The sequence below is a fragment of the Actinoplanes sp. NBRC 103695 genome (assembly GCF_030269485.1).
Classification (GTDB): domain Bacteria; phylum Actinomycetota; class Actinomycetes; order Mycobacteriales; family Micromonosporaceae; genus Actinoplanes.
On sequence record NZ_BSTL01000039.1, the window covers coordinates 1 to 57,671 of the forward strand.

Genomic DNA, 57,671 nt, shown 5'->3' on the forward strand with positions numbered 1-57,671 from the left:
CCCGACGGCCGCGCCCCCGGGAGGGCGACACGCACACACCGACAACGAACAACTCGCACTACAACGCTAAACACAACAACACAAACAAGATCCGGGACGGCAACCCAAACCCGTCCCGGATCTTTGCCTTGCCCACGGCCGTCGCCTTTTGGTCCTGCGCCACGCGTCAGGGCTGCCTGCGCCACGCGTCAGGGCTGGGGTCGGCGCATCGCGGTGTCCTGCGCCTGGTGGTGGGCCGCTTGTCCTGCGCCGCGCCGCCGGGGCGGGTCAGCGCGCCGTGGTGTCCTCCCCGGCGGTGAGCCGCGCGAGCGGGGCGGGCGGGTCAGCGCGCCGTGGTGTCCTCTCCGGTGGTGAGCCGCGCGAGCGGGGCGGGCGGGGCCGCGGCCGGAAGGACGACCCACAGCAGCGCGCCACCGCGTGCGGAGCGGGCGACGGTGACCCGGCCGCTGTGGGCGTCGACGACCCGCTGCACGATCGACAGCCCCAGCCCGGATCCCGGCAACGCCCGGGCGCTGTCGGCACGGTAGAACCGATCGAACACCCGCGGTACGTCGGCGGCGTCGATGCCCGGCCCGGCGTCGTCGACCTCGAGCACCGCCGACGCGCCCGCGGCACGGAGCCGGACCTGGACCGGCTGGTCCGCGGGGGACCACTTGCCGGCGTTGTCGATGAGGTTGAGCACCGCCCGTTGGAGCGCAGCGGGACGCCCGCTCACCCACACGGAGGCCACGTCGAGCGCGACCTCGATGTCAGGCGCGCGGGAACGCGCCTGGGTCGCGGCGGCCACCACCACGTCGGCGAGGTCGAGCAACTCGGTGCTCTCGTCGCTGACGTCCCCGCGCGCCACCTCGGTCAGCTCGGTGGCAAGGGTGCTCAACTCGGCCACCTGGGCGCCGAGATCGTTGAGCAGCCGGGTCCGGCTCTCCGCCGACAGTGCGCTGTCCAGGGTGCCGCGCCGGTCGAGCCGGACCAGCAGCTCGATGTTGAGGCGCAGGCTGGTGAGCGGGGTCTTGAGCTCGTGGGCGGCGTCCTCGGCGAGCAGCCGCTGGGCTCGCCGGGAGTCCCGGAGCGCGGCGAGCATGTCGTTGATCGCCTGGATCAGCCGCCGGATCTCCCCACCACCCTCATCCGGGATGTCGGCGTCGAGATCCCGGGTGTGCGCGACACGTACCGCGGCGGCGGTCAGCCGGTCGATCGGTGCCAGCCCGGTCCGCGCCACGGTGCGTCCGACAAGGGCGCCGCCGACCACGCAGAACAGCCCGATCAGCAGCATGCCGAACCCGAACTGGTTGATCGGGGTGTCGTCGGCGAGGTCGGCCACCTGGACCGCGCCGTTGCCCGCCCGCAGCGTGTAGATGCGGTAGCCGTCGTTCCAGTCGTTGGACTCCAGTAGGTCGGTCGACCCGCCCTGCATCACGCGCCTTGCGTGCTCGCTGACCGGGGGCAGCGCTGGTTGCCCGACCGGCGTCCGGGTCGAGCCGTCGGGCAGGATGACCCGCATCAGCCGGCCGGACCCGGGATACGGCGGTAGCTGGACCTGCGCCAGACCGGCGTGCTCCGCGTTCGTCGCCAGGATGCGGGAGTCGGCGTGTAGCTGATCCTCGGCGGTGGCCCGCAGCTTAGAGTCCATCAGCTCGCTGGCCACCTGGAAGGACACGAACACGCTGACCGCGATGGCCGTCGCCGCGATCACCGTCAGCCTGGTCCGCAGGGACTGACGGCGCCACCATCGGGTCAGCCGGCGCGGTCCCCGGCGGCTGTGCCTGCTCACGGAGGAGTCTCCCGCAACGTGTATCCCAGGCCGCGCAACGTGTAGATCAAACGTGGCTCACCCTCGGCCTCCATCTTGCGGCGCAGGTAGCTCACGTATACCTGGAGGTTGTTGGCGGTGGTGCTCATGTCGAAGCCCCAGATCGCCTCGAACAGCGCGCCGCGGGTCAAGACCCGGGTCGCGTTGCGCACGAGAACCTGCAGCAGGGAGAACTCGGTCCGGGTCAGGTGCAGCGACCGCCCGCCCCGCCACGCCTCGAACCTGTCGGGATCGAGCCGGACGTCGGCGAACGACAGGATTTGCGACTCCTCGTCGGTCGGCGTGCGCCGGCGCAGCAGGGCACGCACCCGGGCCAGCAACTCCTCGGTGGCGAACGGCTTGGGCAGGTAGTCGTCGGCGCCCGCGTCCAGCCCCGCGACCCGGTCGGAGACCTGGTCACGGGCGGTCAGCATCAGCACCGGCAGATCCCGGCCCGCGGCCCGCAACCGCCGGCAGGTCTCCAACCCGCCGAGGCGGGGCATCATCACGTCGAGGATCAGTAGATCCAGCGCGTCACCGTCGGCCCCACCGACCCCGTCGAGCACGGCGAGACCGTTGGCGACGGTGCTGATGTCGTAACCCTCGACCTGGAGCACCCGCTCCAGCGACTCACGGATGGCCGCGTCATCATCCGCGATCATGATCCGCACTCTGGCCCGCCCCCTTCCAGTCGATGCTTTTGCCGCTCATTGTTTCCGATCAACCTGAGGCCAGCATTAGAGCGTCGCTGGGGACCGCGTTCTTCCGGATACGACGTCGATGAACGCCTCCGGCAGTCCGCTGAGGCACGTGGTCCAACGCCGACTCCGCCACCTTCATCGAGATCACCGACCCCCAGCAGACCACCAAACTCGACCGGTGGCACCGGCGACTGACCGAAGGCAGTCTCTGGGCGTGATGAGCGGCTGGCCCGGCCGACTGTCTCCAGGTCCTCCCGAGACCCAAGTGCGCGGATCTGCCGATGAGCGGATGCCCGATTGGATGATCGTCCCTGTGAATTCGCGATCACGGTCGGTATGGTCGAGCCGCGGGCGCGAGCCACGGTGGGAAAGGTGATCAGCCGAGATACGGAGCGTAACGCCGACATGGAGTCCGACGGGCGGCCGATTCCGACATACGAACTGGCGGACGGGCAGGTTCAGTCGAGCTTGCTGTCGTGGATGAAACAATCTTGGATTTCTTCGGGGCCGACATTGTGCGTCGTCGAAGGGTTTTCCGGTCTAGGGAAGACCTATCTCGCGGATAAGCTCCGCGGGGCATTTCACGGGGATTCTGCGCGTGCAGAGATATCTGCGCGTGGCCTGTCGTACGACGACCTGCTGTTGCTTATTTCCGGAGCCCTCGCCGACGAGGCGAATATCACAATTCCGATAGGGTCCAACATCGCGACCGGAATTGTCAGGGCACTGAAGGGGAAACTATTACTGGTAATCGACAACTTTGAACACTGCCTTGACCCGACGGGTAAGGCCAGCGCGGATTTCATGGGATTGGTTCGAAAACTCTGTTCGAGTCCTTCTGCGGGCCGAGTTCTGCTACTGACCTCTCAGATGGTGGATGAGGAGGAGTGGCTGGAGGCTGGCGTTGCACTGCGAAGGATAGGCCCGTACCCGCCACAGCAGGGCGGTGCGCTCCTCATGCAGCTACTGCGCAACCGCAACCGCGATCGGGATGAGGAGATCAAACTCGAAAATGCGGTTGAACTCGCCAGGTGGCTCGGGTGCAATCCTCGAGCCATGCAAGCCTTAGTTGCTGCATTGCAGTTCACGACGCTTGAACGACTCGTTGGTGACGAGCCGGCGATTTCAGACGCAGATTACCGGTTTGTCGGAGATGCTCTCATCAAAAGGCTCGAGCGCCGATTAGTATCCAAGACATTGGACAATCTGGACGCTGATTCACTGCGTTTCGTCCACGCGCTGGCCGTCCACCGAGGTTCTTTTCAGCGACATGCTCTCGAGCTGGCCCGGACTGTGTCAGGCGGCACCGTCGACGCGAACGCGGAGCAGTTGATAATCCTGTTCATCCTGCTGCGGCGAAAGAATTGGTACGCATTAAATCCGACAGTTCGGCAGTTGGCGCTCGAAGCGACTCGACGCGACCCTGGCGAACTGCTTCGTGCACACCGGCTCGCGGCGGACTATTACCTCCGCCCGTTCAAGGCGAAGCGTGTCTCAGTCGCTATCAACGCTGGAAACTTTTTGGAGGCGCGGCATCACCTGTTACTTGCCCGGCGAGAAGGCGAACTGCGCGAGCTGGCCCAGAAATTCGCGCTGCATATTCAGCGGATAAACCTGGCTAGCCACGCAGTTCCGAGTGATCCAGTGCAACTCGACGAACACATTCTGATGCTGCAGGCGGCGTTGGTCGGTGGTAGTCCTTCGCCGCAGCTTAATCTTCGCCTCGCCCGCATGCTCCTGAAGCGAGGGGAGGCAGATGATCAGCGGCTGGCGCTGGCTGAGACTACGGAAATGGTAGCGTCGGCCCGCGCATCAGAAGAGGCGTGGATTCTCCACATCCGTCTCATGGACATGAGCCAAGGGGTGGAGGCCGTCGAGGCCACCTTGACCGACAATTCAGGTGCACCTCGGGATGGCGTTCCCGTAGCTGGATGGGTCGTGCTCAGCGAGCTGATCAACGGGGCCGGCAGGCCACAAGATGCGGTTGCTCTGCTCGAGCGGGTCATCGCCGAGCGTCGTCCGGTGGAACGCGACAAACTTTACCTTAAGGCGGCGTTTTTCCTCGAGTCGTCAGGACGCGGCGTCGATGCCGGCAAAATACTCGAGCGGGGCATCACCGACTGCTCGGACTCTGGGCTCCGGGTAACGCCGCTTTACCTCGCCGGCGTCGAACTTCATGTCCGGCGGGAGGACTATGCCGCGGCCGTCGCGTTGCTCGACGAGGGATTGCGGCGTACGCAGACCGGTCAGAGCTTGTTCACTCTGTACCAGGCCGGCGTCGAACTTCATGTCCGGCGGGAGGACTACGCCGCGGCCGTCGCGTTGCTCGACGAGGGATTGCGGCGTACGCAGACCGATCAGAGCTTGTTCACTCTGTACCAAGCCGGCGTCGAACTTCATGTCCGGCGAGAGGACTACGCCGCGGCCGTCGCGTTGCTCGACGAGGGATTGCAGCGCACTCAGCCTGGTCAGAACCCCATCGACCTTTACCTCGCCGGCATCGAACTTCATGTCCGGCGCAGGGACTATGCCGCCGCCGTCGCGTTGCTCGACGAGGGCCTGCATCGCACCCAACCCGGTCAGAACCCGATCCACCTTTACCTCGCCGGCATCAAACTTCATGTCCGGCGCAGGGACCATGCCGCGGCCGTCGCGTTGCTCGACGAGGGATTGCAGCGCACTCAGCCTGGTCAGAACCCCATCGACCTTTACCTCGCCGGCATCGAACTTCATGTCCGGCGGGAGGACTATGCCGCGGCCGTCGCGTTGCTCGACGAGGGACTGCAACGCATCCAGCCCGATCAGAGCTTGTTCAATCTGTACCAGGCCGGCATCAAACTTCATGTCCGGCGCAGGGACTATGCCGCGGCGATCGCGTTGCTCGACGAGGGATTGCAGCGCACTCAGCCCGGTCAGAGCTTGTTCACTCTGTACCAGGCCGGCGTCGAACTTCATGTCCGGCGGGAGGACTACGCCGCGGCCGTCGCGTTGCTCGACGAGGGATTGCAGCGCACTCAGCCTGGTCAGAACCCGATCCACCTTTACCTCGCCGGTATCGAACTTCATGTCCGGCGCAGGGACTATGCCGCGGCGATCGCGTTGCTCGACGAGGGGCTGCAACGCACCCAACCCGGTCAGAACCCGATCCACCTCTACCTCGCCGGCATCAAACTTCATGTCCGGCGGGAGGACTATGCCGCGGCCGTCGCGTTCCTCGACGAGGGATTGCAGCGCACTCAGCCTGGTCAGAACCCCATCGACCTTTACCTCGCCGGTATCGAACTTCATGTCCGGGGCGAGGACTATGCCGCGGCGATCGCGTTGCTCGACGAGGGCCTGCAACGCATCCAGCCCGATCAGAGCTTGTTCACTCTGTACCAGGCCGGCGTCGAACTTCATACGCGCAATAACGACCTTGATACCGCAATGCACCTCGGGCTCGGCGGCCTTCAGCGCCTTGACGGGGCTCCCAAGCGCTACAAAGTGTCCGAGTCCATGCTGTACGCGATCTCGCAATTCGCTGCCAAAGGGCAACGTGACTCGGACGTGCGTCATTGGTGGAGCGAGATTGGGAAGCGAGTAGCAGGCGAGCAGCTGGAACTCCACCGTATCCTGCAGTTGGCAGCAGAGCATCGATGGCGCGAAGCATTTGAGATTGCCGCAGCAGCCCGACAGGCCAACCCGACCAGTAACATATTCCTGGCGCGTGAAATCTTTTGTGCATTAGCCATGAACGAGCCAGACGCTGCCGCCGAAGCGATCCGCCTGGTCGACTTCAGTAATATTGCTAGTAATGGTGGGAGGCGTCGCCCGATGGCCTGGCTGCTAAGCCTGGCACACGATGCGTTGGGGAATGTCGAGGAATCTTGGGCACTGCTGGCCGATCATTGGGACGTTAGTCGGACAGCCGTAAGGCCGGCGACGGTATGCATTTCACTCTGGCACGAAACACGCAATGATTTCGGTCCGACACCGAGCGGGTTCTTTCCAGTACTCCCTGAGCCGATATTGGCTCTAGGAACTCACGTCGGAGCGGTCGAAGAGTCATCAGACGTTGAACCGCAGTCACCAGAAGGATTGAAGGCGCCGGTGCGTGAAGATCTGCAATCAGTACGGGGCACGATCGACTTCGCGGTCGTCTCCATCCGAGAGGACGAGTTCGTCGCGGTTCTGGACCGGTTTGCACCGGACCGCTACACGATCGGCAGTCAGCGATACGAACTTGGCACGGTGTCTGCCGCGGACGGCCGGCCTTACAAGTTCGCGGCGGTCCGCTGCCTCGAACAGGGTCAGGGATTCGCGCAGCGCGTTGCCACGCACGTAATCCAGGACCTCAAGCCCCGTTGGCTTTTAGTCGTCGGCATCGCTGGAGCAGTGCCCTCGATGGACTTCACTCTTGGCGATGTGGTCTGCGCATCAAGGTTGCACGACTTTTCCGTCCGTGCGGTAAAGGAGGGAAGCCGAGACACGTACAGCATTGCCGGCGGTCCGGTTCACCCACAGGTAGAACGTCTTTTGGCAAGTCTTTCTGCTATATCTCGATCGCTGAAACCTTGGAACTCGGAAATCCTTGTCGGAATGCCGAAGCCGGCACTCGATGTGCCTGATTCCAGTTCAGACAGTTACTACGGCGATAGTGCGTGGAGAGACCGGGTGCGACAGGCGCTGTCACATCATTTCCCACATGGCGAAACCTCTAGGCCGCCATTCGTGACAGCGCAACACGTTGCGGCAAGTGATGTACTTGTCAAGTCCACTGAACTGCTGGGACAGTGGCAGGAATCCGCTCGGGCTGTCGCTGCGGTCGAGATGGAGTTGGGCGGCATATATCTCGCGGCTCGGGGGATCGATGGCGAGATTCCAGTCCTGGCCATCCGAGGCATCAGCGACGTCGTCGGATTAAGACGTGACGAGGTCTGGACCAAATATGCCTGCGCGACCGCCGCCTCTTTCGCGCGCGCTCTCGTCGAGAGCGGAGCGCTGCTATAGGCATTCATGAGGACGCAGTCAGCCGCGGTGCCGGTGGCGCAGGCTTACTCCGGGCATCAGTTCGGCGGGTTCAGCCCGCGGCTCGGTGACGGCGCCGGCAGTCATCTGCGCGTCGGCAGCTTCCAGTACGCCCGTGCCACGGGCGACGTCGATCTCCTGCGCCGGCTCGAGGACCACGCGATCAGCCGGCATTCACGGCGGCCGGTACGCCTACGGCGACCAGCCGGCGGTGGCCGAGTGGAATCTCGCCAGGCTTGCCGAGGCGATCCTTCCCTGCTGCACAACGACGACGAGCAGGCGGTCGCCTTGGACGTGCGGGCCCTGGAAGGATTGCAGGCCGGGGAGTAGGGCCCGCGCAGCTGTTCCACCGTGGCTGATTGCCGCTCAGTGCATGTGTGTACATATTTGGCGCTCGTGACGCCGATTCGAGTCTCGGTAATGGCCCTTACCGATGTGAGAGGCTGGCCAATGTGAACCGACTGGGTGCTGTGACCTCGCCGTATCTGCTCCAGCATGCCGAGAATCCGGTGGACTGGTGGCCGTGGTGCCCTGAGGCGTTCGACGAGGCGCGGCGGCGCGATGTGCCGGTGCTGATCTCGGTGGGCTATGCGGCCTGTCACTGGTGTCATGTGATGGCGCACGAGTCGTTCGAGGACGAGGGTGTCGCCAAGCTGGTCAACGACGGGTTCGTGGCGATCAAGGTGGATCGGGAGGAGCGGCCCGACGTCGACGCCGTCTACATGACCGCCACCCAGGCGATGACCGGGCAGGGTGGCTGGCCGATGACCGTGTTCGCCACGGCCGAGGGGGAGCCGTTCTTCTGCGGGACGTACTTCCCGAAGGTGAACTTCGTGAAGCTGCTGCAGTCGGTCACGACCGCGTGGCGTGACCAGCGGGAACAGGTCGTCAAGCAGGGCGCCGCCGTGGTCGAGGCGGTGGGTGGCGCGCAACTCGTCGGCGGGCCGACCGCGCCGATCTCGGTCGAGCTGCTCGATCGGGCCGCGGACGGGCTGGCCGGCGAGCACGACGACCAGAACGGCGGCTTCGGTGGGGCGCCGAAGTTCCCGCCGCACATGAACATGCTGTTCCAGCTGCGGCGCTTCCAGCGCACGGGGGACCAGCGCGACCTGGAGATCGTCCGGCACACGGCCGAGCAGATGGGCCGCGGCGGGATCTACGACCAGCTGGCCGGCGGGTTCGCCCGGTACGCGGTGGACGCCACGTGGACGGTGCCGCACTTCGAGAAGATGCTGTACGACAACGCGCTGCTGCTGCGGGCGTACACGCAGCTCTGGCGTTTGACCGATGATCTTTTCGCGAAGCGGATCGCGGACGAGACCGCCGCCTTCCTGGTGCGCGACCTGGGCACGACCTCGGGTGGGCTGGCGTCGGCGCTGGATGCGGACACCGACGGGGTCGAGGGCCTGACGTACGCGTGGACGCCGGCGCAGCTGATCGAGGTCCTGGGCGAGGACGACGGCGTCTGGGCGGCGGACCTGTTCGGGGTGACCACGGCCGGGACGTTCGAGCACGGCTCGAGTGTGCTGGTGCTGGCCCGGGACATCGACGCCGCCGACCCGGCCCTGACCGACCGGTGGCGCGAGGTCCGGACGAAGCTGCTGGCCGCCCGGGCTACCCGGCCGCAGCCCGCCCGCGACGACAAGGTGGTCGCCTCCTGGAACGGGCTGGCGATCACGGCCCTCGCCGAGTACGCCCGGCTGACCGGGACGCCCGGCGACGCCGCGGTCGCGCTGGCCGAGGTGCTCGCCGAGCGGCACCTGGTGGACGGGCGGCTGCGGCGGGTGTCCCGCGACGGTGTGGTCGGGACGCCCGCCGGAGTGCTGGAGGACTACGGGTGCGTCGCGGAGGCGTTCTGCGCGGTGCACCAGCTGACCGGTGACGGCCGCTGGCTGACGCTGGCACGCACCCTGCTGGACGTGGCGCTGGAGCGTTTCGGTACCGGGTCGGGCGGGTTCTACGACACCGCCGACGACGCGGAACGGCTGGTCACGCGGCCGGCCGACCCGACCGACAACGCCACGCCGTCGGGGCTGTCGGCGGTCTGCGCGGCGCTGGTGTCCTATGCGGCGCTGAGCGGCGAGGAGCGTTACCGAGCCGCTGCCGACGCGGCCTTGGCGACGGTCGGCCCGCTGATCGGTGGTCACCCTCGATTCGCCGGGTACGCCGCGACGGTCGCGGAGGCGGCGCTGTCCGGCCCGTACGAAATCGCCGTCGCTCTTGATCTCGGTGAAGACGGCTTGCTGGCCGCGGCGCTGAAGCATGCGCCGCCCGGCGCGGTGGTGGTGGCCGGTGAGCCGGACCGTCCCGGCGTCCCGCTGCTGGCCGACCGGCCGCTGCAGGGTGGGGCGACCACCGCGTACGTCTGTCGTGGTTTTGTCTGTGACCGTCCCGCCACGACGGTCGACGACCTGATGGCCCGGTTCGGCGACTGACCCTGGCCGGCCCGCCCGTCCGCCGCCGGGCGACCGCCGTGATGCGCCGAGGATCAGATGCCACCCAGGCCGTTGCCGTTGCTGGCCATGACGCGTACCCCCGATCTCTTCGATGGATTTGATTCACTCTCACCCGGTTCGTGCCGGTGAGGCAACGCAAGAGTCGTGTCCTTGACAGGATGTGCCGGTGAGCACCGTTTTCGGGGAAGTCGCCGATCTCTACGACGAGCAGCGGCCCGGCTACCCGCTGGAGATCGCCGAGGTGGTGCTCGGCTACGCGGGCCGGCCGCCGGCCACGATGGCCGAGGTGGGCGCGGGTACGGGCAAGGCAACGGCCCTGTTCGCCGGCCGCGGCATCGCGATCACCTGCGTCGAACCGGACCCTCGGATGGCCGAGGTGCTGACCGCGCGCTTCCCGTCCGTGACGGTGGCCGCCGCGCCGTTCGAGCGGTGGACGCCGCCGCCCGGTGGCGTGGACCTGCTGACGGCGGCGCTGGCCTGGCACTGGATCGAGCCGGTGACCAGGGCACAGTTGGCCGAGCGGGCGCTGGCCCCCGGCGGCACCCTGGCGCTGATCGGCCGCCGCAGCGTCCACGAGGACGCCGGCCTGGGCGCCGCGATCCGGGCGACGTACGCCCGCCATCCTCCCGACGCCGGTGAGCGCCCGCCGTTGCCGTCGTGGGCGGTCCCGGAGATCCGCGAGCACACCGGCCTGACCGACATCACGACCTGGGAGACGGCGTACGCCACCAGCACGGCGGCCGCGGACGTCCTGCGCAGCGTGCGAACCTTGGGGCCGTTCCTGCGCCGCTCACCGTCGGTTCAGCGCGCGCTGCTGGACGACCTGCGCCGGACACTCGAGGCGTACGGCGCGCCCATCCGGACCAGGGTGGAGACGGCGGTCGTGATGGCCCGGGCCTGAGCCGTAACAGTCGCAGATGATCGGGGCCGGCGGGTCGCCGCCGAGCACCTCGCGGTGCGCCGCCCGCGCCGCCGGGCCGGGCTCGACGCCGAGCTCATCGTCGAGCAGCCGGTAGAGCCGCTGGTAGACGGCCAGCGCCTCGGCGCGGCGCCCGGAACGGTTGAGCACGGTCATCAGGTGCGCCCAGAAATGTTCGCGGAACGGGTGCCGGGCGATCAGGTCGCGGAGTTCGGCGTCCAGGCCGGCGCCGGTCCCGGCGTCCAGGTCCAAGGTGATCCGGCGTTCCAGGGCGTCCAGCCGCAGCTCGGTCAGCCGGGTCGCCTCCACTTCGGCGAGCCACCCCGACGGCACGTCTGCCAGGGGCGGCCCGCGCCACAGGCCGAGTGCCGCACCGAGCAGCACCCGTTCGGTCGCCGGGCCGGCCGCCGCTGCCGCCTCGACGAGGCCGGCGAACCGCAGCGCGTCCACGTCGTCCGGATCGATGACCAGGGTGTAGCCGGCCGGTTCGGTGCGGATCGACCTGCGGCCCAGCAGGCAGCGGAGCCGGGTCAGATAGACGGTGACCGTTCGCCGGGTGTCGATCGGCAGGTCCTCACCCCAGACCACCGCGGCGAGATGGTCGAGCGGTACCGGGCGACCCGCGGACAGTGCGAGCACGGCCAGCACGGTCCGCAGCCGCGGGGCGCTCGGTGTGGCGGGCCGCCCGTTCACCGTCACAGTGAGCGGGCCCAGAATCCCGACGCGTAGTCCGGTCATGCATTCGAGTACACCGGCGGGATCCCGGGGCCGCCTATGCCTTTCGAACGGTGGCGAAAGGCTCGGCACTTCATCTCAGCGGTGTCACACCCACTGGATCGACGACGTCTGGTTGTTGAGGCCGCCGGTGTCCGCCATCGACCCGACGCTGCGGTAGATGCCGTTGCTCGGCGTCCCGAAATCGACGTGCGCGAAGTGGATGTTCGAGCAGTTGCTGTAGTTGTGGAACGACGAGATGCGGTCGTTCCAGTCGTCGCCGACCCAGTTGACCTGCCAGTCGACGTCGTTGGTGTTGTCGCAGCCGTAATCGGCCGTGTAGGTGACGCTGCCTTCGTTCGTCTGCTCGTAGGCCCAGTCGTACTCGATCGACAGCGTCACCGCGAGCTGCGTCGCCCCCGCCTTGTTCAACTCCGTGATCGCGTTGATCCGCTTCTCGAACGCCTTGCTGGCCACCGCGTCGGCCGGGTTCAGCGGCGCGTCCGTGATCCGTCCGCTGGTCGCGGATGCGATGGCCTGCCGGAACGTGCCGTAGCAGGAGGTGGTTTCGTCCGAGACGTTCGTGACGCAGTGCTTCTTGCCGGTCGGCGCCGCCGAGGCGGGCGCGGTGGCCGGCAGCACGAGTGCCGTCCCGGCGAGCCCGGCGATGGCGAGTGCGGTCCAGGTCTTCTTCATGGCATTGCCCTCCGATAGCCGTGATTGCGTTGCCCCTGAGGCAACCAGCGGGGGGCTTCAGTGGTGCTTCATCGGTCGTGGTCTGCCGGGGGCGTGGGCTGTGACCTGGGACGGGTCGCTAGGCTGTGCGGGTCATGGATGGTCGAACAGGGTTGCCCGTCGTGGGCATGGTCGGTGGCGGGCAGCTGGCGCGGATGACGCATCAGGCCGCCATCGCGTTGGGGCAGTCGCTGCGGGTGCTGGCCGAGTCGGCGGACGACAGCGCCGCCCTCGTCGCCGCCGATGTGCGGCTCGGGTCGCATCTCGACCTGGCGGCGCTGCGGGAGTTCGCGGACGGGTGTGACGCGGTCACGTTCGATCACGAGCACGTGCCGGGGGACCACATCCGGGCGCTGGCCGCCGACGGGGTCAAGATCTATCCGCCGGCCGACGCGCTGATCTTCGCGCAGGACAAGGGCCGGATGCGGGAGCGGCTCTCGTCACTCGGCGCGCCGATGCCTGACTGGCGACGGATGACCGGCCTTTCAGATCTGTCGGAAATGTCCGAGAAGCACGGCTGGCCGATCGTCGCGAAGGCGGCTCGCGGCGGCTACGACGGCCGCGGCGTCTGGATGATCAACAGCCTGGACGACGCTTCTTCTCTCCTCGACCGCGACATCATCCTCGAGGAGCGTGTGCCCCTGCGCCGCGAGCTCGCCGCCCTGGTCGCGCGCTCGCCGTTCGGGCAGGTCGCGGCGTACCCGGTGGTCGAGACCGTGCAGCGCGACGGCATCTGCGTCGAGGTGATCGCGCCGGCGCCGGACCTGGCCGAGGCCCGTGCCCTGGAGGCGCAGCAGCTCGCCATCGACCTGGCCACCTCGCTCGGCGTCGTCGGCCTGCTCGCCGTGGAACTCTTCGAGACCGACGCCGGACTGGTCGTCAACGAGCTCGCCATGCGGCCGCACAACTCCGGCCACTGGACCATCGAGGGCGCCCGTACCTCCCAGTTCGAGCAGCACCTGCGCGCGGTCCTGGACTACCCGATGGGGGAGACCACGCTGACCGCCCCGGTCGTCGTGATGGCCAACGTGCTCGGCGGCGCGCCCGGCGGTATCTCGATCGACGAGCGCGTGCACCACCTCTTCGCGGAGGACCCCGGCGCACGCGTGCACCTCTACGGCAAACAGGTCCGGCCCGGCCGCAAGATCGGCCACGTGACGGTGCTGGGCGACGACCTTTCTTCGGTACGCGCGCGGGCCGCCCGCGCCGCGCGATGGTTGCAGGAGGGCGAGTGATGACCCCGGTCGTCGGCATCATCATGGGCAGCGACTCGGACTGGTCCACGATGGAGGCCGCCGCGGTGGCGCTGGCCGAGTTCGAGATCCCGTTCGAGGTGGGCGTGGTCTCGGCCCACCGGACGGTCCGCAAGATGGTCGACTACGCCACCACGGCGGCCGACCGCGGCCTCAAGGTCATCATCACCGGCGCGGGCGGCGCAGCCCACCTGCCCGGCATGGTCGCGTCGATGACCCCGCTGCCGGTGATCGGCGTGCCGGTCCCGCTGAAGTACCTGGACGGCATGGACTCCCTGCTCTCCATCGTGCAGATGCCGGCCGGCGTCCCGGTGGCGACGGTGTCCATCGGCGGCGCGCGCAACGCGGGCCTGCTGGCGGCACGCATCCTCGGCGCGTCCGACCCGGCGATCCGCAAGCGGATGACCGATTTCCAGACGGGCCTCGAGCAGATGGTCGCCGAGAAGGACGCCGCGCTGCGCGCGAAACTGATGAGCTGACTCCGTTCAGTACGAGGTGAGCAGGTCCATCTCGCGCAGGGCGGCCGGCTCGGTGCGGGTGTCCATCACCTTGCCGGTGGGGCTCACCAGGTACAGCTTGGTGCTGGTACCCACCGGGGCGCGGACCAGCAGGTGGTTACTGACCGTCAGGTGGACGCCGAAGTCCCGCCCCTCCGACCTCGGGATGGCCGCGGGGAGCGGTACCTTGTCGCCGGTCGTCATGTCGACCACCGTTCTTCCTCTGCGGACGACGCCGGGGTCGGTGTTGTCGACGCCGGCCAGCGCGTACCGGCCGTTGTCGGAGACTCCCTGCACGCTGAAGCCGCTGTCGGGGCCCTGTTCGTCGCCGTGGGCGACCCGGTGGATCACCGTGCCGTCGTGGCGGGCCACGACGATGTCCTCGTCCTCGCGGTAGGCGACGTACAGCCCGTTGGGCGACCGGGCCACGTAGCCCGTGGTGTCCGCGAACGGCGTACTGCTGATTCTGCCGTTCCGTACGTCGACGACGACCCGGGGCCCGTCGACGGGAGTGATGAGCAGATGCTGGGAGTCGGTCCAGAACGGGCCGCTCCCGCCCCCGCAGTGGATGTCGGGCCGCAGCGTCTTCGCACTCCGGCCGTCGGGCCTCGCCACGATCAGGTCGCCGGGGTGGCCGCCGCCGCCGATCGGGGTGACGTAGGCGATGCGGGACCGGTTCGGCGCGATCGTGAGGCCGCAGGATTCGACGCGCGGCTCGAGCACCCGCGTGGTGCTCGTGCCGTCCAGCCGGTACAGATCCGTGTCGTTCTTCAGGTAGTAGAGGATCTGCGGCACCTTGCGGATGGCCGGTTGCACGAGGCCGGTCGACACCGAGCCGGACGGCCGCGGCGTGACCGCGGTCGACGGTGAGTGGGAGATCGCCGGCAGGACGCCGTCGGCCTTGGGGCCGGGGCGGCCGGCCCAGGCGACGCCGGAGGCGACGGCCACGACCGCGACGGCGGCCGCGGAGGCGGTCAGGACGCGGCGGCGGGTGGTCGCTCGCCGGGAGGTGACGAGTACGCGGTCCCGCAGGTCCACCGCGATGACCTCCTCGGCCAGGTCGGAAAGGTACGAGTGCAGATCGTTGGTCACGACAGGACTCCGTCCCTGCTGTGGAGGTCGGCGAGTTCGGGGGCGACGGCTCGCATCCGGGCGAGCGCCTTCGCGGTCTGGCTCTTGACCGTGCCGATGCTGACCCCGAGCATCTCGGCGGCCTCGCGTTCGGTGCGGTCCTCGAAGAACCGGAGCACCAGCACGGCGCGTTGCTTGGCGCTGAGCCGGCCCAGGGCGGCGCGCAACGTCAGGCGCAGGCTCACCGCTCCGGCGTGGTCGTCGCCGCTGGCCCGGTCCGGCAGGTGCTCGGGCATGACCTCCGCCACCCGGCGCCGGCGCCACCAGGAAACCTGAAGGTGGTACATGGTGCGGCGGGCGTACGACTCGGCGTTCCCGGTGTCCGACAGGTCCTTCCAGGACTGGTGCGTCCTGGCGAGCGCCGACTGGACGAGATCCTCGGCGAGCTGCTGATCGCCGGTCAGCAGGTAGGCCGAACGCAGCAGAGCGTGCGTCCGGGCGCGTACAAATGAGTCGAACTCCTCCATCGATGCTCCCCACTCATGATGAGTCGCCATCCATGACGCTTGCACGGCCGGTGATGGTTGCCGTCGATGTCCGCGACTGGCACGAATCCGGGAGACCACCTGACTCGCCGTCCGCCCATGAGCTGTCCGCCCATGAGCTGACCGCCCATGAGCTGACCGCCCATGAGCTGACCGCCCATGAGCTGACCGCCCATGAGCTGACCGCTCAGTCGAGTCCGGGCACCGCGCCGGCGGCCAGTTCCTCGGCGAACACCGATTGCAGCTCGGCCAGGTGGTCGCGGGCCGCGAGCCTGCCCTCCACCACCGGGCGGACCTGGTCGACCACCAGAGCCTCGGCCTTCGGCGGCAGGAAGGACCAGGTCGCGTAGCCGAACCGGCCCGCGGCGACGGCCTCGGTGACGCCGACGGCCGCCTTCGCGAATATCCTCGGGGACTCCGTCGTCAGGCCGTCCGCGTCCGCGTCGGTCAGCGGGATGTTCCAGTCGCCCGGGACTCGCGCGCCGAACAGGCGGCGCACCCGCGGGTCGAACAGCGCGTCGAACACCCGGGCGGCCTCGTCGGGCACGGCGGTGGCCGCGTTGATGCCGAGCAGGCTCGCCGTACAGAAGACCCACATCGGCGCCGCGACGTCGTTTCGCAAGGCGGGGAACGGCACGACGTCCAGGTGGGTGTTGTCCTCGGGCAGCATGCCGGTCATGGCGGGCACCATCGCGGCCGTCCCGTTCACCACGCGGCCCAGTCCCTGCTCGATGGTGTCGGTGAAGTAGCCGGTCCCGAACCAGCCCCGGTCGAACCAGGAACGCAGCAGCTGGACCGCCTCGACGAACACGTTGTCCGTCCAGGGGAGCTCGCCGTGCAGCGCGGCGCGTACGGCGGCCGGTCCGGCGTAGTGGTTGACGACCAGCGTCCAGAGCAGCTCGGCCGACTCCGGCATGTCCCCGCAGCCGGCGCTGAACGGGGTCAGCCCCCGGCGCATCGCCGCCGCGGCAACGTCTTCGAGCTCGGCGAGCGTGGCCGGCGGCTCGTGCCCGAGGCCGGCGAGGACCCGCGGGTCGAACAGCAGCATCATCGTCTCGGTGCTGCGCGGGAGGCCGAACAGCCGGCCGTCCACGGTGGACATCCGGGTCGCGGGCCGGAGCAGGCGGGAGTGCCAGTCGTACCGATCCGCGTAGGGCGTCAGGTCGAGGAGACGGTTCGCGCCGATCAGCGACCGGAAGTGACCGGCTCGCGGAACCATCAGGATGTCCGGCCCGGTCCCGGACTCCAGCGCCTCGAACGTGCGCTCCCGGGGCCGTGACGTCAGCTCGACGACCTCGAGCAGGACGTCGTCCTGGCCGGCGTTGAACGGCTCGACGAACAGCTCACGGAACTCCCGGCGACTCGGCCCGCTGCCGAGCCACCACACCACCCGCGTCGTCACCGCGTGATCCTATGACGGGAATCAGGAGAGCCGCGGTGAGAACAACCAGCCCGATGACGCCGCGGGCGGTCATCGGCTCGTGCGGCAGCAGGATGCCGATCAGCGCGGCGCGGGCCGGCTCGACCAGGACCAGGGTGCCGGCGGGGCGTTCGCCGTCCGATCGAGTGCGCGAAGCACGCCATCAAGATCGACTGAACGGCCAGAACGTCCGCTATTTGAGGATTTGGCGGGCCATCACGATGCGCTGGACCTGGTTGGTGCCCTCGTAGATCTGGGTGATCTTGGCGTCGCGCATCATGCGCTCGACCGGGTAGTCGCGGGTGTAGCCGTAGCCGCCGAGGAGCTGGACCGCGTCGGTGGTGATCTCCATCGCGGCGTCGGAGGCGAAGCACTTGGCCGCGGCGCCGAAGTAGGTCAGGTCCGGGTCGTTGCGCTCGCTCTTGCCGGCCGCCGCATACGTGAGTTGCCGGGCCGCCTCCAGCTTCATGCCCATGTCGGCGAGCATGAACTGCACGCCCTGGAAGTCGGCGACCGCCTTGCCGAACTGCTTGCGCTCCTTGACGTACCCCGTGGCGAAGTCCAGCGCGCCCTGCGCGATGCCCAGCGCCTGCGCCGCGATGGTGACCCGGGTGTGGTCGAGGGTCTGCATGGCCGTGGCGAAGCCGGTGCCCTCCGCGCCGATGATCCGGTCGGCGGGGATCCGGACGTTGTCGAAGTAGACCTCGCGGGTCGGGCTGCCCTTGATGCCCAGTTTCTTCTCCGGCGCGCCGAAGCTGACGCCCTCGTCCGACTTCTCCACCACGAACGCGGAGATGCCGCGGCTGCGGGCGGACGGGTCGGTGACCGCGAAGACCGTGTAGTACTCCGATACTCCGGCGTTGGTGATCCAGCGCTTCACGCCGTTGAGCACCCAGTGGTCACCGTCGCGGACGGCGCGGGTGGTCATCGAGGCGGCGTCGCTGCCGGCCTCGGGCTCGGAGAGGCAGTACGAGAACATCGCCTCGCCGGCCGCCACCGGGCGCAGGTAGCGCTCCTTCAGATCAGCGGAACCGGCCAGGATGAGCGGCATCGTGCCGAGCTTGTTCACCGCGGGGATCAGGGACGACGAGGCGCAGGCCCGGGCCACCTCCTCGATGACGATGGCCGTGGCCAGGGCGTCGGCTCCGGCGCCGCCGTACTCCTCGCCGATGTGCGGGGCGTGGAAGTCGGCCGCCCGCAGCGCGTCGTAGCTGGCCTTGGGGAACTCGCTGTTCTCGTCGGCCTCGGCGGCGTTCGGCGCCACTCGCGCGTCGCACACCTCGCGTACCGCCGCGCGGATCGTCTCGTGGTCCTCGGGCAGCCGGTAGACGTCGAACTCGCTCATCAGCGTTCCCCTCCTACGGTTCCAGGCCCCATGTTACTGGCGCGTAGGGTACGCCTGTCATCCCCTGCGGACGACGCATGAGAAAGTGAAGCTCCATCCCCCCGGCCCCGTCCGACTGGAGTTCTCCTCCGTGACGATCCCCTACCCGACCCAGCCGTCCGTCATGGCGTTCCCCACCGTGACCCCGCCGTCCGGCGCCCCCCGCCCGCGGCTCGCGTTCCTGGGCACCGGTTATCTGGGTGCCACGTACGCGATCTGTTTCGCCGAGCTGGGCTATGAGGTGCTGGGCTTCGATGTCGACGAGGCCAAGATAGCCAAGCTGTCCGGTGGTGAGGTGCCGTTCCACGAGCCTGGGCTGGACGAGTTGCTGCGGGGCAATCTGGCGTCGGGGCGGTTGCGGTTCACGACGTCGTACGAGCAGGTGGCCGATTTCGCGGACGTGCATTTCATCTGTGTGGGCACGCCGCAGCGCGCGGACGGCATGGGCGCCGATCTGACGTACGTGGAGACGTCGGTGTCGAACCTGGCCAGGCATCTGCGCCGGCGGGCGTTGATCGTGGGCAAGTCCACGGTGCCGGTGGGTACGGCCGAGTGGGTCGAGCAGCTGGTCGCGAAACACACCGACCCGGCGCTCGAGGTCGAGGTGGCGTGGTCGCCGGAGTTCCTGCAGGAGGGCTTCGCGGTCGAGGACGTGCTGCGGCCGAACCGGATCGTGGTCGGGGTGAAGACCGACTGGGCGAACAGCATGCTGTACGCCTCGCACAAGGGTGTGTTCGATCTGGCGGCGACCGAGGACCGTGAGGTCCCGCTGGTGGTGACCGATTTCGCGACGGCGGAGCTGGTGAAGGTCGCGGCGAACGCGTTCCTGGCGACGAAGATCAGCTTCATCAACGCGATGGCGGAGGTGTGTGAGGTCGCCGGTGGTGATGTGACGCAGCTCTCCAAGGCGATCGGGTACGACCCGCGGATCGGGAACCGGTTCCTGCAGGCCGGGGTCGGTTTCGGCGGTGGGTGTCTGCCCAAGGACATCCGGGCGTTCCAGGCGCGGGCGCAGGAGCTGGGGGCGGGCGAGGCGCTGCGGTTCCTGCACGAGGTGGACCTGGTCAACCAGCGCCGCCGCACGAGGGTGACCCAGCTGGCCACGGAGTTGCTCGGCCGGCTGCCGGGCCCGGCGGGCCCGGACCTGGCCGGCACCCGGATCGCGGTTCTGGGTGCGGCGTTCAAACCCAATTCCGATGACGTACGCGATTCGCCGAGCCTGTCGATCGCCAACACCCTGGCCAAGGCCGGTGCCGACGTTCACGTCTACGACCCGCAGGGGATGGCCAACGCCCGCCTCGCCCGGCCGAAGCTGAACTACGAGGAGTCGATGACCGACGCGGTCACCGGCGCCGATCTGGTGTGTGTTCTCACTGAGTGGGCCGAGTTCCGCAACGCCGATCCGGTCACCCTCGGCGAACTCGTGAACGCCAGGCGTGTCATCGACGGACGGAACTGTCTGGACGCTACGCTCTGGGCGCGGGCCGGCTGGGAGTACCGCGGGATGGGACGACCGAACCCGTCGGTTTGATCAGGTTCGCACCCATTTCCATAGATCTCGACTGCGGTGAGCCTGTTCTAATGAGGTGTCGGACCGGCATGCTCGTATGAGGAGCAGGCCCAGCGGTCGAGGAGGGTTGCCGTGGCGCAGGCGAAAGAGCCCGACAGCTACGACGATGAACTGACCCGCATCGACGCCTCGATCGCGGAACTGAAGATCCAGGACATGAAGGCCGCCAAGCAGCGCGGCGAAATCGCCAGCAAGATTCAGGCGGCTCAGTTCCAGCGGGACATCCTGGCCCACGCCAACTCGCAGAAGAAGGCGAAGGGTCCGAAGGCGCGCCGGCCGCGCGCCCCGGAAGCGCCGCCGGCGCCGCCCCCACCGACGCGCTCGCCGCGGACCGGCCCGCCGGCGCCGCCGCCGAGCGAAGCGCCGCCGACGCGCTCGCGGCGGACCGCGCCGCCGCCCCCGGCCGAGGCGTCACCGAGGCGGTCCGCCCGCCCGGCACCGCACGCAGCACCCAACGCCGGAGCGCCGCCGTGGGCCGCCCCGGCCACCCCGGCCGGGGGAGGCGTGGCCACCGACGGCAACACGCTGCTGGTCGACGACCCGCCGCCGACGGAGAAGCCGCCCCCGCCGCGCCGCCCGCAGTCCGGGCCGCCGCCGCCCGCGCACCCGCCGCACGCCCCCGAGGCGTCCTCGCAGTCGGTGCAGAACATCCTGCTCGTGCTCGGCGCGCTGCTGCTCGGCGTGGCCGCCGTCGTGTTCGCCACGGTCGCGGTCACCAACCCGGCCGCCCGCGCCCTCGTGCTCGGCCTGTTCGCCGCGATCGCCCTGGTCGGCGCGCCGTGGATGGCCCGGCGTGACCTGTCGTCGACCGCCGAGACGGTGGCCGCGGTCGGGCTCGTGCTGCTGCCGATGAGCCTGTACGCCCTGCACGACAGCAACCTCGGGCTGGGCGTCAGCTCGTCCGTCTACCTGGGCATCACGTTCGCGATCACGGCCGTGGCGGGGTTCCTCTACGCCGGGTTCACGCGACTGAACGCGCCGCGGTACGCCACCGTCATCGCCGTGCAGCCGGTTCCGCCGCTGCTCGCGTACCCCTGGATCGAAGGCCCGGCAGGCTGGGGCCTCGCGCTTGCGGTCGTCGCCCTGCTCGACCTGCTCCTGCTCACCACCGTGATCCGTACCGGGCGGCTGGTGCCGAAATGGCCGCTGCGGCGGCCGGGCCCGGGCGACCGCGAGGGCATGGCCGAGGCCGACGCCCGCGAGGTCGGCGAGCGTGACTTCGACGAACGCGAGCTGGTGGATCCGGAGCTGACGCCGGCCCGGCCCGAGTCGCAGCCCGAGGAACCCGACCTGATCATCAGCGGGCTGGGCGGACGACGGCGTCGCTGGCTGCCCACCCGCATCTTCCCCGGCCCGCGTCCGGCCGGCGCCCCCGCCGCCGGCACGGTCCCGCTGGAGCCGCCGGCCACCCCGCCGTCCGCGGACTGGCTGCGGGAGCTGACGTTCGCCCTGCTGTGCGCGGCGGTGGCGGGTTCGCTGCTGTACGCCGGCGGCGCGCTGATCGGCGCCGACGCCGTCCCGGACGCCCTGCGCTCCGGCCTGCTCCTGGTCTTCGCCGCGATGATCGCGGTGGCCGCCGCCTGGATGCTGGAGAACCTGACGGCCCGCAACATCGCCGGCGCCGTGCTCACCCTGGCCGTGATCGGAGCCGCCGCACGCATCGCCGCGGTCGCCTCCCCGCAGTGGACGCTGATGGTCGCCGCCGCCGCGGTCGCCTGCACCGGCGCCGTCGTCGGCAACATCCCGCCCGAGGTCCGGCGCGGCCCGCAGTACGCGTCGGCCTTCGCCCTCTCGATCATCGGCCTGCTCGTCGCCGTGGACGCGCTGCGGGCCGCGCTCGCCCCGGTGCAGGCGGCCCGCCCGGTCTGGAACGCCGACACCGCCGCGTACGCCGACCGCATCGCCGCGGCCGCCGGCCAGTCCGGCTGGCTGCTCGCGGTCAGCGCGCTGCTGCTCACCTTCGCCGCCGCGCTGGCGCTGCCGAAGCAGTACCAGCACGAGGGCGCCGTGGTGGGCGTGGCGCTGACCGCGCTGTCCGTACCCGCCGCCTTCGCCCTGCCCTGGTCGACCGCGCCGTGGCCGCTGGTCATCGCCGCGATCGGCATCGGCGCCTACGGCGTCAAGGCGCCCACCCGGCGCTCGGCCTACTTCCACGTCGGCGCGGCCGGGGTGGTCGGCCTGTTCGGCGCCGGGGCGGCCCTGAGCGCGACCTGGCTGACCGCGGCCGTGCTGACCGCGATCGCCGGCGCCGGGGTGATGGTCGCGATCGCCGTCCGGCAGATTCCCGCCCAGATCTACAGCTGGGTGATCGGCGACTGGGCGTCCGGCGCGGCCGCGCTGGCCCTGCCCGGCGCCGCGGTCACCGCCGTGCTCGCCGTCGCCGACCCGGGCGGGGGACCGCCGGCCACCGGCGACGTCACCGTTCCCGCCCTGGCCGTCGGCTTCCTCGCCGTCGCCGGGACACTCACCTACGCCGCGGTGTTCCAGGTGGCCCGCCGCGACATCAGCCTCCCGCTGACCGCCGGCACCGGCCTGGGCGCGGTTTCGCTGGCCCTGGCCGCGCTGCTCGCGCCCGGTTCCGCCGCCCCGGACATCTGGGTGGGCGCGCTGCTGCTCGCCTCGGCCGGTCTGCTCTTCTTCGCCAAGTCGCTGGACAACGGCCGCCGCGCCGACCGCATCCTGGACGGGCCGGACATCGCCGCCGCGGGTGCGACGGTCGCGATCTGTGGTGCGCTCGCCCGCGTGGCGGCGCTCGCGTTCCCGGCCGCGCCCCTGGTGGTGGCGGCTCTGGTGGTGCTCGCGGTGGGCCTGGGCGTACGCGCCCTGCCGGAGGAATGGCGTCGTGGGCCGGTCCGGGGTCTCGCCGTGGCCGGCGTGGTCGTCGGCCTGATCGGCGCGTGGCTCTCGCTGAGCGCCGGGCTGCGCATCCTCGCCGCGCCCGGCCCGATCTGGGGCGCCGACCTCAGCGGGTACCCCGGCAACATTCCCGCCGAGGCGTGGCAGGGGCCGATCGCGCTGCTGTTCGTCGCCGTCGCCGCGGCTGCCGCGCTCCCGCCGCCCTACTCCTACGACGTGGGCGCGGTGTGCGCGACGATCGCCACGATCGGCGCGCCGGCGGCCTTCGGCCTGCCCTGGTGGTCACCCTTGCTGCTCGGCGGCGCGGTGATGCTGGGGTACGCCGTCGCCGCCGTCGCCGCCTGGGATCCGCGAGCCGCGTACGCCAGAACCGCGGTCGCCCTTGTCGTGGCCTTGCATTTCACCGCGGTCGGCCTGGCCAGACCGTGGTCGACCGCGATGGCCATGCTGCTGATCGTGCTGACCGGTCTGCTCGTCGCGGTGTTCAGCCGGACCACGCAGCCGCTGCTCGCGCCGCGGCAGGAGACCGACGCCGACGCCACCATGCAGGCCCGGGACGACACCGGGATGCCCCGGCACCGCGCCCTGATCGGCGGCGCGGCCACCGCGGGAGTGCTGCTCGCCGTGCCCGGGGTCTTCGCCGCGCTGGCCGCCGGGGAGGGCCGCAGCGCCCAGATCGTGCTGACCGCCGCCCTGGCCGCGTCGGCGCTGAGCCTGGCCGCCGTCTGCGCGACCGGCAAGTGGATACCGCAGTACCTGCCCTGGGCCACGTTCGGCCTGGTGGCGGGCGCGACCATCACCGCGATCGCGTCGGTGCCGACGAACTACCCGACCGCGCTCTACGCCGCCGCGGCCGCCCTGCTCGGGGTGATCGCCGAGCTCATGCGCGGCGCCACCCAGGCGCCCGGCCTGACCGTCTCGCCGGACCGCTACTGGGTGGAACGCCGCCGCTGGACCGAGATCCGGCCGAGCGGGCTGCGCGGCCGCTGGCTGGTCGACCCGGCCACCGGCGCGGTGATCGTCGCCATCGTGCCCACCCTGATCGCCCTGATCTCCCTCGGCCCGGCGATCGCGGGCGCCCTGTTCGACCCGTTCCAGCAGCTCAGCGCCGTCTGGCAGGGCCCGGTCCCGGAGCTGACCGCGCCCGCCGCCGGTTCGGTGGACGGCACCAGCGTGCTCGCCGCGCTGCTGCTCACCACGGCGGCGGCGCTGGCCGCTCTGGGCTTCGGCGGCAAGGCGGCCGAGTCGGTGCCGGTCATCCTGCCCGGCCTGGCGATCACCCTGCTGGTGGCGCCGATCGGCCTGGACGCGGCCTGGCCGGCGTCGACCACCGCGGCGCTGGTGGTCTTCACCGTGGTGATGCTCGGCCTGGCGCTCACCCCGCCGCCGGTCGCCACCCGCGCGCCGCTGCTGCGAGCCACCCGCGTGGTGGTCTTCGTGATCGGCCTGCTGGCCGGCGGCGCCGGTCTCGCCGGGGCGCTGGCCACCAAGCAGCTGACCCTGTTCACGCTGGGCGCGGCGGTCGGTGTCGGCCTGGTCGCGGCGATCTCCGGCCGCTCCGGGCACGCCCGGGTACTCGGCTGGCTGTTCACCGTGTCGATGGGCCAGGGCTTCGTGCTGACCGCGGCGTCGGCGGCCGGCCTGGACCGTACGTGGGCCGCGTTCGGCGTGCTGGCGGTCGGCGCCGGGCTGCTCATGCTGGAGGCCAGCATGCCGCGGCTGGGCCTGCCGCAGTACCGCCGCGAGGCGGTCACCGTGGAGTGGAGCGGCTACCTCTCGGCCCTGCTGGCCGGCCTGCTCGCCTTCGACTCGCCGGAGCACCTGGCCGCGCTGTTCGCCGCGTGGGGCGCCGTGCTGGGCCTGACCGCGACCCGCCCCGACCGCTCGCCCCGCCAGAGGCGCAACCTGTTCTGGCTGGCGGTCGGCTTCGAGGTGGTCGGCTGGTGGCTGTTCATGACCCTGTCCGACGTGGCGCTGCCGGAGGCGTACACGCTGCCGTTCGCCGCGCTGGCCCTGATCGTCGGCACCCTCGAGGCCCGCAACCGCCCCGAGCTGAGCAGCTGGTCCGCCTACGGCCCGGCGTTGCTGGCGGCCTTCGTCCCCACGGTCGGCATCGTCCTGACCACGGACGGAGGCGCGCTCCGCGAGGTCCTGCTCCTGTGCGGCGCGGTCGGCACCCTGATCGTCGGCTCCCAGCTCAAGCAGCAGGCCCCGGTGGTGGTGGGCGCGGCGGTCACGGTGATCGCGGCGATCCACTTCGCGATGACCCTGGTCGGCCCGTGGCTGGTCCTGGTACCGCTGGGCGCGGTCCTGCTGGTCCTGGGCGCCACCAACGAGTCCCGCCGCCGCACCCAGGAGCGCGTCCGAGGCGCCCTGACCCGCATGCGCTGAGCGATAGGATGCATGGCATGAGCGCAGAGACCGTGGGGCGGAACATGCCCGCCTTCGTCACGCTCGACGATCTTGCTGTGCTGAATGAGACAGATGAGCACGGCCACCGCTATGAAACCGGTCCTGAGGGAGTCCTTACCGTCGTGCCCCCGCCCGACAGCGGTCACGCCAAAATCGCCACCCGCCTCATGGCCTGGCTCTTGACCGCGTTCGCGGTGGAGCAGGTGCTGCAGGCGGCCGGAATCCGGATTGACGGGCCGCAAGGCGTCGGAGGCCGGATCCCGGACCTCACGGTGTGGGCGCGCGAACCGGCGGATTCGGTGTGGCTGCCGGTGGACGACCTCCTTCTGGTGATCGAGATCATCTCGCCGGGATCTGAAGCAGTCGACCGCGTGATCAAGCTCGAGGAGTATGCGGCGGCGGGGATCCCTCAGTACTGGACCGTCGCCAGGGACGAACCGCAAACCGTCACCCTGCACGTCCTCGTCGGAGACACCTACGACGAGGCGGCCAAGATGCCTCTGGCGTGGCTGCTGAACACCAAGCCCGAGGACCATCACATCGTCAGGTGACCCGTGGGCTTCGCCGCGGTGGAAGTCGTTGACTCCGGCGGGCGGATGCCGATCTTTCGGGCGTGAGCCGGGTCCGCGGGTCGTGGCGCAGCACCTGGAAGGTGCTGCGGGATCCCGGCGTGTCCGGGACTCTGGGCTTCGCGGTGGTGGCGGGACTGGTGCCGCTGCTGGGGCTCGGGGACAGCGTCTTCAAGTTGCGGTTCATCTGGGGCGTACAGCTGCCCCTTGATGTTCTGCTCGGGTGGTTCTGCCTGCGGGCGGCGCGGGTGCCCGGTGTCGACCGGATCGTCCGGAGCTACATGCTCACGATCGCCGGGACCTCCGTCGCCTTTCTGATCGGGGACGGCTACCAGTTCGTCCGGTCGGTCGGGTGGCCGGTGGTGGCGGAGATCAACGGCGGTGTGGTGCCGACCGTGATGTACGTCGCCGGGCTGTTGCTGGTGATCTGGCGGATGCTCAGCCACAAGTCGCCGGGCGGCTCGCAGGGCGAACGGCTGCGCTTCCATCTGGACGCGATCACCGTGCTGCTCGGCGGTGGCGTGCTGGCCTGGTGTTTCAGCCTCAACCCGCGCAGCGTCACGGGCCTGGAGCTGATCAGCACGCTGGTCGCGGCGAGTGTGCTGCTGCTGGCCGCGTTCGCCGCGGTGAAGATGGTGCTCAGCGGGACCGCGCCGATGACCAAGGGCGGCTCGATCCCGATGATCCTGGCCGCGGGGCTGCTGGCGCTCACCACCACCCTGCCGATCCTGGGCGACGACGGGGTCGTTCATCCGGTGCTGATGGCGCTACGGATCATGGCCGCGGCGCTGTTCGCGGTCGGGCCCCGGGTGCAGGAGCTGCAGACCCGGGTCGATCCGAACTTCCGCCGCGAGCGGCAGCGCCGGCCGTACAACCTGCTGCCCTATCTGGCCGTGGCCGCGACCTTCGCCACGTTCCTCGTGGTGATGCCGAGCGACCTCGACTACCGGGCCTGGGGCGGGGTGGTCGGCGTGGTCGCGGTGACGGCGGTGGTCGTGGGCCGGCAGCTGCTGGCCTTCGTGGACAACTTCGACCTGATCAACCGGCTGGACGCGACGCTGCTGGAACTGCGCGGGCATCAGGCGTTGCTGCACGAGCAGGCCACCCATGACGGGCTGACCCGGCTGGTCAACCGGAACGCCTTCGGCGAGGCGGTGGCCGCCGAGCTGGCCGATCCGGCCGCGGTGGCGCGGGGGCTGGCGGTGCTGCTGATCGACCTGGACGACTTCAAGACGGTGAACGACACGCTCGGGCACGGCGTCGGGGACGGACTGCTGACCACGGTCGCGGACCGGCTGCGCAACGCGGTCCGGGCGAACGATCTGGTGTGCCGGCTGGGCGGCGACGAGTTCGCGGTGCTGCTGCGCGGGGTGAGCGCGCCGGAGGCGGCGGCGAGGGCCACCCGGATCCTCGCCGACCTGGTGCAGCCGGCCCGGGTCGACGGGCACATGCTGGCGGTGAAGGCGAGCATCGGCGTGGCCCCGGCCGTGCCCGGCGACGACCCGGAAGGCTTGCTGCGCAACGCGGACATCGCGATGTACGCGGCCAAGGACGCCGGCAAGGGCGGCATCCAGCAGTACGCCCCGGACATGGGCGCCCGCATCATCCAGACCGCCGAACTCGGCACCCGGCTGCGCGAGGCGGTCGGCACGCCCGAGTTCAGCCTGGTCTACCAGCCGGTGGTGGAGATGGTCACGGGCACGGTGATCGGCGCCGAGGCCCTGATCCGCTGGCAACCGCCCGGCCGCCCGGAGATCCCGCCGGCCGATTTCATTCCGACGGCGGAGAGTACGGGCGAGATCGTCCGCCTCGGCCGGTGGATCCTGCGGGAGGCGTGCCGGCAACTGGCCGCGTGGCGACGGGACCACCTGGACGCCCGGGATCTGACGATGGCGGTGAACGTGGCCGGCCGCCAGCTCCAGGCGCCCGGCTTCGTGGAGGAGGTGGCGGATCTGCTGGCCGAGTACGACATCCCGCCGGACCGCCTGGTCATCGAGATCACCGAGACGGCGATGCTGGACGAGCCGATGGTGCTGGCCGCCCTGCACGGCCTGCGCGGGCTGGGGCTGGACCTGGCCCTGGACGACTTCGGCACCGCGGCGTCGTCGCTGGGCCTGCTGCTGACCTGCCCGATGTCGGCGTTGAAGCTGGACCGGTCGTTCGTCGAGCGGCTGGGCATCGACTCCCGGCCGACCGCGGTGGCGACCGCGGTCAGTCAGATCGCCCGGGCCCTCGACCTGTCGACGGTGGCCGAGGGCGTGGAGTCGCCGGAGCAGGCGGAGATGTTGCGCGAGCTGGGGTACAGCCGCGCGCAGGGTTTCCTCTACTCGCCGCCGCTGGAGCCGGGCGAGTTCGCGGCCGGCTGGAGGGTCTCCTCGACGGTCAGCTGAGCGGGGAACACGGGCACCAGGTCACCCGCGACCCACAGCGGCAGCTGGTCCGCGAAGTGCGGATCGTCCGGACGCCCCGATGCGCCGAACGGCACCACCCACCGAGACTCCGACTTGTCCGTCAGCTCCCACACGTAACGAGCGACGGACCCCTTCCAGCAGGCATCGGTCACGCCGACGACGCTGGAGGTGGACCGGACGCAGTCGTTGTCGCCGGGCAGCTCGACCACGGATCGCAGAGCGGTCTCGGGGACGACCACGACCGGGGCCAGGACGTGCGACGAACCCCACGTGGGCCCCGGTGTCACCACGTCGAGCGCCGCGCGCGCGATGTCGGGGGTGATCAGCGACGGCAGCGCCCGGCCGAGACGCTGGCGCGGGTCCAGCCACGGCGCGAAGAGCGGGTCGTACCCGGTCTCGGTGAACAGTTCCGGGAGGGACGAGGCGAGCAGCTCGACGGCCGCGTGCCGCCACGCCGCGAAGAGCCCGGCGTCGACCGACGACGGCTCCATGCGGCGATCCCAGGCGAGCAGCCGCGCCGCGAGCGGGTGGTCGGAGATCAGAGAGAGGACCTCGAACAGGTCCGGCGCGGCGAGCACGTCGGTGTGGATGGAAGCGGGAGGCGTGTCGGCCAGCAGGAGGGCGGCGATCCGGTTGGCGCGGGCCGGTAGCGCGAAGTCGTTGCCCAGCTCGGCGGTGTCGTCGGGGCGGGAATCGTTGGCGTTGACGACCACCTCGCGGACCGAGCGGGGGAGCGGGGCGTACCCCTGCCATTCGTACCGCGGCTCCCAGGCCGGCACCGGCACCTGTCGCACCCGGTCGTCACGCAGAGGCACCTTGCCGGCGACCAGGCTGACGAGGGTGCCGCTGCTGTCCATCGCGACGACCGAGTTGACCGGCTCCACCCAGCACGCCACCGCGTTCACGACGTCGTCGACGGTCTTGGCCCTGAGCAGCGGCAACAGCGCCCCGAAGCCGAGCTCGAACTCGACCCGGGCGGGCACCCGCAGGGCGAGGTCGCGGTCGATGATCGGACCGCGGGGCGTCTCGATCACTTCGACCTCGACGGCCGGGGCGTCGCGTACCGTAATCGTCTCGACGTGCCGTGACACTTGCTCCCACCCGGACGCACCGCGGGCCTGGACGGAGTCGCCGGAGCGGCGCAGTTCCTCCTGGTAGAGGTCCTGGTAGTCGGCCATCGCGTTGGTGATCGCCCAGGCCACCGACCCGGCGTGGCCGAAGTGCGGTACGCCCGGCACGCCGGGGAAGGCGAACCCGGCCACGTCGAACTCGGGGCACGTGAGGTGGACCTGCTGGTAGACGCCGGGCAGCTCGAGGATCCGGTGCGGGTCGCCGGCGATGTACTCACCGGCCACCGCCCACGCGTTGCTGCCCGACAACGGATCGGCCGGGGTCTTCAGAACCCCGACGGCCGATGCGACGTGCGCCCGCCACATCTTGCTGGGGAACGTGCCGAAGAGGATGTGCTGCACCAGGAAGATGCCGAGCGGCGTCCACGGGTGCCAGGGCTCCGGCCGTACGTCGTGGGCCACGAACTCGGGAGCGTCGGCATCCGCCAGCGAGCTGTTCACGCCGTCGACATACGCCTGGACCCAGGAGCGCGTCGGGGCGTCCAGCTTCGCGAAGGACTGCCGGGCGGTGTCGTCGAGGCGTACGCGCCGGGCGAAGCGATCCCACCCCACCTCGGCCGCGCCGATCCACTCGGCCAGCCGCCCCTCGGAGCGTCGCCGCTCCACCTCGATCTGCCACGCGCGGTCGCGTGCGGCGGCGCGGCCTTGAAGGAATGCCAGGTCCGACACGGAATCCGCCACGAGGTGTGGGATTCCCCATTCGTCGCGATAGATGGCGCTCGTCATGATCCTCTCTATCACCGCCTGCGTGTCGACGGCAACGAGCCCCAACATCCCTCATTTGGGGTAGTACACACGGGTTTGCCTTGAATGCTATTAGTTGATGCCGCTATCGCTGGTTTTCAACATACTTACACCTGCTGATGTGCGGGCAGTCATCGTCTTAACGATGCGGCCATAGGTACGACTCGGGGAGGTTGGCGACGTCGTATGTCCCTCATCCTGACAGGGGTCTTCGCGGTCGGGTTGACGTCGATCTGTGGTTACCTCGGCTCCGAGCGGCGCCGCCACAACCGCAATCTCAACTCGATCGGGACTCGCGTCCTGGTCAACGGCATCCGCGGGAAGTCGTCCACCACCCGCCTGGTCGCCGCCGGGCTCCGGGCCGACCCGACCTATGTGGTCGCCGCGAAGACGACCGGCACCGCCGCGCGGATGATCTATCCGAACGGCCACGAGCTCCCGATCACGCGCAAACATGGCGTCGTCAACGTGATCGAGCAGGTCGGCGTGGTCGAGACCGCCGCCCGGGTGCGGGCGACGCACCTCGTGCTGGAGTGCATGGCGGTCGACCCGGAGTTGCAGCGGCTGAACCAGGAAGTGCTGGTGCGCTCGCAGATCGGCGTCATCACCAACGTACGGATGGACCACGTCGACGAGATGGGGCCTTCGCTGCGGGACATCGCGCGGTCCCTGTCCGGCGGGATGCCCATCGGCGGCATCTGCGTGACCGCCGAGGACCGGGTGTGGCGCACCCTGCGCCGGGAGGCCGCGGAGCGCGACTGCACACTCATCCATGCCGACCCGGAGTCGGTCTCGGACGCGGAGATGGCGCCGTTCCCGTACCTGACGTTCAAGGGCAATGTGGCCTGCGCGCTGCAGGTGGCGGAGCTGTGCGGCGTCCCTCGCGAGATCGCCCTGGCCTCCATGTATGTGGCCGACCCCGACCCGGGCGTCCTGCGGGTCGACCTCGTCGAGCACGAGGGCGACGTCTTCCGGGCGGCCAACCTGTTCGCCGCCAACGATCCCGAGTCGACCGTCGACAACCTCGTCCTGCTGCGCGACCGCGGCCTGGTGCGTGGCCGGCTCAGCGTCGTCATCAACTGCCGGCCGGACCGGATCGAGCGCAACGGGCAGATGGGGGCGATCGTCGAGGAACTCGGCGCCGATCGCGTCTTCCTCATCGGCGCACCGACGCGTTCCGCCCTGCATACGATCCCCGCCCGCATGCGGGACCGCGTGATCGACATCGAGGGGGAGCACCACACCGGTGAGCAGCTGCGCGAGCTGATCTGCGCGAGGCTGTTCGACGACTACGACCGCGCCGCGGAGACCGTCGTCATGGTCGGCAACATCCACGGTCGCGGCGAGGTACTGCTGAGTGCCTTCGCCCGGCAGCACGTCGTGGAGCCGCGCGTACGGCCGAAGATCATCACCCAGCGGCAGCGGTCCGGGCTTTATCTGAGCCGCAACGCCGCCCTCTAGGAGGTCTCGCATGCATCTCGCCGACCAGTTGGTGGCGGTCGACCTCTCGTCCGGAACGGCGGCCGTGGTGATCGGGCTCTCGTTGATGGTGTCCGTCGCCTTCTACCTGTGGACGAACCTGTCACCGTGCGGACTCATCACGCCCTCGTACCTGGTCCTGGCCCTGGTGCAGTCGCCGTGGTCGCTGGTGGTGATCCTCGGCGGGACGACAGTGCTGTGGGGACTCGTGGTTCTGGCGACCAAGGTCATGATCCTGTACGGCAAGCGGCTCTTCGCCGTGACGATCGGGCTCGGTGTGCTCGTCCAGGTGAGCACCTTCCTGGGGCTGCATCGCCAGGCGCCGTACCTGTTCCCGGGCGACGCGCTGTCCTTCGTGGCCCCCGGGCTGATCGTCTACCAGCTCGTACGCCAGAAGAAGCCGTTGCAGACCATCGGCGTGACCGGCGCCGTGTCGGTGTTCGCCGCCTGCCTCGTCTTCGGCGCCCTGGCGCTGCCGGTCTGACATCCATCGGAAGCAGGAGACGCTCGTGAGGCGCTGGATACTCGTTCTCGGCGGATCGTTGATCGTGGTGCTGGGGTCCGTCGCGGTCCTCATGGCGCCGCACGGCGACGACCAGCCGAGTTGGAGCACGCCACCCCCGGGCAGCCGTGCCGAGGCGGCCAGGAGCGGGACGCTGGCCCGGGCGTACGAGCTGCGCCGGGCCGACGATCCGCCGCGCACCATCGTCTACGACAAGGGGCAACCCGTCGCGACGTTGACCGACGGCGCCCGCACGGTGGCGTTCCACGGACCGCCGAGGACCTTCGTCGAGGCGTCCGTGTCCGCCAAGGTCGTCACGGACCAATGGGTACGGGTGGCGCCCGAACCGTGGTCACCGAAGAGGGCCAAGGATCCCGAGATGTCCGCCTGGTTCCATGCCTCGCTCGGCTCCACGGAACCCGACATCCTGCAGTTCACCACGGAATACCTCAGGGGCGCCCCGCCGCGGCGAGACGACAAGGGCGACCTGTACGCAGGCGACGCCGGTTTCGGCATCGAACGCGGCGCCGGCGTCGACGGCGCGGATTTCCACGAGTTCATGGGCATCCCGTGGACGTTCCCCGACGACACCACCGTCCCCGCCAACCCGCGGTGGCTCGGCAAACTCGACTGCTCCGGCTTTCTGCGGATCGTGTACGGATACCGCGGCGGCCTGCCGTTGCTGACCGGCACGACCCGTTCCACCGTCGACGGCATGCCACGCACCGCCAACGCGATGGCCTACTACGCCCGCTCGGCCGTCGTCGCGGCCGGCTCCAGCCCCGAGCGGGCCCCCCGCGACCTCGGCGACATCCAGCCCGGGGACCTCGTCTTCTTCGCCATGCGCGACGACCCGGCCAAGGTCAGCCACTCCGGCATCTTCCTCGGCGTCGACGTCACCGGGCACCCCCGCTTCGTATCCTCCCGCGGCGTCACCCGGGGCCCGTCGTTCGGCGACACCGCGAACTCCAGCTCGACCCTCGACGACTCCGCCTTCTCCGCGGCGCTGCGCCGGGTCATCCGGCTGTGATTCTCAGCCCGAAGCACCGCCGCATCGCCATGACCGCGCCCGTGATCATGCTCGGCCTGGTGCTGCTCGCCAATCCCGCGGGCATCCTGCGCAGGCTGGGCGCCACCGATCCGACCGTCGCCGCCGCACCGCCGGTCGGCAACCAGATCACGATCCTCGGCTCGGGCGACATCCTGGTCCACCCGCCGACCTGGGCCCAGGCCCGCGCCGACGCCGCGAAGGCGGGCCGGGCCGGCTATTACTTCGACCCGGTGTTCCACCAGATCAAGGGTCCGGTGACCGCTGCGGACCTGGCCCTCTGCCACATGGAGATCCCGCTGTCGGACCAGTCGCCACCGATGGACTTCCCCGCCTTCCGCGCACCGGCGGAGATGGCCGGCACCATCGAACGAACGGGATGGGACGGCTGCTCGACGGCCAGCAACCACTCCTTCGACCAGGGCGAGGAGGGCCTCCGCTCCACCATCGCCATCTTCGACCGCACCGGACTCGGCCATACCGGTACGTACACCAGCGAGGCGGCCAGCAAGATCCCGAAGATCTACGTCGTCAACGGGGTCAAGGTCGCCCACCTGTCGTTCGCGACCATGTTCAACGAGCGGCGCGGCCACTTCCGGCCCCAACGCAAACCCTGGCTGGCCAACCGGATCGACGACCCGGGCTCGGTAGCCGCCGCGGCCCGCGCCGCCAAACAGGCCGGCGCCGACCTGGTCGTCCTGTCACCCCACTGGGGCACCGAACGCGCCCGCGAACCCGGCCCCGAACAGCTCGCCCTAGCCCGCGAGTGGACCGCCAACCCCGACATCGACCTCGTCCTGGGCGGCCACAGCCACTCCGTGCAACCCGTCGAGATGATCAACGGAAAATGGGTCGTCTACAGCATGGGCAACGCCCTGGCCAGGCACGACTTCGCGACCGACACCAACCGCGAAGGCATCATCCCGCGATTCACGTTCACCCGGGGCCCCGACGGACGCTGGCGCGCCACCCAGGCGTCGGTCATCCCGATCTGGCAGGCGATGCGGCCGCGCATCGAGGTCGTGAACCTGCCCGCGGCGCTCACCCGGCTCCCGCGCCTCGACGGCCGCCGCGCCGTCTACGGACGGGCCTACGACCGGATCCAGGAGCGTGTGTTCGCCAACGACGCGGCACGTCACGGCCTCGTGGTGGTCGCGCCCCTGGGGTGACTTCGTCAGGGTGCGTACGCGCTTCGTCAGGGTGCGTACGTGCTTCGTCAGGGTGCGTACGCGCTTCGTCAGGGTGCGTACGCGCGCAGCACACCCTCGGCCACCTGGTAGAGCCGACCGTCGGCGAGGACCACATGGCTGCTGCCGCCCGGGTTGTACGGCCCCGCTTCGAAGTAGGTGCGCTTGCCGGTGGCCGCGTTCAGGACCGCAATCGACTCGTCGCCGACGCCGGCGTACAGCAGGCCGCCGGCACGCACCGGCTGGTCGACCGGCTGCCCGAGGTAGGCCAGCCACGACCGCTTACCGGTCTTCGCGTCCAGGGCCTCGACGCCGTGGAAGACCGTACGGAAGATCCGCTTGCCGTCGGCGGCGACCAGCCCGCCGGAGACCTTGCTCGACCATCGCACCGCACCGGTCGCGGCGGTCAGCGCGCTCAGCCCGCCCTTGGCGTCAGCAACGTAGAAGACATCCCCGGCCGGGGTGGCCGCCACGGCCGTCCACGCGTTCGGCTTGCCCCACAGCCTCTTGCCGGTGGCCACCGACAACGCGGCCACCCCCGGGTCGCGGCTGACCAGCACCCGCCCCGCAGCCGAAACACCCGCCGACTCGTAGCCCGAGGCGGTCCAGCGCTTCTTGCCGTCACTGAGCCGGAACGCCCGCACGGCGGGTTCGGTCGAGCTCGACGACCCCGCAACCATCACCATGCCCTGGTCCACGACCATCGACGCGACCGGACCGGAGGCCCCCACGGCCCACTTCTGCTTGCCGGTCACCACGTCCAGCGCGACGATGCCGCCGTTCGGGTCACTCTGCGACTGGCAGTCGGAGTTGCCCGCCACCAGCAGGTTCCCGGCCACCGCCAGGTGCGGGGTGGTCTCGTCCTCGGGGTTGCGGAACGTGTGATGCCACAACTTCCTGCCGGTGCCGGCCTGGTAGGCGCCGATCCCGGTCTCGTCGGAGACGAAGACCCGCCCGCCGACGGCCAGCGGCGTGGCCGGCTTCGAGCACGAGTAGTCCTCGATCGCCGGGAGCTTGGTGGCCCAGCGCTGCTTCAGCTTGCTGAGGCTGGCGGCGTTGATGACCGACTCGCTCGGGTTGTAGAAGTTGTGGCCCGGGCCGTAACCCGGCTGCGCCCAGCCCGGCGAGGCGGCTGCGGACGCGGCAGGCACGCCGGCCATCAGCACGGCAGCGGAAACGGCCGCCAGCAGGCGCGACGTCAGGCGGAACGACATGTGAATCCCCGAGGTTCGGTGTGATCGGCTCTGGCACCGTAAGTGCGGCTCACCGCGACCGTGCGGCCTTCGACCGATCCCCACCCCATCGGGTTCGTGCTCGCCACCGCCCATCCGCATGCCGAAGCGCCCGCCACTGCGGTGGCGGGCGCTTCGGTAAGTAGTACTACGGGGCGGGGTTTGGGGGCGGGACAGCGGCCGGGGTCAGGATCTGCGGATTCGCCGCGGGGTCTCGCGTCGCCTCGAACTTGACGTCGAATGCGGTCGGGAAGGACTGGCCCTGGCACGCTGCCGTCGCGGATTCCTTCAGCTTGACGGCATTCTTCAGGATCACCGAGACGGTAGTGCCCTTATTCAGGACCAGTGCGCTCCCCGGGCTGTACGAGGCGATTTCGACGGACGGCGTGCAGCCATCCGTGGGGGTCGCACCGGGCGTGATGGAGACGACCTTGCCCTGCACCGTGTTGGTGCCCGGGTTCGAGAAGGTGATTTTCACGTCGCCGGCCTCCCCAGGCAGCAGCAGCTTGGTGCCGGGCGAGTAGGTCTGGTTTCCGGCGTCGCGTCCGAGCCACTGGCCGTTGACCGTCAACGCTTCGAACTTCTCCGAGCCGGCACCGGTCGGATTCGCCTGCGCCACCTGGTTGAAGGCAGCGAAGGCGACACCCCCGATGGCGAGAGCGGCCACGGCGACACCCGAACCGATGACGGTGAGGCGTTTCTTGTTCAGCGACATGCGTGTGTACTCCTACAATTCGGTTGTGCGAGTTGTCTTAGGCGGATGCCGCACAACGTGGATGGGGCTGGCGGTTGGCTCGTGGCTGGGACAACCGTCGGCCGTCCCTTCCGGCTAGCTGCCGGGGCTCCCGTTCGGCGACGGGTTGTCGGACGGCGCAGTGGATTCGCTCGACTCAGGAGTGTTCGCCCCTGGCTGGTCGGCGGTATCAGGCGCGCTTGTTTGCGGCTGTTCCGGCGGCCGGCGTGACCCGGAGCTCGAGGGCTCGTTGGTCTTGGGACTCGTCGGCGTCGGTGCCGTGGTCGGTTCAGCGGTGGACGCCTCGGGTGCGGTGTTCGCGGCGCTCTGAGGCTTCTTTTCGGAGCCGGGCGTCGTGGACGCGTCAGGCGAGGCGACCGGACTGTCCGCAAGCGGAGTAGGTCCGTCGGTCGGCACCGGCAGCCGGGTCTTGATGTCGACCGTCACCTGAGTCGTTCTGATCCATGCCGGCTCGTTCTTGGACGCGAACGCAATGCCCGCCGTGCTGCTCATGGCGAGTACGGTGCCGAGGCAGATCGCGAACTTGGTGCGGGTGCCGCACTTCCGACGGTGCTGAAGCGTGGTAGCAGGCAAGGTCTTCTCCTCGCTCCATTTCAGGTCGGATCGCGGTACTGCGACTTTCGCGGCCCATCTGGTGCAGCCGTGCTGACCTGAAAGAACCTAACCGGTGACGCACCTTTCCGCAGTCACGCAATAGTGGTAGCCCGAGCGGTTGTGCGACGTCCGGCTGATCGGCCCGACCGGTTCGCTGCCCCGGAGTTTCCGCAGGTCATGGCGATCGCATTCGTCGGAGAAGATCACGTGACGGGGTTCGGCGCCGCCTGCTCTCGCCCATTCCTGACGCCGGTATCCCCGAACGTGGCGGCGGATCAGCAGGGCGGCAAAGGGGAAGCGGAGCGAAACCCGCTGTCCCGCCCGTCATGGGCGGGACAGCGGACGCCGCTGTCAGGCTCGCTGACGGCGGCGGATCACCCGGCGGGTGATGAGGGTGCTGCCGGCCAGCGCCAGCACCCCCAAGCCCGCCGCAGCCAGCCCGGCGACGTTGCGCGGCTGGCTCGGGACGTCACTGACCTTGGCTGGAACGGCCGTCGTGGCGTCGGTTGTGTAGGACGCCCGGCGGAAGTCCCACCAGCCGCCCCCATGCTTGCCGAACACGAACACCGCGGCCGAGGCGCTCTTGCGAGAGCCCTTTCCGGTGGCCGTGATGACGACCATTCCCTCCGCCTTCAGCTTCAACTTGACGCTGAACTCACCGGTCCGGCTGGTCCGCACCCGGGTTGTCTTCAGCACCCGGTAGCGGCTCGATCCCTTCGGCCGGAAGACGACGGTGACGATCACCTTTTCCCTGCTGCCGTACATGCGGCCGGACGCCTTCACCGACGCGCCGTAGTTCACCACACCCTTGTTGACCACGAGCATCGGTGGCAACGGCGGGTAGTAGTTGTGGTTGTTGAAGGCCGACGGCTTCGGCGGTTTCGGCTTGGCCGGTGCCGCGGTTGCGGCGCCGGCCGAGAGCCCCAAGGTCATCGCCACTGTGGCGAAGACCGTGAGGAGGAACGCAAAAGCCCGATTGCGGCTCATGGCTGCCTCTTCTCATGCTTCTGGTTGACATTGATTCAACGGGCAGCGCCCGCACTGGGTCGTGCGCATCACCTCCTTTAGCGCCGCTTTCATCTTTGGGGCTAATTTCAGAAACTCTCGGAGTTTCTGCGCGCCAAACCATCATTCGAAGCGCTATGAGCCGTTAACTCAGTGAGCCGCCAGTAGTGCACGCACTCATAGGGACAACGCGGGATCGACAGCCGGGAGTATGCGCAGTTCGGGCTCTAACCGATGCCCGATCGGCGGACACGGGGACACGAATAGAGGAGGCATGACGATGGACCTGCGTGACTATTTGCGGGCCGTCCGGAAAAGGTGGTGGCTGGTCGCGATGGCCGTCGCGATTTCGGTCGGTGTTGCCGTCGCGGTAACGCTCCTCACCCCGCCGAGATACGCCGCCTCGGTGACGTTCTTCGTCAGCACCCGGGGTACCGAGGTGATCCAGGCGTTCCAGGGCGGCCAGTTCGCCCAGCAGCGGGTCAAGTCGTACGTGGATGTGCTGACCAGCAACCGCCTGGCCCAGTCGATCGCCGCCGACGACCCGGCCGGTCTGACCGCCGAGGAGATCCAGGAGGAGGTCACCGCACAGGTCGTTCCGGACACCGTCCTGGTCCAGGCGACGGTCACCGACACCGACCGGGCGCGGGCCCTGCGTCTGGCCCAGCGCCTGGCCGTGCAGTTCCCGGCCCTGGTCAGCAAGCTGGAGACGCCTCCCGGCTCCAAGTTGCCCACGGTGGGCGTACAGATCATCGCCGAGCCCAGGCTGGCGGACGCGCCCGTGTCGCCCCAGCCCGTACGCAACGTGGGTCTTGCTCTGGCTCTGGGTTTGATCGTCGGCGTCGGGGCAGCCGCCCTCCGGGAAAGTCTTGATCGCACCATCCGCACTCCCGAGACCCTGCACGAGGCGACCGGGGCGCCGGTGCTGAGCGGCATCCCGTTCGACCGAAAGGCGGACAAGTCGCCGCTGATCACCGAGGGCAGCGCCCATTCGGCTCGCGCCGAGGCCATGCGTCAGCTACGCACGAACCTGCAGTTCGTGAACGTGGATCGCCCGCTGCGGAGCCTGGTGGTGAGCAGCGCCCTGCCCGGCGAGGGCAAGTCGACGACGGTGTGCAACCTGGGCATCGCGTTCGCCGAGGCCGGCAAGCGCGCCATCATCATCGACGCCGACCTGCGCCGCCCGCGCGTGGCCGAATACCTGGGGCTGGAGGGCGGCGGCGGCCTGACCAACGTCCTGGCCGGTCAGACGAACGTCCGTGACGTGGTCCAGCAGTGGGGCGACAGCGGGCTGTGGGTGCTGCCGAGCGGCTCGATCCCACCGAACCCGTCGGAACTGCTCGGCTCGGGCAACATGGCCGACCTGCTGACCTCGCTGAGCGCGGCCTTCGACATCGTCCTGATCGACACGCCTCCGCTGCTGCCGGTGACGGACGCCGCGGTGATGTCCACGCTGGCCGACGGCTGCATCCTGGTCTCCCGCCACGCGCGTACGACGGTCGCTCAGGCGGCAACGGCGGCCGAGGCCCTGGCCAAGGTGAACGCCCAGCTCTACGGCTGCGTGCTGAACATGATGCCGACGAAGAGCGGCGGCGGGTACTCCTACTACACCTACGACACGGCGACGCCTGCCCTCACTCCGGCGCCGGCCGCCGGCCCGCTACCGGACTCTCCCTTCCGCTCCGAGCTGGTCGGCAGTCTGGTACGCACCCCTCGGCACGCCGGGAACGACCCGCTGGACGCCCCCACGACGGACCTCCGCGTCTATTACCGCCAGCAGGGCACGGCGCCGGCTCCGCCGGTCACCTCGTAGCGGCGACGATGGTGCGCAGCGCACTCCAGATGTCGGCCGCGCAGGTGCGGAAGGCCTCGATCGGCTGCCCCACGGGGTCCGCGAGGTCGTCCTCGCCGGGTGGGGCCGTGTGCCGGGTGGCATTCACCGCGCTGAGCAGTCGGTGCATGCCTTCCCCCTCTGCGCCGTCTTGGCTCGCTCTTTCCGCGAATCGAGCGAATTGCCGGAGGGTGAAGGCGCGTCGGACGGCGCTCGGTTCGAGCGCAAGACAGGCAGCTCTCTGGTCACGGTCGGCGGTCAGGACAAGGTCGGCGTCCCTCAACGTCGATGCTTTCACCGTACGGCTGACGAATCGATCCGAGGTGACGCCGCATTCGGCGAGCACCCGTGCGCTGTTCTCGTGCATCGGCTCCCCGTCGAATGCCCGCATTCCCGCGCTGGCGACGGTGATGTCCGCCGGACCGAATGCCTCGTCGAATGCCCGCCGCGCGAGTCGTTCCGCCATCGGCGAGCGACACAGGTTGGCGTAACACACGAAAAGAATCCCGAACGTCAAATGCACTGCCCTCCGAAAGGATTGATGACGATGACCGGCCGGATTCTGTTGTCCGCTCCCGACGTCGGAGAACTCGAGGAAGCGTATGTCGTCGAGGCGCTCCGCTCGGGCTGGGTCGCGCCGGCCGGGCCGGCCGTCGACGCTTTCGAACGCGAGGTGGCCGCCCGGGCCGGCGTTGCTCATGCGGTCGCGGTGAGCTCGGGAACGGCCGGGCTGCACCTTGCGCTACTGGCCTCAGGTGTCGGGCCCGGCCAGGTCGTGCTGGTGCCGACGCTGACCTTCGCCGCCACGGCGAACGCGGTCGCCTACACCGGCGCGGAGCCGGTGTTCGTGGACTGCGACCCGGAGACCGGCAACATCGATCCCTCACTCGTGGAGTCGGCGCTGGACGGCAAGGTCGGCGCGGTTATGCCGGTCGACCTGTTCGGAGCATGCGCCGACTACTCCTTGTTGGAGCCGCTGTGTGCCGACCGCGGAATTCCCCTGATCGAGGACGCGGCGGAGTCCCTGGGCTCAACCCTCGAAGGTCGACCGGCCGGTTCCTTCGGCCGCGCGGCTGTCGTGTCCTTCAACGGCAACAAGATCATGACCACCTCGGGCGGCGGGATGCTCCTGACCGACGACGCGGCGCTGGCTTCCCGTTGCCGGCACCTGTCGACCCAGGCCCGAGAGCCGGTGCCGCACTACGAGCACCGGGAGATCGGCTACAACTACCGGCTGAGCAACATCCTGGCCGCACTCGGCCGCGCCCAGCTGAGCCGTCTCGACGAGATGATCGCCCGCCGCAGGGTTCTCCGCGAGGCGTACGCGAAGGTCTTCGCCAGCACCGACGGGGTTTCACTGCTGGGCGTGGACGACGGCGCGAACTGCTGGCTGACCAGCATCGTGGTTGCTTCGGACCGTGCCGGCTGGCAGGCCGCGGACCTGGCCGGCCACCTCGCAGCCGCGGACATCGAGACGCGCCCGATCTTCAAGCCCATGCACCTGCAGCCGGTCTTCGCCGACGCCCGCGCCGTCCTGACGGGCGCGGCCCAACGGCTGTTCGGTGAAGGCCTCACGTTGCCGTCGGGCTCTGTACTGACAGACGCGGACACGCAGCGAATCATCGACTGCATCACCGATTTCCTGGAGAAGAACCGATGATCGACCGCATTCAGCGCATCATCGACATCGTCGTCGCCGTCCTCATGCTGGTGCTGACCGCACCCGTGCTGCTAGCCGTCGCGGGCTTGGTCGCCTGGCGGCTCGGGCGTCCGGTGTTCTTCCGGCAGGCCAGGCCGGGCCTCCACGGCCGCGTGTTCACAATGGTGAAGTTCCGCACCATGCGCGACCTCGACCCCGCACGCGGCCTGATCAGCGACGCCGACCGGATCACCGGACTGGGCCGCCTCCTGCGGGCGACCAGCGTCGACGAGCTGCCCACCTTCGTCAACATCGTGAAGGGCGACATGAGCCTGGTCGGACCGCGCCCTCTTCTGGTGCGATACCTCGACCGCTACACGCCTGAGCAGGCACGCCGGCACATGGTGCGGCCCGGCCTGACAGGTCTGGCTCAGGTGCGGGGCCGCAACGCGATCTCGTGGGACGACAAGTTCGCCCTGGACGTCTGGTACGTGGAGCATCGCACCCTCGGCCTCAACCTGCGCATCATGATGGAGACCGTGCTGACCGTCCTGCGGCGCGACGGCATCGCTGCGGAGGGCGAGGTGACGATGCCCGAGTTCATGGGCAGCCGCAGCCGCCACGAGGCGGCCAATGTCTGAGCCGCTGGTCATCGTCGGTTGCGGCGGCCACGGCCGCGAGGTCTTCGGCATCGTCCAGGCGATCAACGAGGCGTACGGCGAGCCGTGGAAGGTGCTGGGCTTCGTCGACGACGCGGCGAGCGACACCAACCTGGCCAGGCTCGAGCGGCTGGGCGCGCCTTTCCTAGGCGTGGTGAGCCAGCTCGTCGAGATGCCGGAGGAGACCAGGTACGTCATCGGCATCGGCGATCCCCGGGTGCGGGCGAAGGTAGCGTCGGCGATCGGCCCACATCGGCTCCCGGCAGCGCCGCTGGTTCATCCCGATGCGACAGTCGGTCCCGACAACCGGCTGGCCGAAGGCGTGGTTTTGTTTCCCGGCGCTCGTGTCACGACAGATGTGCGCCTGGGTCGGCACGTCCACCTGAACCAGAACGCGACTGTCGGCCACGACAGCATCCTCGACGACTACGTCCAGGTGAACCCGCTGGCCGCGATCTCGGGCGACTGCCACATAGCGGAGCGTGTGCTGATCGGAACAACGGCTGCGGTCCTGCAGGGCCTGACAATCGGCGAGGGCGCAACGGTCGGAGCCGGCGCGTGCGTGGTCCGCTCGGTCGAGACGGGCCTGACCGTCAAGGGCGTGCCTGCTCGCTGAGCCGCCTTCGAATCAAGCGAGGTCTCCTTTATGCGCAGCTGAACCCTTTCCAGGCGCCAGCTGATCGACAGGGTCCCGGGTGAAGAGCCGAGTCTTTCCGTCCGTCCAGGCCGCGGAACTTGTCGCCACGATGAGGCAGATCCACATGAATCGCGCATCGTAGTAGTCGCCCGAAAACATCGAGGCAATGCCGACGTAAAGCGCGCACATGGCAATTCCCAACCGAGCGCTCGTGAACCGACGCTGCGACGCCAGGTCTCGGACTACGGCTATCAGTGCAACGGCGACGAGGGCGAGGCCCGCCAATCCGGTCTCGGCGGCCACCGACATGAATAGATTGTGCGGGTAAGCGATGCCGATCGAGTTGCCCACCTTCGCGAAGAAGCCATCCAGCCCAGCGCCGAAGACGGGGTTCTCATAGAAGACGTCGCGGGCATACGCCAGCAGTTCGGGCCGGTGGGAGTAGTCGGTATCAGCAAGACTGTCACTCGAGTAACGGGCGGACAGGCTCGTGTGCCCGTTCAGGACGTTCCACGCGACCGCCGCCAAGCCGGTGCCGAGCGCGGAGATCAGCAAAAGAAGAGACAGTCGGATCCTACGGAAGACAATGACAAAGGCGACTGTCGCGGCCCCGACGAGGGATACGATCGCCCCTCGTGAGCCGGAGAGGAAGGTGCCACCCAAGAGGAGCGGGATGGGAAGCAGAAGAGACCGGCGACGATACGAGAAGCTCAGCGATATGGAAGCGATGACGCCGAGGCAGAGTATTCGAGCGAAAACGTTGGGCCCGCCCCCGAACGCGGAATACCTGCCCTGAGGTCCCGGGCCGGCGGCCAGGGCGCCGAGGATGTACACGATTCCGGCGAGAAGCATGGCGAAGAGAATGACTCGGGCGGCCTTCTCTGGAGAGGGGCCGACCAGTGCGGCTGTCACCAGCAGCAGAGTGATGAGCGCGAAGATGTTGGTCAGGGAGATGATTATCCGCGCGCCGGGTGGCGCCCAGAAGAACGAAAGCATCTGTAGGAGCTGGATGGCCAAGATGAGGCGTACGGGAGTTGTCCATCGATGATGGTATCCGCTGCTCGCTGCACCGAGCCTCCAGCAGAGGGCGACTACTGCAATGAGGAGACATCCCCACGTTCGTGGTTCAGTGACGGCGGAATCCCAGGACTCGACCGGGTCTGGGCCGAATCGTCCACCCAGACTGACCAGGAAGAGCGAAGAGATTCCGACAAGGCTGAGGCGGCCGCTCATTGAGGGAAACTTCGTGATTGGCGAGGGTGGCAATTGTGTGCTCCGAATTAACTGCTGACGAAACGACTATGTGCGCGTCGACCGTGAATGGCGCAGAGGGAAATGGAGACGACGGCGGCGGTGCAGTAGCTGAGTAACGACCCCCAAGCTGCCCCCAGGGCGCCCATCGAAGGAATCATCAAGACGTAGGCGGTGACTGCCACCACCATGGCGCACGTATCTGATATCAGCGGACTCGTGGACGACCCCATCGCCACCGCGAGACCCAAGGCGCACCGGCTCAGAATCAGAAGGGCGGAAGCGGCTGACAAGGGGAGTATCAGATTTGCTGCGGCCGAGTAGGCGTCACCGAAGAGCGGCAAGACGGCGAATCTGCAACCCAGATATACCGCAGCGCTTGCCGGTACGGCGAGTACGGCTACGTGACACATCTTCCTGAACGGTCGAAGATTCCCGGCAATGAATGCCCTGTGCCAGGCTGGTGCATGTGCGTCGATCCAGGCTTGAAGCGGCCACTGAGCCATCTCGCACACCGTCGCGACGACGACGTACAGGCCGAGCTGCTGATAACTCGCCATCCATGGCAGCATGATGCGGTCTGATCGCGTCGCGATTATTGATGCCAAACTTGATGGCATCAAGGCGAGCCCCAAGCGGCGAATCCGCCTCAGGCTGGTCGGATTTCGTTCCGCAGTTTTTGATTTATCGGCCTTGATCGCCCATAAGAAAATTGTCGGTGGAACGGTGATGCAGATCGCATAAGCGCCGAGCCACGTGGCTGTCGACTTTTCGCCCGCGAGGCTCAAGCCAGTCGCTATGGAGGCGAGGGATATCTGCGCGGCCAGGCTGGTCGTCAAGAATGATCGTCCGGAACTCGCCACGGTGCAGACGGCCCTGAGACCGCCCGTCAGGCAGTTCCCGAACGTCACCAGGGCCAACGCCGCGGCGACGACCAGTGCGCCAACGGATCCATTATCGAGAGCCAAGGCGATCGTGGCGGCGGAGAGCAGAGCCATGATCAGCGATGGCTTGACCAGACGCCGGAACTCTGATGAGCCGACAGCAAGTGTGTTGCGTAAGGCTGCCCTGGCCGGGTAGGCGCGATCCAGGCCGGCCAGACCAATGACACCTAGGACATAGCTGACCTGAAGGTAGAACGCGAGCTCTCCGCGGCCGGACGGGCCCATGACCCTGGAAGACAGGAGATTGACGAGAAAGGCGCAGATTGCCACCGTGAGCTGGCCACCGAACAAGTGAGCTGCCAATCGGAAGGCCATCTTGTTCTCGTCGCCCACCTTGCCGGTCGGCGTGCGCTCCGAGACGGACATCAAGATAGGTGCATCCTTCCAGGCCATACCTGAAACTGTGGTCGCGCGAGATGCAACCGATTCTTATCTATCTAAGAACAACGATCGCAACGCTTTAGGGTGACGGGCGCGGACTCGTACTGCCGGTCGCAGAGTTTTGTGAATTATTCTTCCTGTGGTAGGTAGATCTGCTGCGGGTATATGCAAATGCTCGCCACTTGATGCGGGAAGGATTTTCATGAGGATCGTCTACATCCATCAATACTTCCGCACACCTGAAATGAGTGGTGGAACGCGATCCTTCGAGTTTGCCAGGAGGCTCGTAGCTCGTGGCCATGAGGTGCAGGTGGTCAGTGCGGACATCGATGGCGACGGCGAATCATCGCAGAAGTGGCGAGAGTCCAGTTCCGCTGGGATCCGAATCCACTGGGCCTCCATCCCGTACAACAACAAGATGTCCTACCGGGACCGGATCAAGTCGTTCGCGGGATTCGCCGCCGCCGCATGTGCACGGGCCTCGAAGATCCCGCAGGATTTGGTATTCGCCACCTCTACGCCCTTGACCGTGGCCATCCCCGGGATCTATTCGGCTCGCCGGAACGGCGTTCCGTTCGTCTTGGAGGTCCGTGATCTGTGGCCTGAGGTGCCGATCGCCCTGGGTGCCTTGAAGTCGGCTCCGGCCAAGGCTGCGGCTCGTCGTCTCGAGCGTTGGGCGTACCGGCGCTCGGCCCACGTTGTTGCGCTTTCCCCCAAGATGGCTGAAAACGTTGAGAAGTTAGCTCCGGGTAAATCAACGACGGTTATTCAGAATGGATGTGACGTGGACCTCTTCTGCGATGCTGAGGTGCTCGGCAAGCAGCTACGAGCGGCGACCGCCTGGCTCGGCGACCGACCACTTCTGCTCTACGCCGGAACGCTCGGTCTCGTAAATGGTGTTTCCTTTCTCGTGCGAATGGCAGAGCATCTTGTCGGGATTGATCCCGAAATTCGCCTGGCTGTCGTCGGAGGCGGACGGGAAGAGTCGGAACTGAAAAAGCTCGCGCAGGAGCTCGGCGTCCTCAATCGTAATCTTTTTTTCGTGGCGCCGATGCCCAAGAATCAGGTGGTTGCGTACTTTGGGGCTTGTGACCTGTCATTCTCGGTTGTTCAGGACATGCCGATTCTGGCAGGCGACAGTGCGAACAAGGTTTTCGATGCCTGGGCGGCCGGGCGGCCCGTAGCGATCAATCACGGTGGCTGGGTGGCGGACATTATTTCCCGCACGGGTGCAGGAGTGATCCTTCCGAATGGCGACCCGATCGGAGCTGCGAAGGTCGTCGCCTCCTTCGTCGCCGACAGCCGGCGCATGGCGGAGGCGCGAGCTGCTGCCGGCCTGTTGGCCCAAGGTGATCTTTCGCGTGATGCGCTGTTCAGTAAGTTTGAGGCCGTCTTGGCGCGAGTCTCCGGACAGTCGAACTCGGGTTGACGAGGATTGCGTTCTTCGACGAACCCGCTGTATATGAGTTTTAGTCATGATCTTTCAAGTTCGGGCGCGCCGTCCGACGTATCGCTTCTTCTAAGGATCGATCACTCATGGGGAAATCAGAGCAGGACAGATATGCGTTTGAGCCGCCGGAAGCCCCGGCTCATATCCAGTTCAAGCGGGTGCGTCGAATAACAGAATGCAGCGTTGAGAAACGGCGTCCGTGGAGACGAAGGAAGCCTTTGATTTTGGTGGCCGCCGGGTTGGTTCTGGTCCTGCTCGTCGGGGGCGGCTGGGTAGGTGTGGAGAGCTGGCGGGCCAAGGGGCATCTCCAGACCGCGGCCGGGCTGTTCATCCTGCTCCAGCGGCAGATCAGATCGGGCGACGTTTCCGCAGCCAAGGGCACCCTGGCAGCGCTGCAACTCGAGACGAAGGCGGCGCACCACAACACCGACGGTTTCGGGTGGGCGCTTGCAGGCAGGGCGCCGATGGTCGGAGACGACGTGCGGGCGGTGGGCACGGTAGCGAAGGTTCTCGACGACTTGGCCTGGCGCGGTCTGCCGACGTTGCTGGACGTCGCAAGCGGCCTCGACCCGAGGGCGTTGGCCCCACGGAACGGCCGCGTAGAGCTCAAGTCTTTGGTGGCCGCGGGGCCTCGGATCTCTGCCGGTCTGGCGGTGATCGGCAAAGCGCGTGCCGAGGTGCTCGGTATTCCGGCAGACGGGCTGACCGATCAGGTAGCGGCGGCCGTCACCAGGCTTTCCATCGGGCTGACCGATGCGGAACGGCTGGTGTCCACGGCTGACCGGGCGGCACGACTGCTGCCCAACATGCTCGGCGCTCGTGGGCCCCGGAACTACCTCGTGCTCTTCCAGAACAACTCGGAGATCCGGGCGACCGGCGGCATGCCGGGTGCGTACATCGTCGTGCATGCGGACGACGGCGCCGTCACCATCACCGATCAAGGGACCGCCACCAGCGATCTGAAGACCTTTGACTCTCCGGTGCAGAAGCTCGGGCTCGACCAGCGGATGCTCTACACAGACCGGCCCGCCGTCTTCCCGTCGGACGTCAACTTGAGCCCCGACTTCCCGACCGCCGCTTCGCTGATGCGGACCATGTACCGCATGCGTACCGGCGTCACCGTCGACGGCGTTCTGGCGACCGATCCGGTTGCTCTTTCCTATTTGCTCCGCGCGACCGGAGCGGTCAAGGTGCCGGCAGGGGATGCCCTGACCTCGCAGAACGCCGTCCGGATGCTGCTCTCCGAGGCGTACGCGAAGTATCCCGACCCGTCTGACCAGGACGTCTACTTCGCCAAGGCGGCCCAGGCCACCTTCGGCGCGTTGATTCGGGGCCAAGGCAATCCGAAGGGCATGCTCGCTCAGCTCGCCCGCGCGGCCGGCGAGCGCCGCCTGCTCATGTGGTCGGCCAACAAGGCCGAGCAGACCCTCCTCGCCGGTACCGTCCTGGAAGGTCGCCTGCCCACCGACGCCCCGTCCGCACCTACGGTCGGGGTATTCCTCAACGACGGCACCGGCGCGAAGCTCAGCTATTACCTCACGCACAGCGCCGACCTCACGACCGGACCTTGCGACGGCCAGGGCAGTCGTGAGCTGCACCTGAAGCTGACCCTGGGCTCGACCGCCCCCACCGCGAACCTGCCCAAGTACGTGACCGGCCTGGAGCTCTCCGGCGACACCTACACGTCGCGTACCAATGTGATGATCTTCAGTCCGACAGGCGGCGCAGTGGTTGGTGTTGCGACCGGCGGCGTAACGGTCGATGTCGGGACCGGGATCGAGCGGGACCGGACCGTGTCTGTGCTCACCGTGGACCTGCCGCCGGGTGGCCGGCAGACCTACGACGTGACCATCCGGCCGGGCGCGATCCCGGACGACGGCGCTGTCCGGCCGCGATTGTGGACCACGCCGGGCGTACGTCCGTGGGAAACGACGATCCAGGCTGGAGGTCCATGCGGCTGAGGTACACCGTTCACGGCGAGTCATCCACCACATGGATATGCGTTATCACCCGAAATACGCATGCATTAGGACATACTTCGCGCGTTGAGCATGGTGAGGGTCTGCACCGAGGCGAGCCTCACCCATGATGATGTCCACCGTGAAGAGGCCGTATGTCATTCCCTGCGCGGATCTGGCAGTCCGGGATCCCGGAGAAACGTACTCGCATCCTCGGTCCTTGGCTGGTGGATGCAGGTGCGTGGGCGATCGGTCTGTTCGCCGCGGTCGCGGCGCGGTACGACGACGACCTGGCCGCGGCGCCCATGACGTTCACCGGGATGGCGGTGGTCGTCGCGGTCGTGCTGCACACCGCGATCGGCCACCAGCAGTTCCTCTACCGGGGCCGGTACGGCTTCGGCACGTTCGAGGAGGTGCGCGCCATCTTCACGACGGCGCTGGCCGTGGTCATCGTCCTGGTCGCCATAGATCTCGCGATGCCCAGGCGGCCGCTCCCCTTGAGTGCGGCTCTGGTCGGCGGTCCGGTTGCGCTTGTCGTGATGTGCGCCGTCCGCTACGTACGGCGTCTCCAGCACGAACGGCGCCTGCGCCCGAACGCGCAGAGCGCCACACCCGTGCTCCTGTTCGGCGCTGGTGCCGCAGGTCAGCGTCTGTTGCGTTCCCTGATGCAAGATCCCATGAGCCTGTACGTACCTGTCGGTCTCATCGACGACGACCCGGCGAAGCGCAACCTCCGCGTCAACGGCGTCGCAGTGAAGGGTGACCGGCACCGCATCGCGGAGGCTCTGACCGTGACCGGCGCCCGAACGGTCATCTTCGCGGTCGCCAATGTGGATGCCAAGATCATCCGGGAGGTGCGTCGTCGCGCCCTGGACGCCGGAGCGGACTTCAAGGTGGTTCCTTCCTTCACGGAGCTCCTGGACGGCAAGGTGACTGCTGCCGATGTACGCGACGTGAACATCGCCGACCTTCTTGGCCGGCACCAGGTCGAGACTGACCTGGACGCCATCGCCGGCTACCTCAAGGGCAAGCGCGTCCTGGTCACCGGGGCCGGCGGATCGATCGGCTCAGAGCTGTGCCGCCAGCTGCACCGCTTCGAGCCGGCCGAGCTGATGATGCTCGACCGGGATGAGTCCGCACTGCACGCCGTCCAGCTGTCCATTCATGGCCGCGCTCTGCTTGACAGCCCCGAGCTCATCCTCGCCGACCTCCGCGACGCCCAACGGGTCTCGGCGATCTTCGCGCGGCGTCGGCCCCAGGTTGTGTTCCACGCTGGGGCGCTCAAGCACCTGTCGCTTCTCGAGGCCAACCCGGGTGAGGCCGTCAAGAGCAATGTCTGGGGTACGCAGACCGTTCTCGAAGCCTGTGCCGCCGCCGGTGTCGAGCGGTTCGTCAACATCTCCACCGACAAAGCGGCGAACCCGACCAGCGTTCTCGGCTTCTCCAAGCGCATTACCGAGCGGCTGACCGCCCATGCCGCCACCGTCGGTGCCGGCACCTACCTGAGCGTCCGATTCGGCAACGTCCTCGGAAGCCGTGGCTCGGTGCTCACCGCGTTCGCGGCGCAGGTCGCTGCCGGAGGCCCGGTCACCGTGACCGACCCCGACGTGACGCGCTACTTCATGACCGTCCAGGAAGCAGTGCAGCTCGTTATTCAGGCTGCCGCAATCGGTCGGGACGGCGAGGCGTTGGTCTTGGAGATGGGCCAGCCCGTACCTATCGCTCAGGTCGCACGGCAGATGGCAGAGCAGGCCGACGCTCCGGTCGAGATCATCTACACCGGCCTCCGCCCAGGAGAGAAGCTGCACGAGGATCTCTTCGGCGAGGGCGAGGCGGATGTGCGGCCGCTGCACCCGCTGATCTCACACGTTGCGGTACCCGCCCTCAACCCGTACCTGGTCCGCATGCTCGGACCGCAGCAAGATCCGGATCGCATCACGAGCGAGCTGGCCGAGCTGTGCCAAGCGGACTGCGCCCTTCCCGCGGTCGCGGGCCGCGTCTCCGCTCACATCGCTCGTCAGGCGGAATCCGCCGACCTCCGCCAGGCGATCATGATGCAGACCCCGAATCCCCATTGACCGGAGTCATATCGACTTCGCCTATCCGGTTGCCCGTGGGCGCTGGCGAGCCTGATCCGATCGTCCGCGCGGGCGTCCGTCCGCTAGCGCGCGTCTGCGCCAAGGAGCGCGGGTGGCCGCCGTACGAAGGTGATGCCTGGTCCTGATGTCGCCGGACTGTTCCGGACAGTGCGGAACAGCCCGGCGGGTGCCGCTTTCCTCCGTAGATGGATTGGCTGGGAGGCACAGGCCAATCAATCAGGGAGTGGCGATGTTCAGTACGCGCAATGTGGTGCTGCGGCTCGCGGCGGTGGGCGCTGCCGCGGTTGTTGTGCTCGGGGTTGCCGAGTCGGCTGCCCCGGCGCCCGTCTTGGCGGCGGCGTGTCCGGTACGGAGTCCTGCGACGCCTGCCGCGGGTTCGTTGACGAACGGGGGTGACATCGCGGTCGGCGTTTTCCATCTCGCCGACGGCAACTGCACCCACGGTGCTTACGACACGATCCTCTACCCGGGTCAGAGCACCCGGGACCTGGGCTGGGGGCGGGTTGCCGGCGCATACATCGGTGAGCCGTACTGGGCGAGAGTGACCGGTAACGGCGCCACTCATGACTACACCGGAACGGACTGGAGTCTCGATCCTTACCGGGGCGGGAACTGGACCATCGCCGCGGTCTGCTGCGGCGGGCAGGACTGAAGGGCTGATATCCACGTTCGACCAGGTCGCTGAGCTTGCGACGTCGGGCGACAGGGCGCGGGGGCGAGATCGGGGGAGAACACCGAGGCAGCTTCGTTCCGAGCCTTGCGGGGCGGGGCGGCAACGGTGTTGATCAGGGTCCGGCCGGGTGGCGTACACCATGCGGCCGGACCCTGTAAGTGGGCGCGGCTCAGGGCCGCAACGTGACGCCCAGCCCGTCGTTGACGGCCAGGTCGTGGTCGCTGTAGGCGAAGGCGTCGCCGTTGATGTCGGTGAGGCCGACGACGGCGTTGCGGCCGGCCGTCCAACCGTCCGGCTCCGCCACGCGGTAGGCGAACTCGATGCTCCCGTCCCGATGCAGTGTCGCGCTGAAGGAGATGCGGCCGCGACCCTCGCCGACGCGGTTCAGCGTGCGGACGTTGCGCCACTCCACGACGAAGGCGTCGGCCGTCTCCGCGATGAAGACGCCCGCCTGCGCGTCCACGTCGAGGCGGGAATGGAACGGGAACACCGCCACCTCGGGCGTGAAGCGCGGCAGGGTTTCGACCCACCAGGTGCTCGGGAGCTGATCACCCCAGTCGGGCTCCGGCTTGCCACTGAAGCCGATCACGCCGTCGGCGGCAACCCAGACGCTGGTGTACGGCTGGCCGTACAGCGGCATCGCGAACGGCAACGCCACCTGAACGGCGGCACCTGCCCGACCGGACACCGGCAGAGCGACGGTGCCCGCGCGGTAGGAGCCGGTGGCTGTGCAGGTGTGGCCGTATGCGTCCGTACGCAAGGGCAGGGTGATGTTGATCGGGGCGCCGGCGGCGACCGTGGCCGAAGTGTCCAGCGGCAGAGCGCACCGGTCGGCGGGTTCGGTACGCAACTCCATCCGGCCCAGCGGCAGGTCGAGGCGGTACCGGCCGTCCGCGTCGGTGCGGGCCAGGACCGGCGCGTCGACCGGCGTCACCACAGCTCCGGCTGCGGGCAGGCCGTCGGCGCGGTGCACCACGCCCGTGACGGTGGTGGCGGCGAGCGGCCGCACCGTCAGGTCGCTCATCAGCGTCTTGCCGCGGCGTACGGTCAAAGAGGTCGTGTTCTCCGCGTGGCCGAACGCGGAGGCCGTGGCGGTGTACGTTCCCGGCACCGCGCGGTCCAGCCGGTAGGTGCCCGTGGCGTCGGTGGTGAGCACGACGGAGCGTGGTCCGCTCAGCCGCACGGTGGCGTCCGGCAGCGGACGTCCGGTGCCGGCCCGCCGGACCACGCCGCGCAGGCCGCCCACGTCGGCTCGCGGCGCCGCCTGCACCGCCTTGTACACGTCGAGCATCCCGTGCCCGGCCACGTTGTTGAACTCCGCGGTGCCGCCGCAGCTCAGATCCGGGATCGGGCCGGCGGTGTCGTCGAGGAGGCGGCGGGTGGCCGCGATGTCGCCCTTCAGCGCGGGCGCCGCCGACCAGAGCAGCGCCACCGCGCCGGCGACGTGCGGGGCGGCCTGCGACGTACCCGTCTGCTCGGCGAACTCGCCGTCGGTCTGCGTCGACCGGATGCCCGAGCCGGGGGCGGAGATGTCCGGCTTCGTCCGGCCGTCCGACGCCGGGCCCCGGCTGGAGGTCGGATTGATCTCGTTGCCGGCGGTGGCGTTCGCGACCGTGTACGCCTCGGCCAGCGACGGCGGCCAGTGCATCGTCTCGCAGGCACCGCCGAGGGAGTCGTTGCCGGCCGCCACCACGGGGAAGATGCCCGCCGCGATCCAGGCGGCGATCACGTCACCGTAGAAGCCGGGCGGCGCGTCCCGCACCCGCCACGAATTGTTGATCACGTCGGGGGCGAGTTCCGGCCGCGGGTTCGCGCCGGTCAGGTCGGTCGGCGCCAGCATCCACTGGCCGGCCGCCACGAACTCGTCGAGACCTCCGGCCCGCGCCGCGATCCACCTCGCCCCGGGCGCGACACCGACCTGCTGCGCGCCCACCTCGATGCCCATCACGTGGGTGCCGTGCTCCTCTTCGTCACACGGGGTGTTGCCGGGGCACTGGCCGGACGCGTCGAACCAGTTGTAGTTGTGGTTGACCCGCCCGGTGCTGAAGGTGCCCCGGTAACTCGGGAGCAGCGCCGGGTGCTGGAACCAGACCCCGGTGTCGATGTTCGCCACGACCACGCCCTCGCCGCGGACGCCCAGCTCGTTCCACACCCGGTCGGCCTTGATGCGCTGGATGTTCCACTCAGGGTCGGCGCCGGCTCGCGCCTTGCCCGCCTCCGGCCGGGCCGGCACGATCGGCGGCACCTCCGGGTCGGGCTCGATCTTCACTACGTCGGTACGCCGGGCCAGGTCGTCGACCAGGCGGCGGTCACCGGTCACCCGCAGGGCATTGGCGATCCAGTACGGCTGGAAGGCCGCGCGCCGTTCCCGCAGAAATCCGCGCAGAGAGGCCTGGGAACGTTCGGCGGCCGCGATCAGCGTGGTCCGGACGTATCCGCCCTTCGCCGCCTTGCCCTCGCGGGCGCGCGCCCCGGAAAGGTCCGCGCGGCCCGCCACGGTCACCCAGAAGGTGGCGCTGCCACCGTCCGCCACCTGCTCGCGGACCGCCTCGGCCACCACCGCCCGAGGTGCGGCCGCGTGGGCGGGAACGCCGTTCAGTGGCAAGCCGACCGCGGCGACCGTGACCATCGCCATCGCAAGCCGCGCCGTATTGGACATCGAAACCATGTCAGCGATCATCGATGTCCCGTGGGAGCGTGTCCACGCGGCGATCTCGACGACGAAGATCGAAGCAGCGGGGTGAGCAGCGGCGCATCCCTGACGACCCGCGACCGGCTCAGAAAAGGCTGCCCGGACGTACACGGCCAGGTGGCCGTTTCACGCCGATCGGTCAGCTTGGCGCCGGTGCCGGTGCGGGCGCCTCCACGGTGCCGCCCGGTGGCAGCGGCAGGAAGGTCGGGCAGCCCTTCGGTGCCTCGCCGCTCAGGCAGCGCTGCAACGTGTCGTACAGGATGTAGCCGTCCGGGCCGAGCACGCCGACCAGCTTGCGGATCTGCTTGAGCTTCTCGTCGAGCGTCGCGTTCTGCTCGACCAGCGCCTGCCGCTGGGTGATCGCCACCTGCACCGCGGCCAGCCCGTCGACCAGTTCCTTGCGCGGCTGCGGGTTCTGCAGCGTCAGGTTGAACTTCTCGAAGTACGCCTTGTCGCCGGTGGTGGCCGTGACCGATGCGCCGAGGCTGGCGTTGATCGCCGTCTCGAACTTCTCCCGGGTCGCCGGGTCGTTGTAGAGCGCCAGCCAGTCGTATTTCTGCGCCTCGGTGGTCAGCGCCTTGGCCAGCGGCTGTCCGATGTAGAAGCGAAGCATCTCCAGCCAGGTCCCCGTGGTCTTGCCGTCGTCGTCGAGCACCGGCTGGAACTTCAGGCCGATCTCCTCGTGGAAGGCGCGCAATACCCCGCCGTCGTCGTCGCACGAGGTGTCCAGGTGGAAGGTCAGCCCCCCGGTGATGGTCAGCTCCTGGTTGTCCTTCGACACCACGGTGTACGCCGGGGACTCCGCGTCCTTGCCAGCGCTGAACTCGAAGTTCCGCTGCCCGGCCGGATACTTGTAGTACTGCTCGCCGAGGCCGTCCCAGGAGCGGTTGTTGGATTTCACGCACTCCTGGTAGGTGGTGCTGGAAAAGGCGCCCGCGTCGTAGTGCAGCGCCACCTGATCCGAATCCGTGCTCACCGTGGTGCAGCCGGCGACGCCCGTGCCGATCAGCAGCAGCGCACCCACCATCGCGATGCTCTTGGTCCTGCGCATCATCGCCCCCCATCACCTACCTGCGGACCCTCAGGTTCCGGCATCCGGCGGAGCAACAGGGCAGGGTGACACCAACCTGACAGCACCCTTCAGAAGGAGCGCCTCATCGAACAGCGGCTGGGGATCAGCAGCCGCCGCCGGTGTAACCGGTGTAGCCGCCAGAGGATCCGTAGTCGTAGCTGGGCGCGCTGATGCCGGGCCACCTCTCCACCTGCGCACTCCCGCCGGACACCGGCGGCGGCACGTCGGGCAGCTGGGCCAGTTCGTCGAGCCGGCCCTGGTCGGTGAGCAGTTGTCGCAGCTCCGCCAGAGCGCGGGCGTTCCGGTCCCGCTCCCACACCTTCCGGGCGTCCTCCTCCAGCTCCTGGAGGAGCTCGTGCTCCCGGAGAAAGTCCGCGGTGTCGGGGAAGCTCGGGAGCTTGCCGGCTTCTCCGGCCCGCATCAGACCGATGGCCTCCTCGAGCTGCCCGGTGCCCGCCAGATGCCGGGCCAGCCGCAGATGAAACCTGTACTCCCGGGCATCGATCAGCGCCCGCCACACCGCCGGATCCGGCCGGCCGGCCGCGTCGAGCAGCGCGGCCAGGCTGAGCAGGATGCCGGCGTCGTCGGGATAGATGCGCCGCTGCCGCTCGGCGGTGGCCAGCAGCCCCGGCCCGTCGATGCCCGGCCACGGCGTGCAGAGCGGGTCGTCCGGGCGGATCCGTCGCTCGACGCAGGTCCATCGCAGCGCCGTCACGTCGTCCGGTTTCCCGTGCTCGGTGAGCACCTCCAGCAGGAGCCGGTACGCCTCCCGGTCGCCCCGCAGGGCGCAGCCCCGCAGAAGCCAGATCTGTTCGGCGTGATCGCCGGCCGTTCCGCGTAAGGCGGCCAGCCGGTACACCGTTTCAGGGTGGGTGGACTTCTCGACGGTGATCTCGTGACGCAGGGCCCTCTCCCGGGCCAGCACGGGCTCGAGCCCGATCAGTGCGACGACTGCGGCCGCCGTGATCAGCACGGCGATCCCGGCCGCCCAGGGCACGTGGCCGGACAGCAGCGCCCAGGCGATCACGAAGACGCCGGCAGCGAAGGCCAGCCGGGTCAGGCGGACGCGTCGTACCGCGTCCGCCATCCGGCGCTTGTACACAAGGGACTCGTCCACCACTCAAGCTTGGGGTATAGCTCCGAAGTTCGCGCGCCTTCCATCACTCGGACTCGCAGACGCAGAGTTGGAGCGGCGCATCCGTCGCGAACGGCCGACCGGACCAGTCGCCGAAGCGTTCGACGAGCCGGAGGCCGCCGAGCGAGAGGAGCAGCGGCAGTTCCTGCGGGAAGATGCTCCTGATGTCGAGCGGCGCGACGACGAAGTCGGGCTCGGAGACGGTCGAGAGATGCCACGTCCCGCGTGTGACTTGCGCCGGCGCATCGTAGATCTCCACGACGTCGACGCTGACGTTGCCGCGGTCAGGATCCGAGAACGACAACGATTCCCGGGTACGCCGCACACCATCGGCTCCGGCGAGCAGACGCACGCTCGGGTTGAACACATCGAAGACGAACCGTGCTCCGGGGGCCAGGTGCCGTCGCACCGACCGGAAGCAGCTCACCAGATCCTCAGCCTCGTGCAGATGCAGCAGGGAATTGGCGGCGATGAACACGAAGTCGAAGGTGCGGCCCAGATCGAAGGCCCGCATGTCGCCCTGCAACCATTCCACCGCCACTCCGCGCTCGTCAGCCTTACGCTGGGCCGCGGCCAGCATGTCCGACGAGAAGTCCAGGCCGACACACGGACGCCCGTCGGATGCGATGGGGATCAGCTTCTGCCCGGTGCCGCACCCGAGTTCCAGCACGCTCCCGCCTTGCCGGTCGGCGTAGGCCCGGTAGAAGTCGACTCCGGGGCCGCCGCCCGGGAACATCAGGTCGTACAGCCTCGCCTGCGAGTAGAACGCGTCACTCATTCAGCCTCCCTGGTTCGCTGTTTCCGCGCCAAACCTCGGCCGTGAAACTCCGGACGCGCTTGCCGGGGTCGTCCGAAAGGACCGAGCTACCGCGTCGACGCGGTCTCCATCAGGCCGAGTGGCCAGGCCTTCCAGTCGGTGAACCGCAACAGCGGGTCGGCGAGGCCGCCGGCAAGAACGTCCTAGCCGAAGGCCCTTGCGAGCTGATTGTCATATTGATGCCGGACAAGCAGCGGCGAGACATCAAACCGCTTGGCCGCGCGTTCGAATGCAGTATCCAGGTCTCCGGTCGGATTGCCGAGGAATTGGCGGATCCCGTCGGCAGGGGCTAGCAATTCGGCAGCGAACGCTCGTGCAACTCGCTCGTCTTTACTGCGAGCTGATGAGATCAGAAAAGAGGGGCTGTTAGGTTGAGAGATCGCCCGCCCTATGGTTTGGGCCCGTTTGAACCTCTTGGCCTGGGTGCCGGCATACGATCCGCCCAATAC

General features: G+C 68.7%; 44 protein-coding genes and 1 pseudogene (1 of these 45 running past the window's edge). 23 read left to right on the plus strand and 22 right to left on the minus strand.

The features are described 5' to 3' along the window. Positions 1-322: 322 nt before the first annotated feature. Both QSK31_RS42675 and QSK31_RS42680 read right to left on the minus strand, forming a co-directional pair. On the minus strand, positions 323-1,771 hold the full coding sequence (locus QSK31_RS42675) for a HAMP domain-containing sensor histidine kinase (protein ID WP_285690646.1): 1,449 nt from the start codon (positions 1,769-1,771) through the stop codon (positions 323-325). Beyond that, the gene (locus QSK31_RS42680) at positions 1,768-2,451 is read right to left on the minus strand and encodes a response regulator transcription factor (protein WP_285690647.1); all 684 of its coding nucleotides are present in this window, start codon (positions 2,449-2,451) and stop codon (positions 1,768-1,770) included. Before QSK31_RS42680 ends, QSK31_RS42675 begins: the two co-directional genes overlap by 4 nt. Before the next feature lie 336 nt (positions 2,452-2,787). On the opposite strand from QSK31_RS42680, the gene QSK31_RS42685 reads away from it, so the two are divergent. From QSK31_RS42685 to QSK31_RS42700, 4 genes are all read left to right on the plus strand, one after another. Then, positions 2,788-7,479, plus strand: coding sequence for a phosphorylase family protein (locus tag QSK31_RS42685; RefSeq protein WP_285690649.1), 4,692 nt, complete (start codon positions 2,788-2,790; stop codon positions 7,477-7,479). 6 nt (positions 7,480-7,485) lie between these two features. Further along, the gene (locus QSK31_RS42690; protein ID WP_285690653.1) at positions 7,486-7,827 is read left to right on the plus strand and encodes a hypothetical protein; all 342 of its coding nucleotides are present in this window, start codon (positions 7,486-7,488) and stop codon (positions 7,825-7,827) included. 122 nt (positions 7,828-7,949) lie between these two features. Continuing rightward, on the plus strand, positions 7,950-9,932 hold the full coding sequence (locus QSK31_RS42695; RefSeq protein WP_285690655.1) for a thioredoxin domain-containing protein: 1,983 nt from the start codon (positions 7,950-7,952) through the stop codon (positions 9,930-9,932). Positions 9,933-10,119: 187 nt separating this feature from the next. Further along, positions 10,120-10,854, plus strand: a complete 735-nt coding sequence (locus QSK31_RS42700) for a class I SAM-dependent methyltransferase (RefSeq protein WP_285690657.1) — start codon at positions 10,120-10,122, stop codon at positions 10,852-10,854. Here the strand turns inward: QSK31_RS42700 and QSK31_RS42705 are convergent. Continuing rightward, positions 10,744-11,610 (minus strand): AfsR/SARP family transcriptional regulator, encoded by an 867-nt coding sequence (locus QSK31_RS42705; RefSeq protein ID WP_285690660.1) that lies wholly within the window; start codon positions 11,608-11,610, stop codon positions 10,744-10,746. The two genes, QSK31_RS42700 and QSK31_RS42705, sit on opposite strands and share 111 nt — an antisense overlap. Before the next feature lie 84 nt (positions 11,611-11,694). Further along, complete coding sequence (locus QSK31_RS42710) at positions 11,695-12,282, minus strand: hypothetical protein (protein WP_285690663.1); 588 nt, start codon at positions 12,280-12,282, stop codon at positions 11,695-11,697. A gap of 134 nt (positions 12,283-12,416) precedes the next feature. Here QSK31_RS42710 and QSK31_RS42715 point away from each other — a divergent pair, with 134 nt between their 5' ends. Both QSK31_RS42715 and purE read left to right on the plus strand, forming a co-directional pair. Continuing rightward, positions 12,417-13,556, plus strand: coding sequence for a 5-(carboxyamino)imidazole ribonucleotide synthase (locus tag QSK31_RS42715; protein WP_285690666.1), 1,140 nt, complete (start codon positions 12,417-12,419; stop codon positions 13,554-13,556). Next, positions 13,556-14,053, plus strand: a complete 498-nt coding sequence (gene purE / locus QSK31_RS42720) for a 5-(carboxyamino)imidazole ribonucleotide mutase (protein WP_285690668.1) — start codon at positions 13,556-13,558, stop codon at positions 14,051-14,053. The genes QSK31_RS42715 and purE overlap by 1 nt, the downstream gene beginning before the upstream one ends. A 6-nt stretch (positions 14,054-14,059) precedes the next feature. Here purE and QSK31_RS42725 read toward each other — a convergent pair whose 3' ends face one another. The 4 genes from QSK31_RS42725 to QSK31_RS42740 form a co-directional block, all read right to left on the minus strand. Next, entirely contained in the window at positions 14,060-15,163 is a 1,104-nt protein-coding gene (locus QSK31_RS42725) for a hypothetical protein (RefSeq protein WP_285690670.1), read from the minus strand. Then, the gene (locus tag QSK31_RS42730; RefSeq protein ID WP_285690672.1) at positions 15,160-15,669 is read right to left on the minus strand and encodes a SigE family RNA polymerase sigma factor; all 510 of its coding nucleotides are present in this window, start codon (positions 15,667-15,669) and stop codon (positions 15,160-15,162) included. Before QSK31_RS42730 ends, QSK31_RS42725 begins: the two co-directional genes overlap by 4 nt. 205 nt (positions 15,670-15,874) lie before the next feature. Next, positions 15,875-17,089, minus strand: a complete 1,215-nt coding sequence (locus QSK31_RS42735) for an ABC transporter substrate-binding protein (RefSeq protein WP_285690676.1) — start codon at positions 17,087-17,089, stop codon at positions 15,875-15,877. A gap of 211 nt (positions 17,090-17,300) precedes the next feature. Further along, a complete protein-coding gene (locus QSK31_RS42740; RefSeq protein WP_502873103.1) occupies positions 17,301-18,452 on the minus strand; it encodes an acyl-CoA dehydrogenase family protein in 1,152 nt (383 codons plus the stop codon). Between the two features lie 130 nt (positions 18,453-18,582). Between QSK31_RS42740 and QSK31_RS42745 the strand changes: the two genes are divergently transcribed. From QSK31_RS42745 to QSK31_RS42760, 4 genes are all read left to right on the plus strand, one after another. Further along, positions 18,583-20,022 carry a UDP-glucose dehydrogenase family protein gene (locus QSK31_RS42745; protein WP_502873104.1) on the plus strand — a complete coding sequence of 480 codons (1,440 nt, stop codon included), beginning with the start codon at positions 18,583-18,585 and terminating at the stop codon, positions 20,020-20,022. Between the two features lie 111 nt (positions 20,023-20,133). Beyond that, positions 20,134-25,308 (plus strand): SCO7613 C-terminal domain-containing membrane protein, encoded by a 5,175-nt coding sequence (locus tag QSK31_RS42750; protein ID WP_285690678.1) that lies wholly within the window; start codon positions 20,134-20,136, stop codon positions 25,306-25,308. Between the two features lie 17 nt (positions 25,309-25,325). Next, positions 25,326-25,880, plus strand: a complete 555-nt coding sequence (locus QSK31_RS42755) for a Uma2 family endonuclease (RefSeq protein WP_285690680.1) — start codon at positions 25,326-25,328, stop codon at positions 25,878-25,880. A 62-nt stretch (positions 25,881-25,942) separates the two neighbouring features. Continuing rightward, positions 25,943-28,288, plus strand: coding sequence for a putative bifunctional diguanylate cyclase/phosphodiesterase (locus QSK31_RS42760; protein ID WP_285690682.1), 2,346 nt, complete (start codon positions 25,943-25,945; stop codon positions 28,286-28,288). Here QSK31_RS42760 and QSK31_RS42765 read toward each other — a convergent pair. Further along, on the minus strand, positions 28,222-30,165 hold the full coding sequence (locus QSK31_RS42765; RefSeq protein ID WP_285690684.1) for a penicillin acylase family protein: 1,944 nt from the start codon (positions 30,163-30,165) through the stop codon (positions 28,222-28,224). The two genes, QSK31_RS42760 and QSK31_RS42765, sit on opposite strands and share 67 nt — an antisense overlap. A 204-nt stretch (positions 30,166-30,369) precedes the next feature. Between QSK31_RS42765 and pgsB the strand changes: the two genes are divergently transcribed. From pgsB to QSK31_RS42785, 4 genes are read left to right on the plus strand one after another with little or no spacing between them, the layout of a single operon-like run. Further along, entirely contained in the window at positions 30,370-31,644 is a 1,275-nt protein-coding gene (gene pgsB / locus QSK31_RS42770) for a poly-gamma-glutamate synthase PgsB (RefSeq protein ID WP_285690686.1), read from the plus strand. Between the two features lie 10 nt (positions 31,645-31,654). Continuing rightward, on the plus strand, positions 31,655-32,146 hold the full coding sequence (locus QSK31_RS42775; RefSeq protein ID WP_285690688.1) for a poly-gamma-glutamate biosynthesis protein PgsC/CapC: 492 nt from the start codon (positions 31,655-31,657) through the stop codon (positions 32,144-32,146). A 25-nt stretch (positions 32,147-32,171) separates the two neighbouring features. After that, positions 32,172-33,194: an NlpC/P60 family protein gene (locus tag QSK31_RS42780; protein WP_285690689.1), complete on the plus strand. Its 1,023-nt coding sequence runs from the start codon at positions 32,172-32,174 to the stop codon at positions 33,192-33,194. Beyond that, positions 33,191-34,381, plus strand: a complete 1,191-nt coding sequence (locus QSK31_RS42785; RefSeq protein WP_285690691.1) for a CapA family protein — start codon at positions 33,191-33,193, stop codon at positions 34,379-34,381. The genes QSK31_RS42780 and QSK31_RS42785 overlap by 4 nt, the downstream gene beginning before the upstream one ends. A gap of 68 nt (positions 34,382-34,449) precedes the next feature. Here QSK31_RS42785 and QSK31_RS42790 read toward each other — a convergent pair whose 3' ends face one another. The 4 genes from QSK31_RS42790 to QSK31_RS42805 all read right to left on the minus strand — a co-directional run bounded on the left by QSK31_RS42790 (position 34,450) and on the right by QSK31_RS42805 (position 37,966). Further along, positions 34,450-35,613: an outer membrane protein assembly factor BamB family protein gene (locus QSK31_RS42790; RefSeq protein ID WP_285690692.1), complete on the minus strand. Its 1,164-nt coding sequence runs from the start codon at positions 35,611-35,613 to the stop codon at positions 34,450-34,452. 166 nt (positions 35,614-35,779) lie between these two features. Next, complete coding sequence (locus QSK31_RS42795) at positions 35,780-36,346, minus strand: hypothetical protein (RefSeq protein ID WP_285690695.1); 567 nt, start codon at positions 36,344-36,346, stop codon at positions 35,780-35,782. Between the two features lie 114 nt (positions 36,347-36,460). Then, positions 36,461-36,877, minus strand: coding sequence for a hypothetical protein (locus tag QSK31_RS42800; protein ID WP_285690696.1), 417 nt, complete (start codon positions 36,875-36,877; stop codon positions 36,461-36,463). Positions 36,878-37,330: 453 nt separating this feature from the next. Continuing rightward, positions 37,331-37,966 carry a hypothetical protein gene (locus QSK31_RS42805; protein WP_285690697.1) on the minus strand — a complete coding sequence of 212 codons (636 nt, stop codon included), beginning with the start codon at positions 37,964-37,966 and terminating at the stop codon, positions 37,331-37,333. A gap of 292 nt (positions 37,967-38,258) precedes the next feature. On the opposite strand from QSK31_RS42805, the gene QSK31_RS42810 reads away from it, so the two are divergent. Further along, complete coding sequence (locus tag QSK31_RS42810) at positions 38,259-39,797, plus strand: tyrosine-protein kinase domain-containing protein (RefSeq protein ID WP_285690698.1); 1,539 nt, start codon at positions 38,259-38,261, stop codon at positions 39,795-39,797. Here QSK31_RS42810 and QSK31_RS49330 read toward each other — a convergent pair. Together QSK31_RS49330 and QSK31_RS49335 are read right to left on the minus strand one after the other, a co-directional pair. Beyond that, entirely contained in the window at positions 39,787-39,945 is a 159-nt protein-coding gene (locus QSK31_RS49330) for a hypothetical protein (protein WP_502873105.1), read from the minus strand. The genes QSK31_RS42810 and QSK31_RS49330 overlap by 11 nt on opposite strands. Positions 39,946-40,035: 90 nt before the next feature. Further along, a pseudogene (locus tag QSK31_RS49335) lies at positions 40,036-40,281 on the minus strand (arsenate reductase/protein-tyrosine-phosphatase family protein); the annotation flags it as partial. An 81-nt stretch (positions 40,282-40,362) separates the two neighbouring features. Between QSK31_RS49335 and QSK31_RS42820 the strand changes: the two are divergent. The 3 genes from QSK31_RS42820 to QSK31_RS42830 are packed head-to-tail and all read left to right on the plus strand — an operon-like array spanning position 40,363 to position 42,729. Then, positions 40,363-41,475, plus strand: coding sequence for a DegT/DnrJ/EryC1/StrS family aminotransferase (locus QSK31_RS42820; RefSeq protein ID WP_285690699.1), 1,113 nt, complete (start codon positions 40,363-40,365; stop codon positions 41,473-41,475). Continuing rightward, the gene (locus tag QSK31_RS42825; protein ID WP_285690700.1) at positions 41,472-42,095 is read left to right on the plus strand and encodes a sugar transferase; all 624 of its coding nucleotides are present in this window, start codon (positions 41,472-41,474) and stop codon (positions 42,093-42,095) included. The genes QSK31_RS42820 and QSK31_RS42825 overlap by 4 nt, the downstream gene beginning before the upstream one ends. Continuing rightward, positions 42,088-42,729 (plus strand): acetyltransferase, encoded by a 642-nt coding sequence (locus QSK31_RS42830; protein ID WP_285690701.1) that lies wholly within the window; start codon positions 42,088-42,090, stop codon positions 42,727-42,729. The genes QSK31_RS42825 and QSK31_RS42830 overlap by 8 nt, the downstream gene beginning before the upstream one ends. 12 nt (positions 42,730-42,741) lie before the next feature. Here QSK31_RS42830 and QSK31_RS42835 read toward each other — a convergent pair whose 3' ends face one another. Continuing rightward, positions 42,742-43,767 carry an O-antigen ligase family protein gene (locus tag QSK31_RS42835; RefSeq protein WP_285690702.1) on the minus strand — a complete coding sequence of 342 codons (1,026 nt, stop codon included), beginning with the start codon at positions 43,765-43,767 and terminating at the stop codon, positions 42,742-42,744. 263 nt (positions 43,768-44,030) lie between these two features. Next, the gene (locus tag QSK31_RS42840) at positions 44,031-45,338 is read right to left on the minus strand and encodes a lipopolysaccharide biosynthesis protein (protein ID WP_285690704.1); all 1,308 of its coding nucleotides are present in this window, start codon (positions 45,336-45,338) and stop codon (positions 44,031-44,033) included. 190 nt (positions 45,339-45,528) lie between these two features. On the opposite strand from QSK31_RS42840, the gene QSK31_RS42845 reads away from it, so the two are divergent. From QSK31_RS42845 to QSK31_RS42860, 4 genes are all read left to right on the plus strand, one after another. Next, the gene (locus QSK31_RS42845; RefSeq protein WP_285690706.1) at positions 45,529-46,755 is read left to right on the plus strand and encodes a glycosyltransferase family 4 protein; all 1,227 of its coding nucleotides are present in this window, start codon (positions 45,529-45,531) and stop codon (positions 46,753-46,755) included. Between the two features lie 248 nt (positions 46,756-47,003). Continuing rightward, positions 47,004-48,737, plus strand: a complete 1,734-nt coding sequence (locus QSK31_RS42850) for a DUF4012 domain-containing protein (RefSeq protein ID WP_285690708.1) — start codon at positions 47,004-47,006, stop codon at positions 48,735-48,737. Positions 48,738-49,054: 317 nt separating this feature from the next. After that, positions 49,055-50,812 (plus strand): nucleoside-diphosphate sugar epimerase/dehydratase, encoded by a 1,758-nt coding sequence (locus QSK31_RS42855; RefSeq protein ID WP_285690710.1) that lies wholly within the window; start codon positions 49,055-49,057, stop codon positions 50,810-50,812. Between the two features lie 250 nt (positions 50,813-51,062). Continuing rightward, the gene (locus tag QSK31_RS42860; RefSeq protein WP_285690712.1) at positions 51,063-51,485 is read left to right on the plus strand and encodes a hypothetical protein; all 423 of its coding nucleotides are present in this window, start codon (positions 51,063-51,065) and stop codon (positions 51,483-51,485) included. A gap of 190 nt (positions 51,486-51,675) precedes the next feature. On the opposite strand, the gene QSK31_RS42865 is transcribed toward QSK31_RS42860, so the two are convergent. After that, positions 51,676-54,141: a S8 family serine peptidase gene (locus QSK31_RS42865; RefSeq protein ID WP_285690715.1), complete on the minus strand. Its 2,466-nt coding sequence runs from the start codon at positions 54,139-54,141 to the stop codon at positions 51,676-51,678. Here QSK31_RS42865 and QSK31_RS42870 point away from each other — a divergent pair. Next, complete coding sequence (locus tag QSK31_RS42870; RefSeq protein ID WP_285690716.1) at positions 54,128-54,250, plus strand: hypothetical protein; 123 nt, start codon at positions 54,128-54,130, stop codon at positions 54,248-54,250. The genes QSK31_RS42865 and QSK31_RS42870 overlap by 14 nt on opposite strands. Before the next feature lie 87 nt (positions 54,251-54,337). Here the strand turns inward: QSK31_RS42870 and QSK31_RS42875 are convergent, their stop codons facing one another. The 4 genes from QSK31_RS42875 to QSK31_RS42890 all read right to left on the minus strand — a co-directional run. After that, entirely contained in the window at positions 54,338-55,252 is a 915-nt protein-coding gene (locus tag QSK31_RS42875; protein WP_285690719.1) for an SPFH domain-containing protein, read from the minus strand. Positions 55,253-55,373: 121 nt separating this feature from the next. After that, positions 55,374-56,387 carry a hypothetical protein gene (locus QSK31_RS42880; protein WP_285690721.1) on the minus strand — a complete coding sequence of 338 codons (1,014 nt, stop codon included), beginning with the start codon at positions 56,385-56,387 and terminating at the stop codon, positions 55,374-55,376. Between the two features lie 43 nt (positions 56,388-56,430). After that, positions 56,431-57,141, minus strand: a complete 711-nt coding sequence (locus QSK31_RS42885) for a class I SAM-dependent methyltransferase (protein WP_285690723.1) — start codon at positions 57,139-57,141, stop codon at positions 56,431-56,433. A 224-nt stretch (positions 57,142-57,365) separates the two neighbouring features. After that, positions 57,366-57,671, minus strand: the end of a protein-coding gene (locus tag QSK31_RS42890) for an ImmA/IrrE family metallo-endopeptidase (protein ID WP_285690725.1). 1,020 nt of this gene lie beyond the right edge of the window; 306 of the gene's 1,326 nt are visible here — the last part of the coding sequence; its start codon lies beyond the right edge, outside the window; its stop codon occupies positions 57,366-57,368.

Bases quoted from the DNA above. Each gene is read 5' to 3' on its own strand.
- QSK31_RS42680 (WP_285690647.1), bottom strand. From the start codon at position 2,451: ATGATCGCGGATGATGACGCGGCCATCCGTGAGTCGCTGGAGCGGGTG.
- QSK31_RS42690 (WP_285690653.1), top strand. From the start codon at position 7,486: ATGAGGACGCAGTCAGCCGCGGTGCCGGTGGCGCAGGCTTACTCCGGG.
- QSK31_RS42705 (WP_285690660.1), bottom strand. From the start codon at position 11,610: ATGACCGGACTACGCGTCGGGATTCTGGGCCCGCTCACTGTGACGGTG.
- QSK31_RS42710 (WP_285690663.1), bottom strand. From the start codon at position 12,282: ATGAAGAAGACCTGGACCGCACTCGCCATCGCCGGGCTCGCCGGGACG.
- QSK31_RS42715 (WP_285690666.1), top strand. From the start codon at position 12,417: ATGGATGGTCGAACAGGGTTGCCCGTCGTGGGCATGGTCGGTGGCGGG.
- purE (WP_285690668.1), top strand. From the start codon at position 13,556: ATGACCCCGGTCGTCGGCATCATCATGGGCAGCGACTCGGACTGGTCC.
- QSK31_RS42730 (WP_285690672.1), bottom strand. From the start codon at position 15,669: ATGGAGGAGTTCGACTCATTTGTACGCGCCCGGACGCACGCTCTGCTG.
- QSK31_RS42740 (WP_502873103.1), bottom strand. From the start codon at position 18,452: ATGAGCGAGTTCGACGTCTACCGGCTGCCCGAGGACCACGAGACGATC.
- QSK31_RS42755 (WP_285690680.1), top strand. From the start codon at position 25,326: ATGAGCGCAGAGACCGTGGGGCGGAACATGCCCGCCTTCGTCACGCTC.
- QSK31_RS42765 (WP_285690684.1), bottom strand. From the start codon at position 30,165: ATGACGAGCGCCATCTATCGCGACGAATGGGGAATCCCACACCTCGTG.
- pgsB (WP_285690686.1), top strand. From the start codon at position 30,370: ATGTCCCTCATCCTGACAGGGGTCTTCGCGGTCGGGTTGACGTCGATC.
- QSK31_RS42775 (WP_285690688.1), top strand. From the start codon at position 31,655: ATGCATCTCGCCGACCAGTTGGTGGCGGTCGACCTCTCGTCCGGAACG.
- QSK31_RS42790 (WP_285690692.1), bottom strand. From the start codon at position 35,613: ATGTCGTTCCGCCTGACGTCGCGCCTGCTGGCGGCCGTTTCCGCTGCC.
- QSK31_RS42795 (WP_285690695.1), bottom strand. From the start codon at position 36,346: ATGTCGCTGAACAAGAAACGCCTCACCGTCATCGGTTCGGGTGTCGCC.
- QSK31_RS42800 (WP_285690696.1), bottom strand. From the start codon at position 36,877: ATGAGCAGCACGGCGGGCATTGCGTTCGCGTCCAAGAACGAGCCGGCA.
- QSK31_RS42805 (WP_285690697.1), bottom strand. From the start codon at position 37,966: ATGAGCCGCAATCGGGCTTTTGCGTTCCTCCTCACGGTCTTCGCCACA.
- QSK31_RS42810 (WP_285690698.1), top strand. From the start codon at position 38,259: ATGACGATGGACCTGCGTGACTATTTGCGGGCCGTCCGGAAAAGGTGG.
- QSK31_RS49330 (WP_502873105.1), bottom strand. From the start codon at position 39,945: ATGCACCGACTGCTCAGCGCGGTGAATGCCACCCGGCACACGGCCCCA.
- QSK31_RS42820 (WP_285690699.1), top strand. From the start codon at position 40,363: ATGACCGGCCGGATTCTGTTGTCCGCTCCCGACGTCGGAGAACTCGAG.
- QSK31_RS42825 (WP_285690700.1), top strand. From the start codon at position 41,472: ATGATCGACCGCATTCAGCGCATCATCGACATCGTCGTCGCCGTCCTC.
- QSK31_RS42830 (WP_285690701.1), top strand. From the start codon at position 42,088: ATGTCTGAGCCGCTGGTCATCGTCGGTTGCGGCGGCCACGGCCGCGAG.
- QSK31_RS42840 (WP_285690704.1), bottom strand. From the start codon at position 45,338: ATGGCCTGGAAGGATGCACCTATCTTGATGTCCGTCTCGGAGCGCACG.
- QSK31_RS42845 (WP_285690706.1), top strand. From the start codon at position 45,529: ATGAGGATCGTCTACATCCATCAATACTTCCGCACACCTGAAATGAGT.
- QSK31_RS42855 (WP_285690710.1), top strand. From the start codon at position 49,055: ATGGCGGTGGTCGTCGCGGTCGTGCTGCACACCGCGATCGGCCACCAG.
- QSK31_RS42860 (WP_285690712.1), top strand. From the start codon at position 51,063: ATGTTCAGTACGCGCAATGTGGTGCTGCGGCTCGCGGCGGTGGGCGCT.
- QSK31_RS42865 (WP_285690715.1), bottom strand. From the start codon at position 54,141: ATGGCGATGGTCACGGTCGCCGCGGTCGGCTTGCCACTGAACGGCGTT.
- QSK31_RS42875 (WP_285690719.1), bottom strand. From the start codon at position 55,252: ATGATGCGCAGGACCAAGAGCATCGCGATGGTGGGTGCGCTGCTGCTG.
- QSK31_RS42885 (WP_285690723.1), bottom strand. From the start codon at position 57,141: ATGTTCCCGGGCGGCGGCCCCGGAGTCGACTTCTACCGGGCCTACGCC.